Below are 56,313 nucleotides of genomic sequence, written 5' to 3' on the forward strand. Positions count from 1 at the left end.
AGGGACAGCCCCACACGCTCGGCCACCTCGCCGATCTGCATGGTGCGGCCACGCGCCTCACCGGGGCGTCCGCCCATGGTCCTCACCTCTCTCCCAGCCGGGGCCTGACGGTCGGGCGGGCCACGCCGGGGGGCGTTGGACGCCGCCCGCACGGGCTCCGTACCGCCCCCGACACTATCGGGGCACCGCCCCTCCTCCGTGCCTCCACCCAGCCCCGACGACGGCCGCCGCCCCTTCCGCGCCCACCGCACCGGGCACCGGGGGGCGCCCACCCCTTGCGCAGTCGCGGCAAGGGCGGGACCCCCGCGGAGCCCCGCCCTGCTCGCGCCGAGAGCGCTCGAGAACCCGGCGTCCGAACGAGGTCGTCCGGGCGTCGGGGTCAGTAGGCCATGACCCGCTGCTCCACGATCAGGTGGATCAGCGCGAACTGCCCGCCCTTCACCGTCTCGAGGGCGGCGTCCACGGCGGCCGGGACGTCCGCGTCCCTCTCGACGCGGAAGCCCTTGCCGCCGAAGGACTCGGCCATCGCCGCGAAGTCCGGGTTCTTCAGCTGGGTGCCGGAGACGCGCTCCGGGTACTGGCGCTCCTGGTGGGTGCGGATGGTGCCGTACTCCTGGTTGTCCATGACCACCACGAGCGGCGTCGCCCCGTACTGGGCGGCGGTCGCCAGCTCCTGGCCGTTCATGAGGAACTCGCCGTCGCCGGCGATGGTCACCACCATGCGGTCCGGGTAGTTCAGGGAGGCCGCCACGGCCCCGGGCACCGAGTAGCCCATGGAGCCGTTGCGGGCGGAGATCATGGAGCGGTAGCCCTCGGTCGGGAAGTAGCGGTGCGCCCAGTTGGTGTGCTCGCCGGCGCCCAGGGAGATCATCGAGTCCTTGGGCAGCTTCGGCATCAGGTTCGCCATGAGGGTCGCCATCTTCGCCTGGCCGTCGCCCGGCTCGGCGGACGGCAGCGCCGCGAACTCCTCCTGCTCGGCGCGCATGCGCCGGGACCACTCGCGCCACTCGTCCTTCACGGCGAGGTCCATGCGGACCAGGTCTCGGACGAACACGTCCGGCTTCGCCACGATCTGGTGGGACACCGGGCCGGAGCGGCCGCGCAGGGCCGGGTCGATGGTCACCAGGAAGTTCTTCTTGTCCCAGTTCTGGCGGATGGTGAAGCCGTCGGTCACCACGTCGCCGGGCACGGTGCCCACGAACACGATGAGGTCGGTCTCCTCGAGCAGCCCCTCGGTCCAGTCGGGACGGCCGTAGCCGATGGGGCCGATGTAGGACGGGGAGGAGAACGGCACGGTGCCCTCGGTGCGCCATTCGGCGGCGGCGGGGATCTCGTGGGCCTCGAGCCACTCGGTGAAGGTCTCGGCCGCCTCGTCGGTCCAGTCGTTGCCGCCGGTGATGAACAGCGGCTTCTCCGACTCCTTGAGGGCGGCGTGCAGCGCCTTCCAGTCCTCCACGGTCATGCCGCCGTGGGCCACGGGGATCTGCGGGTGCAGCTCGGCGGAGATCTCCTCCTGGATGACGTCCTCCGGCAGGCCGATCACCACGGGGCCGGGGCGGCCGGAGGTGGCGGCGAACATCGCCTCGGCCACGATCTCGGAGGCGCGGTCCGGGTGGTCCAGGACCATCACGCGCTTGGTGCCGGTGTTGAACCAGGCGTGGGGGTCGAACTCCTGGAAGGCCTCGCGGTCGCGGTGCTCGAACGGGATCAGGCCCACGAACAGCACCATGGCGGTGGAGTCCTGCCAGGAGGTGTGCAGGCCGACGTGCGCGTTGGCCGCACCGGGGCCGCGGGTCACCATGGCGACGCCGGGGACCTCGTTCATCTTGCCGTCGGCCTCGGCCATGTAGGTGGCGCCGCCCTCGTGGCGGCACACGACGTTCTCGATCGACGACTCGTGCAGGCCGTCCAGCACGTCCAGGTAGGACTCGCCCGGCACGGTGTACACGCGCTTCACCCCGTGGGCCTCGAGGGTCTTCACGATCACGTGGCCGGCGGACAGGCGGCCGGCGTTCTCGGACTGGGACATGGTCGTCTCCTTGACGTCGTCGGGGCGCCGCACCGTCGCGGGCCCGTGCTGGGTGGGCACCGTCCCCGTCGGCGGTGCTCCTGCTCACGCTAGCCGAGTCTGACCTGTGAGCTCGAGGATTGAGAAGTGGTGATCCGCATGGTGGTCACCCCCGCCTCCTTCCCGACGACGGCGCTCCCCTCCGCCTGTCGGCCCACCCGGCCCTGTGGTCGGGGCCGGAAGGGCCCCGCCCGGACGTGGCCGGCGAAGGCCGGCAACGGCCGAGGGCGGCGGGTGACGGCGGCGGGCGACGTGCCCTGCCGGGGTGCGGGGCCGTCGTCGTACAGTGCTGGCATGCTCACCCCACGCACCCTGGACCGCCTCCACTCCCTCGCCACGTTCCTCAACACGGCGCCCGGACCCCACGGCGGGCAGGTGCTCGAGGAGCGGCTCGTCTACGGCACGCAGATCCCGGACGTGGTGCCGGCGGTGCACGAGGGTAGGAACCGTGTGCGCGTGGCCAACGCCGCCCTGCAGCGGGCCCACGGCCTGCGCGGTCGGGTGGCCGCCGTGTGGGCCGACGCCGACGCCGGGAAGGACGTGACCGAGCAGGTCAACGCGCTGCTGGAGGAGGTCGGCGCCCTGGCGCTGATGGAGACGGAGGACGGCCTGGTCTACGGGCCCGCCTCGCAGACCTCCGACGCCGTCGAGCGCCTCACCGCCCTGGCCGCCCTCGCGCTGGCCGACGTGGTGGCCGAGGGTGAGGCCGCCCGCCTGCGCGTGTGCGCCGGCGAGGACTGCGGCAACGTGCTCGTGGACGCCAGCCGCAACCGCTCCAAGCGCTTCTGCGACGAGGCCAACTGCGGCAACCGCCTGCACGTGCGCAGCTACCGCGCCCGCCAGGCGGAGGGCAGGGCAGAGACCGAGGCCGAGACGGAGGCGAAGGCCGAGCACGCCGGCGAGGACGGGCACAAGGACTCCAAGAAGTCCAAGAAGAAAAAGAAGAAGGACAAGGACAAGAAGAAGCGGAAGAAGAAGGGCAAGAAGAAGTCCAAGGACTGAGTCCTGTCCGCTGGGGCGCCTAGTGTGGCGTGCATGAGCGATCAGCACGACGCCCGGCACCCGTCCCAGTCCTCCGACCCGACCGCTGCCGGCACCGATGCCGGCGCCCCGGCCACCCCGCGCCCGGAGTACCGGAAGGTCGGCGTCATCGGCGCCGGCGCCGTGGGCACCTCCGTCTGCTTCTCGGCCCTGATGAGCGGGGTCGCGGACGAGGTCGCCCTCTACGACGTCGACGAGCCCAAGGTCCGCGCCGAGGTCCTGGACCTGGCCCACGGCACCGCGTTCACCGCCGCCCACACCATGACCGGCGGGGCGGACCCGGCCGTGCTCGCCGACTCCTCGGTGGTGGTCATCACCGCCGGCGCCAAGCAGAAGCCGGGCCAGTCCCGCCTCGAGCTGGCCGAGGCGAACGTGCAGATCCTGCGCTCCCTCATCCCCACCGTCCAGGAGCACGCCCCGGACGCCCTGCTCGTGCTCGTCACCAACCCGGTGGACGTCCTCACCCTCGTGGCGCAGCGGCTCTCCGGGCTGCCGACGGGCCGGGTCATCGGCTCCGGCACCCTCCTGGACACCGCCCGGCTGCGCTGGCTCCTGGCCTCCCGCGTGGGCGTGCACCCGCGGTCCGTGCACGCGGCGGTGCTCGGCGAGCACGGGGACACCGAGTTCCCGGCCTGGTCCACCGCCTCCGTGGGACCGGTGCCGCTGCTGCGGTGGCCCTCGGCCGCCGCCCCGCAGTTCACGCGCCCGGACCTGGATGCCATCGCGGACTCGGTGATGAACGCCGCCTACGAGGTCATCCAGGGCAAGGGCGCCACCAACCACGCGATCGGCGTGGCCACGAACCGCCTGCTGGAGGCCGTGTTCCGGGACGAGCGCACCGTCCTGCCGGTCTCCACCGTCCTGGACGGCGAGCACGGGCTCACCGACGTCGCCCTCTCCCTGCCCTCCGTGGTGGGACGCCAGGGCGTGCTGCAGGTGCTCGAGACGGACCTGGACGCCGGCGAGGTCCGCCGGCTGCAGGCCTCGGCCCGGGCCCTGCGGGAGTCCGCGGCGTCGCTGGGCTTCTGACCCCGGATCGACGCCGGTCCGGGCGGCACTCCCCCGCCGCTTGCGACGCCTCGCTGCGGGGCGGCCCCGGGACAGCACGCGACCCCGGCCTCTGCGGAGGCCGGGGTCGTGGTGCGTGCGGGGCGAGGGCGCCGTGGCCGATCAGGAGGTGCCGTCGCGGCCCTCACGCCGGCCACGGGCGCGGCGCTCGTCCGCGGCCTTCCGGTGCATCTCCTCCGAGGAGCGGTTCACGCCGGAGCCCTGGGACAGGTGCTCCGGGTTCTCGCGCGCGGCGAGCTGCAGCATCGCGACCACCACGAGGGAGACCACGAAGAACACGCCGAAGGCGATCAGCCCGATGTCGACGCGCAGCGGGTTTCCGGTGCCGCCGGAGGCCGTGATGGCGGCGACGAGGCCGCCGACCAGGCCGAGGGCCGCCGAGAAGATCAGGGGCGCCTTCACGGTGTCCTTCAGGCCGCCGCGCCTCTGGCCGCCGCGGGACGGATCCTGGGGGCGCGGGGAACGGGAGGACTGTGCGCTCACGGGTGGACGCTCCTGACTGGTTTCGGGGCCGGCTCACGTCTGCGGTGACATGACAGGCACAGGCGGGTGCCGTCGTCGGGCAGACGAGTCCCAGTCTACGCGGGGTGCGCGGCGAGTGCGGGCTGTTCGCGGTCGGCGGTGAGGGACAACGACGGCCCCTCGCCCGCCGCTGTCAGGCGTCGGTCTTCGCGGCCTTGCGGACGTCGAGGAACATGCCGACGCCCGAGACGGCGAGCATCACGCCCAGGATGAGGGCGCCGCCGCCGACGATGCCGAGCTGGGAGTGCTGGTTCAGGCCGGAGCCGAAGAACAGGCCGATGCCCGAGCCGACGCCCACGGCACCGGTGATCAGCTGGTCGCGGGCGGGGGCGAAGTCGCGGCGGTGCCGGAACCAGGCCACGAGCTCGGCGATGCCGCCCAGCAGCAGGGCCGTGGCGACCGTGAGGCCGACGCCCTGCGGGGAGGAGAAGAAGAACAGCACGATGGTGCCGAGCATCCACGCGGCGGCCGCCATGGACAGCGGGGAGCGCATGGCCTCCGGGACGGGCTCGCGGCGCAGGTACTCCCACATCGCGGAGCCGGAGAAGACGAGGTACAGCGCCAGGGCGATCTTCATCCACATGGTGCCCGGCTGCTGCACGAACACGGTGGTGAGGCCGAAGATCAGCGCCACGCCGGCGCGGATCAGGACAGGCTTGAACATGACGTCGGCGACGTCCACGGGGGTCTTGGTCACGGCAGGCACCCGACAAGTCTAGGACAGTGGCGTGCAGGCGCCCCGACGACGACCCAGCCCCTACCACCACGCTTTGAGGGCGGAAGTCCCCGGAATTCGAGCGGCCGGCTCAGGTGGTCAGTGCAACACCGTCCTGGGCTTGAGCGATGAGCTCGTCTAGCTTCTCAGCCGGTGTCATTCCTGCCAAGATCACTCGCCCACGATGGTTCAACCGGTCCTGTGTGTCCTGGATGTCCTGATCGGTGAGTGTGTTGAAGTTCGTGCCCTTGGGGTACTCGTAGCGCAGCTGACCATTGAGGTTCTCGTTCGTGCCCCGCTGCCAGGGCGAGTGCGGGTCTGCGAAGAACACCGGGCAGCCGGTGGCCACGGTGAAACGAGCATGCTTGGCCATCTCCGAGCCCTGGTCCCAGGTCAACGAGCGCAGCACCGCCTCGGGCAAGGACTCGACCATCTGTGTGAGCTTGTCGATGACCGTCTCGGAGTCCCTGGCCCCGGGCAGTCGCCCCAGCAGCGTGAAGCGTGAGACTCGCTCGACCAGGGTGATCAACGCGGAGTTGCCCGGCCCCACGACCAGATCCCCTTCCCAGTGCCCGGGGATCTTGCGTTCGCAGATCTCGGCGGCGAACATCTGCTCCCGGTCGGCCAACAGACACCCCTGCAGCCAGGTCCGCTTGGAAGCAGGCGGCAGCTTGGAGGCCGGGATACGTCCAGTGCGTCCCGAGCGCAGCGCGACTTCGACCTTCAGCTCCTGCAGCAGCACCGAACGGGCCTGCAGGTACAGCTCTTGGTAGATGCTCTCGTGGCTGATGCGCATGCGCTCATCATCCGGGAACAGATGCCTCAGGCGCACGCTGACCTGTGGCGGTGAGTGCCCGTGCGTCAACAGGCGCAGCACCTGGTGACGTAGCGCCGGGTGAGCGTGCAGCTTCCTGGTCTTCGGCCGTGCCCGCCGGTAATCGGTGTGGTGCTGGGCGGTGGCGGCGTTGTAGGCCGAGTCCGCCGGGCCACCGGTCTTGCAGGAACGACCCCAGCGCAACGTGTTCCTGGCCAGCTCGCGGCTGATCGTGGAGCGGTGCACGCCGAGGTCATCGGCGATACGGGACTGGGACCAGCCATCGTTCAGGCGTAACTCGATCTTCGTGCGTTCTGCCAGGCTCAGACGACGGGCGTGGCCGGTACGGGCCGGCAGGGGTGCAACATTCGCAGGGATCACGGAGACATCCTTGCCTGCCCATCCCTGGGCTCTGTGCAGGCCTGCTTGCTGGCACCAGCGGCGCACGGAAGTACCGGAGACTCCGACCTGCTCGGCTACGGACTTCGAGGTGCCCCCGGCGAGCATCAGATCAAGCACTTGCAGACGCAGCCGCTTCGAAGCAGCACGAGAGATAGCGGCCATGGTGAGTACGACAGACCTTCCTGGTAGGCCCTGGAAGATCTGTTGCACTCACCGATGGAATCCGCCAGCGGAATTGCGGGGAGTTGTGCCCTCAAAAGCTTGAGGGGGGGTGGAGTTCAGGAGCCGGCGCGCATCCAGGCGTCGGAGCGGGCCCGCAGGCCCAGGGTGAGCGCCCGCATGCCCATGTAGACGAAGCCGAAGCCCACCCAGAGCATCGCCAGCTGCTCGGGGGCGGCCGGGACGTTGGCGAGCGGATCGGACCAGTCCACGGTCCAGCCCAGTCCCCCGGCGGCCACCTGCGCGATCACCCACAGCACCGGGGCGTAGACCGCCACGTTCACCACGCCGGCCAGGGCCAGGTACCGCGCATCCCCGGCGCCGATCAGCACGCCGTCCAGCACGAACACGTAGCCGGCCAGCGGCTGGCTCAGCGCCAGCACGAACAGGCCCGCGGTGGCCGCGGCCTGCACACCCGGCTCCGGGGTGAACAGCGGCGGCAGCACCCAGGCCAGCACACCGAGCAGCACGCCGGTGACCACGCCGAACCACAGGGACCACCGGACCATCACCCGCGTCAGCGCGCGGGCGGTGCGCACGTCCCCGCGGCCGAGCTCGTGGCCGATGAGCGCCTGCGCGGCGATCGCCAGCGCGTCCAGCGCGAAGGCGAGGGTGGAGAACAGTGTGAAGACGAGCTGATGGGCGGCGAGCACCTCGTCCCCGGCGCCGGTGGCCACCAGGACGGTGAGCAGGATCGCCAGGCGCAGGCTCGCGGTGCGCAGCAGCAGCCAGGAGCCCACCTGCGCCGTGGCCCGCATGCCGGAGCCCGAGGGCACCCAGCCGGCCTCCGCGGCCCGGAAGCGCGGGGCCAGCACCAGCAGGTAGGTCAGCAGCATGGCCCACTGGACGATCGAGGTGCCGATCGCCGAGCCGGCCACACCCAGGCCCGCTCCGTAGACGAGCACCCAGTTCAGGGCGATGTTCACCCCGAAGCCGGCGGCGGCCACCACGAGCGGGGTCCTGGTGTCCTGGAGTCCGCGCAGCACACCCGTGGCCGCCAATACCGCCAGCAGCGCCGGGATGCCGGGCATGGACCAGCGCAGATAGGCCACGGCATGCTCCTGGACCTCCCCGGTGCCGCCCAGCGCGCCCACCAGGGACGGAGCCGCGAACCACCCCGCCACCGCGAGCACGAGGCCGATCAGGATGCCCAGCCACATGCCGTCCCGGCCGCGCGCCATGGCCTCGCTCCCCCGCCCGGCCCCGGTCAGCCGGGCGACCGCCGGAGTGGTGGCGTAGGCCAGGAAGATCAGCAGGCCGGTGGCCGTGTGCAGGACGGTGGTGCCCAGCCCCACGCCGGCAAGCTGGGCCGTGCCCAGGTGGCCGACGATCGCGGTGTCCGCCAGGAGGAACAGCGGCTCGGCGATCAGCGCGCCGAGGGCCGGCACCGCCAGGGTGAGGATGCGGCGGCCCAGGCCGTCGGTGACCCGGGACTCCGGTGAGGAGGACGGCCGAGGCGGGCGGCCGTCGTCGTGGCCCTGGCCGCTCACAGGCCCAGCAGGGCGAGGTAGGGCACCGCCATGCTGGGCTGCAGCTCCGCCACGTCCGGCATGTGCGGCATCACCAGGTACAGCATGGCCACGGCGATGCCGTTGTTCACCATGTGCAGCAGGACCGCGTACCCGAAGGAGCGGCCCATGAGGATGTAGGAGACCGTGATCGCGACCGCCAGCGTCAGGTACGGGATGATCTCCACGAGGTCGAACCGCCCGCCGGTGCCGGCGAAGTGCAGCAGGACGAAGGCGACGATCGACACCGCGGCGCAGACCCAGACGTTGAGGTGCCGGGAGAGCTTGCCGATCAGCAGGTGCCGGAACAGGTACTCCTCCACCAGGGGCGCCATCACCACGGTCATCAGGATCATCAGCGCCGGCGGGGCCGCGGTGGTCATCTCCTCCAGGGACGCCTGGTTCGCGGACTGCGCGGCGCGGCCGATCAGGCTCAGCAGCACCACGTTCACGATGATGCACGCCAGCCAGGTGGCCGGCAGCAGGGCCAGCTTCCACCAGGTGCCGTGCCGGAAGACGCCGAGGGAGCGGACGAACGGCCGCCAGGCGACCACCGCCACGATGACCGTGATGACCACGTAGCTCACGAGGTTCATGGTGAACATGTCCAGCACCGTGAAGGTGCCGTCCACCGGGTCCACCCAGCCCAGGGCCATCGCGAGCAGGCCTCCGGCGCCGAGCAGCATCAGGGCGACGTAGGCGAGCACCGCCAGGGCGTCGCCCCAGTGGAGCCTTCCGGGCGCCCACGCGGCGGGATCGGTCCGCTGCGACGGCGGGCGCGAGGGCCAGCCGGGCGGGACGTCACCGGGGCCGCCGCCGGGGCCACCCTGGGCACCGGGGCCACCCTGGGCACCGGGGGCGGGTCGGCCGTACTCCGCGCCGGGCTGCTCGGAGTACGAGGGAGCCTGCGCGGCGTTCTTCTGCGGCCACCCCTGCGGAGGCCACCCTGAGGGGGTGTTCGTCATGGTCGCCACGGTATCAATCGGGGCCGACAGCGGACCGGGAGGAGCGGGCGCGCCCAGGCCGGCTGCCCGCAGGACGCGGCACCGGGGTCCGGCCCCCGCCCAGCCGCGGGATGATGCGAGTCACAGAAGGCCGTCATCGTTTGCCGTGGCCGCTCCGACTTGACTAGCTTCTCCCGCATGGCCTTGTTCTCCCAGCCGGTCTTCCTGCACCTCCCGACGACCGACACCGAGCGCATCCGCGAGTTCTGGACCGCCCTCGGCGCGGACATCGCGGAGGACTTCTCGGACGACGACTCGGTGTGCGTCGAGCTCACCGACACCACCTACGCGATGTACATGACGCCGGGGTCCTACACGGACTACATCGGCGAGCGGGAGATCGCGGACTGCATCACCACGAACTCCTCGCTGATGTCCCTGGTCGCCGGGGACCAGGACGCCGTGGACGCCCTCGCCGACCGCGCCCTCGAGCTGGGCGGCACGGAGGTCGCGCTGCCGGAGGACATGGTCGAGGACATGTCCGAGACCGGCCTGCACTCCCGCGAGATCATCGATCCGGACGGCCACCAGTGGGAGTTCGTCACCGCCTGAGCGGTGCTTCCCGACGACGGCCCGTTCAGTCCGCCTGACCGGTCGCCTGTGCGCGGCGCGGCTCCGGTGGAGACGGCTCTGCATCGGCCGGGCGCGCGTCGTCGGCCTCGCCGCGGCGCGGCTTCCCCGGGCGCGACGTCCCGGCCTCCCTGCTGAGCGTGGTGCCGACGCTCGCCGAGATCACCAGCACCATGGCGAGGACCGCCCAGAGGCCGACGGCCTGGCCGAGCACCAGGAACCCGACGGCCGTGGCGATGGCGGGCTCCACCGAGACGAGCACGCCGAACACGGCGCTGCGCAGCCGCTTCAGTGCGTGGAACTCCAGCAGATAGGGCAGCAGCGAGGCGAACAGGCCCGTGCCGATCGCCCCCAGGACATGACCCGGCGTGACGGCGGAGGCGCGGGCGAGCTCCGGCAGGCCCAGGGGCATCACCATGAGCGTGGCCACGCCCATCGCGACCGCCAGTCCGCCGGTGCCGGGCACGAGCCGGCCCACCCGCTGGCCGGCCAGGATGTAGAGGCCCCAGGAGACCGCCGCCACGAGCACCAGCCAGACGCCGGTCATGTCCAGCGGTTCCGCGGCGCCGGCGGGACGGGCCACCAGGTTCTGCACCAGGAACAGCACGATCCCGGCGAACGCCAACACCACCCAGAGCACGTCCCGCAGACGGCGGCTCAGGGCGGCGGCCACGGCGAGCGGCCCGAGGAACTCGATGGTCACGGCCACACCGAGCGGGATGCGGTCGATCGCCGCGTAGAAGAAGCCGTTCATGCCCGCGAAGGCCGCACCGAGCACCAGGACGGCGCCCCACTGGGCCCGGGTCCAGGAGCGCAGCGGCGGCCGGACGAGGGCCAGCAGCACCAGCGCGGCCACGCCCACGCGCAGCACAGTGGTGCCCCACGGGCCGAAGGTCGGGAAGAGGCCGATGGCCAGGGAGGCGCCGAGCTGCAGGGACAGGCAGGCGCCGAGCACCATGAGCACACCCACCGCGGTGCGGCCGGGACGGATCCGGCGGCGCCGGCGCGGGCGCTCGGACACCGGCGGCAGGCCGGGCGCGGCGGCGGGCAGCCCGTCGGCGGTGCCGGGGGCTCCGGGCTCGGGCACGAGCGGGATCGGGGCGGTGTGCGGACTCACCCGACCATTCTGGCCTCTGCCGCCGCGGTGGGCCGTGCGGCTACGGTGGTGTCCGCGCAGCGGGACGGGCCCGCTGCACCCATGACGGGACTGCTCCTCGGAGCGCCCTGGGGCGCGGTGGCGGCGGTGGCCGCCGGCGCGCTCATGCTCGCCGTGATGACGGCGGACGCCCTGCAGACGCGGAGCTGAGGCCCGTCAGAACAGCTCGCCGATGATCTCGGAGTCCCGCTCCCAGACGCGCCGGGCGAACGGCAGCAGCACCATCACCCCGAACAGGGCGGACTCGCGCTCGATGCCGGCACCGTGGTCCACGGTCACCCGGGTGTGGGTCAGCGACCCCTGGTGCAGCCGGCCGACCACCTGCTTGCCGCGGCGTCCCGTGGCCGCGTCCGCAGTGCGGTCCAGGACCTCCACGCTGCCGTCCCAGTCGTCGCGGACGAGCAGCTCGCGACCGTCCACCTCGCCCGCCACGGCGAAGTAGAGGATGTTCTCTCCCCAGCGGTCCTTCAGGGTGGCGTCGAGCGGGTCGGGCAGCGGGGCCTCCGTGTCCTGGACGGTGTCCGGCCAGTGGCGGACGTCGTAGGTCGGCGCGATGAGGCGGCCGAACCCGGTCCTCCAGGTCGCGGCCCGCACGCCGAGCACCGTCGCGGCGCCGCCGACGGACTCCCAGCGGAAGGTCCCGCGCGCCTCGCAGCCGGGCAGCTCGCCGCGGACCACCCGGCCGACGAGCTCGCCGTCCTCCCGCTGCACCGGGATCACCTTCATGTCCCGCCGGACCGTGTCCAGCAGGCCCTCGCGGAACCCGTACACGGTCGGATCCAGCATCCCCTTCGCCATGACCGCCCCCTCGCGTCATCCCTCTCGCCCCGCACGGGGCCCGGCCGATCGGCCGCTCTCAGGATGCCACGGACGCGCTCAGGACTGCGGGCGCACCTGCTCCGGCTCGTCCTCGGCGACCTCGACCGCCGCGCCCTGGAACTGGCTGCGGTACAGGCGGGCGTAGGCGCCGCCGGCGGCCAGCAGCTCGTCATGCGAGCCCTGCTCCACGATGTCCCCGTGCTCCATCACCAGGATCACGTCCGCGTCCCGGATGGTGGAGAGCCGGTGCGCGATCACGAAGCTCGTCCGGTTGGAGCGCAGCGCCGCCATGGCCTCCTGCACGAGCACCTCGGTGCGGGTGTCCACGGAGGAGGTCGCCTCGTCCAGGATCAGCAGGTCCGGCTGCGCGAGGAACGCGCGGGCGATGGTGATCAGCTGCCGTTCGCCGGCGGACACGTTGGCCGCGTCCTGCTCGATCACCGTGTCGTACCCGTCCGGCAGGGTGTGCACGAAGCGGTCCACGTAGGTCGCCTTCGCGGCCTCGAGGACCTCGTCCTCGGTGGCGTCGAGGCGGCCGTAGCGGATGTTGTCCGCGATGGTGCCGCCGAACAGCACCGCGTCCTGGAGCACCATGCCGGTACGGGCGCGCAGCTGCTTCCGCGGCATGGTCGCGATGTCCCGGCCGTCCAGCAGGATGCGGCCGCCGTCCACCTCGTAGAACCGCATCAGCAGGTTCACCAGGGTGGTCTTGCCGGCGCCGGTCGGGCCCACGATCGCCACGGTCTGCCCGGGCTCGGCCACCAGGTTCAGGTCCTGGATCAGCGGCTTCTCCGGCGTGTAGGAGAAGGCCACGTGCTCGAACTCCACGCGCCCCTTCTCCCCCGCCGGCCTCTCCGCCGGCTTCCCGACGACGGCACCGGCCTCCGCCTGCTCCGTCGCCTCCTCGGGACGGTCGGCGTCCGGGGACTCCTCGGGCTCGTCGAGGAGCTCGAAGATGCGCTCGGCGGAGGCGACGCCGGAGATCAGCATGTTGGCCATGCCGGCGACCTGGCCGAGGGGCTGGTTGAACTCGCGGGAGTACTGGATGAACGCGGTGACCGCGCCCAGGGTCATCTGGCCGTTGGCCACGCGCAGGCCGCCGACCACGGCGATGCCCACGTAGCCGAGCCAGTTCACCCACTGCATGATCGGCATGATCATGCCGGAGAAGAACTGGGCCTTGAACGAGGCCTGGTACATGGCCTCGTTGCGCTCGTCGAACCGGGCGGCCATGTCCTCCTGGCGGCCGAACACGGTGACGAGCTCGTGGCCGGTGAAGGACTCCTCGATGTGGCCGTTGAGGCGGCCGGTCTCGCGCCACTGGGCGGCGAACAGCTGCTGGGAGCGCTTGCCGATCACGCCGACCACCACGCCGGCCACCGGCAGGGCGATCAGGGCGATCAGGGCCAGCTGCCAGGACAGCCAGAACATCATGCCGACGATGCCGATGATCGTCAGCACCGAGTGGAACAGGGTGGAGAACGCCTGCTGCATGGCCTGCTGCACGTTGTCCACGTCATTGGTGGTGCGGGAGAGCAGGTCACCGCGCTGGCGGGTGTCGAAGTGGGACAGCGGCAGGCGGTTGAGCTTGGCCTCGATGTCCTGGCGCAGGCGGTAGACGATCCGCATCACCAGGTCGTTGAGGACATAGCCCTGCAGCCACATGAAGGCCTGTGCCACCACGTACATCGCCAGCACGATGAGGATGAGCCGGGCCAGGTGCTCGAAGTCGATGCCCTGGCCGGGCACGAAGTCCATGCCGGAGAGCATCTCCGCGGCCTGGTCCTGGCCCTGGGCGCGCATCCCCTCGATGACCTGCTCGCGGCTGAGCCCGTCCGGCATCTGCCCCGAGATCAGTCCGCCGAAGATCGCGTCCATCGCCCTGCCCAGCACGTGCGGGGCCCAGACGTTGAGCACCACGGACACCAGGACCATGACGAACACCAGCGTCAAGCCGACCCGCTCGGTGCGGAACAGGCCGAGCAGGCGCTTGGCCGAGGGCCAGAACGCCTTCGCCCTGCGGGTCGGGCCCTCGCCGTGGAAGTCGTCGCCGCCGGCGCCGGACTCCTGGAACTGGAGGAACTCCTCGTCGGTCAGCTCGGCGGTCGCCTTCTGCTCGCTCATGCCAGCTCCTCCTCACGGACCTGGGAGTCCACGATCTCGCGGTAGGTCTCGTTGCCGGCCAGCAGCTCGGCGTGGGTGCCGCGGCCGACGATGCGGCCGCCGTCCAGCACGAGGATCTGGTCCGCGCCGGTGATGGTGGCCACGCGCTGGGCCACGACCACCCGGGTGGTGTCCCCGAAGCGCTCGTCCAACGTCGCCCGCAGGTTCGCGTCCGTGGTGACGTCCAGGGCGGAGAACGAGTCGTCGAACAGGTGGATGCGCGGCTCGGCCACGAGCGCGCGGGCGATCGAGAGGCGCTGTCGCTGGCCGCCCGAGACGTCCGTGCCGCCCTGGGAGACGTTCGAGTCCAAGGCGGTGGCCGTCGTCGTGCCGGTGCCGGTGGTGCGGGAGCGGACGAAGTCCGCGGCCTGCGCCGTCTCGAGGGCGGCCCAGATCTGCTCGTCCGTGGCGTCCGGGGCGCCGAAGCGCATGTTCTCGCCGACCGTGCCGGAGAACAGGTAGGGCTTCTGGGGGACGTAGCCGAGCGCGTCCGTGAGCTCGGCGCGGGAGAGGTCCGTGACGGGGACGCCGTCGATGAGCACCTCGCCGGAGGTGACGTCGTAGAGGCGCGGGATCAGGCCCAGCAGGGTGGACTTGCCGGAGCCGGTGGAGCCGACGAGCGCAGTGGTGGTGCCCGGCTCCACCGTGAAGGAGACGCCGTCCAGGACCGGGGCCTCCGCGCCCGGGTAGGCGAAGGTGACGTCCCGGAACTCCAGGCGGCCGCGGCGCTCGGCCGGGGTCACCGGGGCGGTCGACTCGTGGAGGGTGGGCTCGGTGTCCAGGACCTCGCCGATGCGGCGGGCCGAGATCACGGCGCGCGGGAGCATCATCAGCATGAAGGTGCCCATCATGACGGACATCAGGATCTGCAGCAGGTACTGCATGAACGCCGTCAGGGCGCCGACCTCCACCAGGCCGGCGTCCACCCGCTCCGCGCCGAACCACAGCACGGCGGCGGTGGCCAGGTGCAGGACCATGGTGATCACCGGGCCGAGCAGCACGAACAGGCGGCCGATGGCCACGGAGGTGCGGGTGATGTCCGCGTTGGCCGCGGTGAAGCGCTCGGCCTCGTGCTCCTCGCGCACGAACGCGCGGACCACGCGGATGCCCACGATCTGCTCGCGCATCGTGGTGTTGATGGTGTCGATGTTCGTCTGCATCCGCTGGAACAGCGGCATCAGGCGGGAGGCGATCAGGCCCACGATCACGATCAGCACCGGCACGGAGACCCAGACCAGCCAGGACAGCCCCGGATCCTCGCGGACCGCCATGATGATGCCGCCGACGGCCATGATCGGGGCGGTGACCATGAAGTTCAGGGCCATCAGCGTGAGCATCTGGACCTGGTTCACGTCATTGGTGCCGCGCGTGATGAGGGTGCCCGCGCCGAAGCGGCCCATCTCCTCCGCGGAGAAGCGGTCCACGCGGGTGTAGACCGCACGGCGCAGGTCCCGGCCGAAGCCCATGGCGACCTTCGCGCCGAAGTACACCGCCGAGATCGCCGCGGCGACCTGGACCAGCGCGACGCCGAGCATGATGCCGCCGAGCTCCCAGATCCGGGCCGTGTCTCCCCGCGCCACGCCCTCGTCGATGATCCGGGCGTTCAGGCTCGGCAGGAACAGCATGGCCAGCGTGCTGACCAGCTGCAGGACGAGCACCGCCAGCACCATGCCCAGGGCGGGCTTCAGGTGCCGGCGCATCAGGGTCCAGAGCATGGTGCTCCTTCAGGGTGCGGGGCGGGTGGGGAGGGCCGTGCGTCGGCGGCTGTCGGCAGTCCGGACGACGGCGGTCGGCAGGCCCGACGACGGCGGTCGGCAGGCCCGACGACGACGGTCGGCAGGCCCGACGACGACGGTCGGCAGGCCCGACGACGACGGTCGGCAGGCCCGACGACGACGGTCGGCAGGCCCGATGACGGCGGTCGGCAGGCCCGATGACGGCGGTCGGCAGGCCGGCCGGCAGCGGCGATGGCCGACACGGCCGGATGACCGGTCGTGTCGGCGGCCCTTCATTGTGCACCCGCGGACCCGATCCGCGCCGCACTTGGTGACGAAGACCCCAACAGGGTGTCGGGCGGACCGGTCAGGCCTCCAGGCGGTCGGCGTTGGCGTGGATCGCGTCGCGCAGATACGCCGCCAGGCCGGGTGCGAGGTCCTCGTAGTTCTTGGCGAACCGCGGGTCGGCCACGTACATGTCCCCCAGGTTCCGGTGCATGGCCGGGGAGACGTCGAAGTACCAGCGGCTCATGTGGGCGCGGGCGGCCTCGGCGGCATCCATGGCGCGCACCGAGTCCGCGGGCTCGCCGTCCTGCATCGCCCCCAGGATCAGCGCATTGGCGTCGTCCATCTCCGCCTTGATCCGCTCCCAGTCCTGCTTCGAGTACTTCTTCGTGCGCTGCTGGGACTGCGCCCAGGCGTCGGTCTCGCCCCAGCGCTGCTCGGCCTCCTCCTGGTAGTCCTCGAACTCCTCGGCGTACTCGGAGCCGAACAGGTCCCCGTACAGCTCCTTCCTCTCCGCGTCGCCCATCGCGTCTTCCTTCTTCACGTCGTCGCCCATCGCGTCGTCCTTCTTCACGTCGTCGCTCATCGTGTCTTCCTTCCGCTCGGCGCCGCGCATCGCGCCTGCCTTCTCCTCGTCCTCCTCGGCGAGCGCCGTCTCCAGCGCACGCTCGAGCCGACGCAGCTCGTCGATCCGGGCGACCACGTCATCGTGCTGACGTTCCAGCGCGAGGCGACGGTCCGTCGTCGGGCCGGGGATCTCGTCCAGGCCGAAGCCGAGCCGGCGGTACGCGACCACCTCCTGCAGCCGCGCGACGTCCGCGGGCCCGTAGAGGCGGTAGCCGGCCGACGTGCGGGCGGGGCGGACGAGCCCGAGGCGGTCGTAGTGGTGCAGGGTGCGCACCGTGACCCCCGTGAGCTCGGCGACCTCGCCGACCGTGAGCTGCTTCTCTGTCATGGGAACGAGTGAACACCCTGACGCCACGTGAGGGTCAAGCCGGGGCGTGTGGCGTGCGTGTGGGCCCGGGCGGGGCGTGCCCGGCCTCCCACATCGTCAGGATCGACGTTTTTTCGCCGGATCGAACCAGACTGGTGCGATCCACCGAATTTTCGTCGATCTGGCGAGGGGTCGAGGTGTCACGGAAGCACCGCCATCGCCCGCCGCGTCGTTTCGGGGGCAGACTTCCCCATGGACACCGCCGCGTAGAACTCCCCCGCCACCCCGGCCGCCTCGGCGCCGATCCCCCACGGCGCCCACCGCCGCCACGAGGTCACCCTCCGCTTCCTCGCCGCGCCGACGGACCACGGACACGGCGGCACCGTGGACGCCGGCCGCGTGCTGGAGTGGGTGGACAAGGCGGCCTTCGCTGCGGCCACCGCCTGGGCCGGCACCTACTGCGTCACCGCGTACGTGGGCAACATCCACTTCCGGAACCCGGTGGAGGTGGGCCAGATGGTGGAGGTCACCGGCACCGTGCTCCACACGGGCTCGTCCTCCATGCACATCAACACCGTGGTCCGCGCCGGCGACCCCAAGACCGGCGAGCTCACCGAGGCGGCCCGCTGCCTGGTCGTCTTCGTGGCGGTGCAGGACGGCAGGCCGTCCCGCGTCCCGGAGTTCGTCCCGCAGACCCTGGAGCAGGAGCTCGCCCGGGACTGGGCGGTGTCCCGCATCCAGGTCCGCGACGCCGTCACCGAGGCCATGAAGGCCAGACCTACACGGACGCCGGCACCGCCGAGCGCGTGACCCTGCGCTTCCTCGCCGCGCCCACGGACGTGAACTGGGGCGGCAAGGTGCACGGCGGGATCGTCATGGAATGGATCGACACCGCCGCCTACCTGTGCGCCTCCCGCTACTGCGGCAAGGACACCGTGGCCGTGTTCTCCGGCGGCATCCGCTTCTACCGGCCGCTGCACATCGGGGACCTGGTGGAGGTGGAGGCACGCCTGATCTACACCGGCACGAAGAGCATGCACGTGGCCGTCCACGTCCGCTCCGGAGACCCCAAGGGCGACGAGCTGGCCCTGACCACCTACTGCCTGACGGTGATGGTCACCCGCAACGAGGCCGGCGACGCCGTGCCCGTCCCCGCCTGGGAGCCCGTCACGGACGAGGACAGGGCCCTCTGGCAGCACGCGCGCGACCTGCTCGAGATCCGCGCGAAGGCCCAGGGCAACCGCCTGCCGAACCACATGCTCGCCCAGGAGGGCTGAGGCCGGGGAGGGGCTTCCCGACGACGGCCGCCCCGGTCCGTCCGCGACCTCGCCTCCGCGGGTCGGCCGGCTCCGCGGCTCAGCGCGTCGGCGCCGTCACACGGGTGGCTCCGCGGCTCAGCCGACCCGGCAGGACCGACGATTCTGCTCCGGGTCGCCCCCATCGGGCACGGTGTGCAGCATTGTCGTCGGTCTGAGCGACGAGCGGCGCCAGCCCTGCCACCTCAGCCGAGCAGGGCCAGGCCCTCCTGGACCAGGACGAGCACACCCATCGCCAGGACGAACCAGCCGAAGCCCGTCTTCAGTGCCCCCTGGGGGACCCGGTGGGTCAGCGGCGCCCCGGCCAGCGCCCCGACGGCGGCCGCGGCGGTGACGGGCAGGACCCACGCCCAGTCCAGGGAGGTGCCGGTCAGGTGTCCGGCCAGTCCGGCCGTCGAATTCATGGCGATCACCATCAGGGAGGTCGCCACGGCCTGCCCCATCGGCAGCTTGGCCAGCAGCACGAGGGCCGGCACCACCATGAAGCCGCCGCCGGCGCCCACCGTGCCCACGGCGGCGCCGATCGCCGCGCCCTGCAGCAGGGACAGCCACAGCGGGGTGGGCGGGGCCGCCGGATCCGCCGGCTTCCGGCCGCGGATCATCCCGACGGCGGAGGCGAGCATCATCACCGCGAAGAGGACCATCAGGAGTGCACCGGGCAGCTGCGAGCCCATCAGCCCGCCGAGGAACGCGCCCGCCATGGACGCCGCCCCGAAGACCGCGCCGACCCGCCACTGCACGGCACGGCGCAGCGCATGGGGCACCAGCGCCACCGCCGAGGTCACGGCCACCACGAACAGGGACCCGGCGATCGCCTCCTCCGGGGGCAGCCCGGCCACATAGGCCAGCAGCGGCACCGTGAGGATCGACCCGCCGCCGCCGAGCAGGCCCACCAGGAGCCCGACCACCACGGCGAGGGCCAGCACGAGCCAGAGCATGGGGTCCTTCCGAGTGCGATGCAGACGCCGGCGACCAGCCGACGCGGCGGCGGTGAGCGGTCACCGCCCGCCACCCCATTGTGCCCGCAGCGCCCCCGCTCGCGGCCAGGCGGGAGGGGCGTTCAGTCGGAGTGCGCGCGACGGGGCGCGGGAACCTCAGCGGCCGAAGAGCCGGGCGAAGAAGCCCTTCATGCCACCACTGCCGGCACGGGCCGCCTCGATCTCGGCGGCCGAGTGCTTGCCGTCGCACCACTGTCCGGCGGGGACGGTGCGCTTGACGGAGTCGACGTGCTGGCCGCAGCCGGCCCAGGTGGTCTTGCCGCAGACCTTGCAGTTCACAGGACGGCACATGGTGGGGGTTCCTTCCGATCAGGTGTCGCAGCGGCCGGGCGGCCGTCGCGTGGGGATGCGGCGACGTCGTGGGGACGCCGCCGGAGTTTGTCAGGACAGGGTGAGGAAGAGCTTCTCCAGCTCCTCGACGGTGAGCTTCTCCTCCTTCTCGGCCCTCTCCGGATCGGCGATGCAGTGCTGCATGGCCGAGGAGACGATCGTGAAGCCGGCCCGGTCCAGCGCGGTGGAGACGGCGGCGAGCTGGGTGACCACGTCACGGCAGCTGCCCTCGCCCTCGACCTCGCGGATGACGGCGTCGAGCTGCCCGCGGGCGCGCTTGAGACGGTTGAGGATCTTGCGCTGGGTGGCGTCGTCGGCGGCGCGCATGGCGGCTCCTTGGGTTTGTGCGAGATGCGTGCGGGGTCGGAGGAGACTGATCGGATACCCGGCAGGGTATAACGACGACGGCCGGGCGGTCAGCCGAGAAGGGTCAGGCCCTCCTGGACCAGGACGAAGGCGCCCATGGCCAGGACGAACCAGCCGAAGCCCTTCTTCAGGGCGGCCTGCGGGACGCGGTGGGTCAGCGGGGCGCCGACCAGCGCACCGACCACGGCGGCTCCGGTGACGGGCAGCACCCATCCCCAGTCCAGGGACGTCCCGGTGAGGTGGCCGGCGAGCCCGGCCACGGAGTTCATGGCGATCACCATGACGGACGTCGCCACGGCCTGCCCCATGGGCAGCTTGGCCAGCAGCACGAGCGCCGGGACCACCATGAAGCCGCCGCCGGCACCCACGGTGCCCACGGCCACACCGATGGCCAGCCCCTGCAGCAGGGACGTCCACAGCGGCGTCGGCGGCGCGGCCGGGTCCACCGGCTTCCGCCCGCGGATCATGCCGATCGCAGAGGCCAGCATCATCACGGCGAACAGGACCATCAGCAGTGCCCCGGGCAGCCGTGCCCCCAGCAGCCCCCCGAGGAGGGCGCCGGCCATGGAGGCCACGCCGAAGACCGCGCCGACCCGCCACTGCACCGCCCCGCGCCGGGCGTGCGGCACCAGGGCCACCGCCGACGTCACGGCCACCACGAACAGGGAGCCGGCGATCGCCTGCTCCGGAGGCTGCCCGGCCACATAGGCCAGCAGCGGCACCGTGAGGATGGAGCCTCCGCCGCCGAGCAGCCCCACGAAGAGGCCGACGGCCACGGCGAGGATCAGCACGATCCAGAGCATCAGCGCGCCGGCTCCTCACGGTCTGCCGCGGCATCGGCGACCGCACCCGTCTGCGTGGGTGCGGCGCAGTCCTGGCAGGCCTGGGCGACATCGCCGATCACGGCCTCGGCCGGGCGCTGCTCGACCGCCCGGTTCCACGGCATCTTCGCGAGCACGGCGGCCATGGCGCAGGTGTTGGACACGGCGGACCAGCTCAGCCCGGCGCCGATGGCCGCGGGGATCAGCCCGAGCCGCCTGGGGCCCAGCTGCGAGGCCACGGCCCCGGCCAGCGCGATCGATCCGGCGGTGAGCCGGACCTGACGGTCCATGGACCAGCGGGAGCCGCGGCGCACCACGGCCCCGCCGGCGGCGGCGTAGGCGGACAGGCCGCCCTCCAAGACCTGGGCGGAGGTGAAGCCGGCCTCGGCGAGGCGGTCCTGGGCGGTGCAGGCCCGGCTGCCGGAGTGGCAGACGAGCACCACGTGCCCGCCGAGGCGCTCGACGAGGTCCTGCGTGTGCTCCTGGAGCAGGTCCAGCGGGACGTTGTAGGAGCCGGCGATGTGCTCGGCCTCGAACTCGGCGGGGGTGCGGACATCCACCACCACGTCCCGCCCGGAGTCCAGGCGGCGGCGCAGCTCGGCGGGGCTGACGGGGGTCACGGTCACGGGGGTCATTCTTCCTCCGGTGGGAGAGTCGTGGAAATCAGGGGGAGGCGGGACGGGCGTCGCGGGCGAGGACGACGCCCGTCCCGGGCGGGGAGGCACGGACGCCGGACGGAGGGGGATGTGCCCGGCGTCCGCACCGGTCCAGGGGCGGCCTGGTCAGGGCTGCCGGACTCAGCCCTGGGCGGCCCAGGCGGCGTAGCTTCCCTCGAGCTGGAGCACGTCGAACCCGGCGCGGCGCAGGGCCTGTGCGGCCACCACGTTGCGGAGGCCGGACTGGCAGAAGGTCACCAGTCGTCGGCCCTTCGGCAGCTCATCCTGATGGAAGAGCACCTTGCCGGCGCTCAGCTGCATGGCGTCCGCCACGGTGCCCGCGGAGAACTCGGTCTTGTTGCGCACGTCCACGAGCACGGCGTCCGCCCCCGACTCCGGCCCGCCGACCTGTCCTGCCGCGACCTGCGTCTTCAGCTCGGCGGCGGTCACGGTCGGCACCGGCTCCAGGGCGAGCCCGTCCAGCGACGTCACGAACGCCGTCGCGGCGTCCACGCCCACGCGGATCATGTGGTCGCGCAGGTCCTCGGCGTCCTCGCGGTCCGCGGCGAGCAGCACGATGTCCGCGTCGTCGTCCTCCGGGTCGTAGGCCCAGCCGGCGTGGGTGGCGACCTTGCCGCGGGACGGGAAGGCCAGCGCGCCCGGCACGGTGCCGGCGAGGATCTCGTCCACACCGCGGGTGTCCGCGAACACGGCGCCGGCGGCGAGCGCCTTCTCCACACCCTCGGCGTCGAGCTCCTCGAGCTCCTTCAGCTCGCCCAGGATGGCGGGACCGAGCTTGTTCTGGCGCTTCATCCGGGCGAAGTAGGTGTGGGCGTCCGGCTGGCCGTCGAGCAGCTCGTCGATGAATCCCTGCTCGTCGCCCTCGGCCAGGTGGCCGGCCCACCAGGCGTTCCTGCGCTCGTAGCCGACCGTGGAGGAGGGCAGCGCGCCGAGCGCCTTGCCGCAGGCGGAGCCGGCGCCGTGGGCCGGGAACACCTGGACGTGGTCCGGGAGGGTCAGGAACTTCTCCTGCAGGGAGCGGAACAGCTGCCTGGCGCCCTCGAAGCGGGTGTCCACGCCGCCGGCAGCCTCGTCCAGCAGGTCCGGGCGGCCGAGGTCGCCAGAGAACACGAAGTCACCGGTGAGCATGTAGCCCGGCTCGTCGGCGAAGGCGCCGTCGGTGACCAGGAAGGACAGGTGCTCCGGGGTGTGGCCCGGGGTGTGCACGGCCTGGACGGTGATGTTGCCGAGATTCACCTGGTCCCCGTCGTGCAGCAGGTTCCCCTCGAAGCCGTAGGCCCAGTCCTCGCCGCCCTCGCCGGAGAGGTGGATCTGCGCGCCGGTGGCGTGGGCCAGCTCGCGGGTGCCGGAGAGGTAGTCGGCGTGGATGTGGGTCTCGGTGACGTGGGTGATCCGCATGCCGTGTCGGGCGGCGAGGTCCAGGTACACCTGGATGTCCCGGCGGGGGTCGACGACGATCGCCTCCCCCTTGGCCTGGCAGCCGATCACGTAGCTCGCCTGGGCGAGGTCCTCGTCGTAGATGCGCTCGAGCAGCATGGCTGCCCCCTTTCCGTGGGGTGGTCTCCGGCCGCCCTCTGCGGCCTGGACTGTTCCCAGAGGCTTTCCGACGACGGCGCCTCGCCTCCGCGTCGATACCCCCGGGGGTATGTGGTCGCCACACTACACCCATACCCCCAGGGGTATACAAGGGGCGGTGTCGGAGTTCACACCGAAGGCGACGAGGAGCCCCGAGGGCCAGCCCCGGACGCGACGACGGCCGCCCACCGGAAGGTGAGCGGCCGTCGTCGGGAAACGGTGCGGGCGGGGTCAGCCGCCGGAGCCGAGCGAGATCTCGCGGCCCACGGTCATGGACGCGCCGGTGTTGAGGTTCTGGCAGGTCACGCCGGTGGAGCCGGCGGTGCAGAGGAACTCGTTCAGGCGGGCGGACTGACCGGGCACCAGGGTGTGGCTGACCAGACCCTCGGCGCCCCCCATGTAGCCGGACGGGGTGAAGAGGGTGGCCGGGCCGGTGTTCAGCACGCGGGCGCGCATGAACTCGCCCTCCGGGGTGGTCTCGCACTCGACGTAGAACTTGTACATGTCGCACATGACGCCGTCCTGCGTCTCGAAGTACAGGTAGTCGTTGCCGTCGGCGCGAGAGGCCTGGATGGTCGGCGCGGAGGACGTCGGCGGCTTCGGGGCGGCGGCCGGGGCCGAGGTGGGCGCCGGGGCCTGGATGGTCGGCGCGGAGGACGTCGGCGGCTTCGGGGCGGCGGCCGGGGCCGAGGTGGGCGCCGGGGCCTGGGTGGTCGGCGCGGAGGACGTCGGCGGCTTCGGGGCGGCGGCCGGGGCCGAGGTGGGCGCCGGGGCCTGGGTGGTCGGGGCGGGCTTCGGTGCGGCCGTCGTGGACGGTGCCGGCGCCGGGGCCTTCGTGGTGGGCGCGGGAGCCTGGGTGGTGGGAGCAGGGGCCTGGGTCGTCGGGGCCGGGGCCGGCGCCTGCGTCGTCGGGGCGGCGGAGCTCGAGGAGGCCGGGGCGGACGGGGCCGGGGTCCAGGCGGAGCTCGAGGGGGCCGGGGCCGAGGTCGTGGGCGCCGCCGAGCTGGACGGGGCGGCGGAGCTCGAGGGGGCCGCCGTGGCGGTGGACTCCTCCTCGGACGGGGTGGCGGACCCGGAGGCGGAGGACCGCGCGGACTCGGACGGGCTCGGCGACGACTCCTCGGTCTCGCTCGGCGAGGCGGAGGAGTCCGAGGCGGACGGGCTCGGAGCCTGGGCCTCGGACGCGGTGTCCTCGGCCGCACTGCAGCCGGCGAGCAGCAGCACGGCGGCGAGGGCGGTGCCGGTGAGCACGGAGCCGGTGGTCGCAGAGCGCAGGGTCATGGAGTCCTCACGAGGGGGTCGGGGGGAAGACGGGAGCGCCGGACCGGCAGCGACGGAAGTCACATCCGTCCAGGTCACGGTGTGGTCCTGACTGTACGCCGTCTCTGCGGCGAGCGCCGCAGTTCTGCGCCAGATGGAAGGAAGGCCACAGCCGCCGGTCAGACCGGCGGCTGGCCCCTCCCCAGGCCTGCGGCTGGCCCCTCCCCGAACCGGCGGCGCGGTGCGGCCACGACCGGCGGCCGGGCCCCGTCAGAGCAGCGGACGCAGCGGGGCGATGAGGGCCTCGATGACCTGGGAGCCCTTGTGCCGCTCACGCCAGCGGTGGGGGTCCACGGCCTCGCAGTGCGCGCGGTCGGAGGCGAAGATCTCCTCCATGCGGGCCGCGAAGTCCGGATCCACCACCTCGAGGTTGGTCTCGTAGTTGTAGCCCAGGGACAGGCGGTCGATGTTGGCGGTGCCCACGGTGGACCACTCGCCGTCGATCGTCGCGGTCTTCGCGTGGATCATGCCGGCCCGGTAGAGCAGGACGGTGATGCCGGCCTCGAGCATCTCGGCGGTGAATCCGCGCGAGGCCCAGTCCGCCACGATGTGGTTCGAGTCCTTCGGCACCATGACCTGCACGTCCACCCCGCGGCGGGACGCGGCCTTCAGCGCCGCCAGCACCTGCTGGTCCGGGATGAAGTACGGCGTGGAGATGCGGATGTGGCTGCGGGCGCGCTCGATCGCGTTCAGGTAAGTGCCGCGGATCGGGTAGACCAGCTGGACGGGCAGGTTCGAGGACACGGTGACCCGCTGGTCCCAGGAGCCGGGCGGGAACCACTCCATCTGCTCGTCCGGGCCGTGGGCGGAGTTCCACACGGTGGAGATCGAGTGCTCGAGCCCCCAGACGGCGGGGCCGACCTCCTTCACGTGGGTGTCCCGCCAGCGGTGCGCGCAGTAGTCGCCGATGTTGAAGCCGCCGATGTAGCCCACGCGCTCGTCCACCACCAGGATCTTGGAGTGGTTGAAGCCGGTGTGCCGGACGATGCCGCGCCAGTAGGGGCGGGCGAACGCCGGGAGGCGGTACACCTTCACCTTGTCCGAGAACTGCGCGTAGAAGGACTTCGGCACCACCATGTTCGCGAAGCCGTCGTAGGAGATCCACACGTCCACCCCGCGCTCGGCGGCGCGGTTGCAGGCCTCGAGGAACCGCTGGCCGGTCCTGTCGCCCTTCCAGATGAAGGTCTCGAGCTTGATCGAGCGCTCGGCGGCGTCGATCTCCCGGATCATGTCGTCGTAGAGGTCCTCGCCGCAGGTGAAGATCGTCAGCTTCGAGTCGCCCACGGTGGCGGTGAAGAGGCCCGGGCGTTCGGCGGGCCGGGCCTTCCTGCCCTTGCGCTTGACCATGTCCACGGCCGTCAGGCCCGCGGCCACGGAGGTGGGCACCACCACGGTGGTGGCCACCGCCCCGAGCACGGCCTTGCGCAGGAGGGGGCGCACTGCGGACACCGCGTCGAGGACACGGAGGGGAGAGAGACCAGCCATGGTCAGAGTCTAGTGATCCGCATCCGTCCGACCTCAGTCGTTTCGCTGCTGGCCGGACGTCCATGTGGTGCCGGCGGCGGAGCGGAGTAGCACGAGCTCCACGGCGGCGGACTCGAGGGAGGCGGACCACTCGGACTCGGGCTCCCACTGGGGGACGGGCTGGGCACGGCCGTCGTCCGGGACCACCATGACGGCCAGCGAGTGCGCCACGATCTTCGACTCGCGCTGATGCCGCTTGGCCGCGTACACGCGCAGCGCCACGTGCATCGCGCGCGGGGAGGTGTGCACGAGCAGCGCGACCACGGTGACCACGTCTCCGGCCTCGATGTTCTCCAGGAAGCGGACCCCGCCGGCGAAGGCGGCCACCACGTGCTCGGATCCGGACCAGCGGGCGGCGCAGACGGCGGCGGCCTCGTCGATCCAGCGCATGATCGCGGAGGCCTGGACGGTGGAGCCGATCGTGGTCTCCCCGTGCCCGGCGATGAAGCAGAGCTTCACGAGCTCGTCGTTCGGCCCGACCTCCTCGGGGAACGGGAGCGCGACCATGCCCTGCTCGATGGTGGTGCGGAGGACCTTCGCGTTGTTCGCCTGTTCGTCCCGCAGGCGCTGGCCCTCGGTCTCCGGGATCCAGGCGGGGGCGTCCACGAAGCGCCCGTCCTCCTCGGCCGCGTAGACCATGAGGCACTCGGTGCAGACCAGGGGGCCGCCGTCCTCGCCGGGCAGGCTGGGCATGATGAGGCGGGCCTGCACGTGGATGTACGGGCCGTCCGTGTGGACCACGCGGGCCTGGACCACGGCGCGGGTGTCCACGGGCACGGGGTTCTCGAACTGCATGTTGCCCACGTAGGAGGCGCGGACGTAGGTGCCGGCCCAGCTGGCGGCCACGGCGTAGCCCGCCTTGTCGATCCACGTGATGACGGTTCCGGCGTCCACCGTGCCCGACGGGAGGCCGTAGCCCTCCGCCGTGAACTCGAGGGAGAGGGCACCGCGCACATGCATGTCTGCGAACCTATCACCCGATCGCCTGGAGATGTGCTGCACGTCACGCCCGCCGACGGCCACCGGCCGAACGACGACGGCCGCTCGCCTCCGCCGCCCGGCGCGCCGCCGGACCGGGGTCGGGTTCGCGGCGCATCCGCGCCACAATGGTGGTCATGACCACCCCCGGAGAGCACCCGAAGTCCCCGATGGAGCCGGTGGACCTGCCGCCCGTCAAGGACACCCCGCTGCGGCGGCTGCAGGCCCGCGTGGACGAGGCCGTCCAGGCCCACGGCCCCGGCCCGGTGTCCGCCGCGGCCGTCCGCATGCTCACCGGCCGCACCACCGTGGAGGACGTGACCTCGGGCCTGGTGGGGACCCTCAGCGGGGACGGTGAGCACTTCAGCACCGCGGCCACCGGCGCGCTCGTGCTGACCGGCGTGTGGCACCGCACCGCCCTGGCCGCCGTCCGCGAGGCGACGGGCCACGAGGATGCGGAGGTCCGGGCCGCGGCCCTGACCGTGCTGTCCGTCCGGGCCGACGAGCTGCGCGCGGACCGTGCCGTGGACCGGGCCCTGGTGGCCGCCGTCCACGACGGCTGCGGGGACGCCTCGCCCGAGGTCCGTGCCGCCGCCGCGACCGCCCTGGGCGAGCTGGCCGAGGGCGGTGACCTGGCACTCGTGGCGCCGACCCTGAACGTGCTGGTCATGGATGTGGACCCGGAGCTGGCGAACGCCGCCGAGCTCGCGCTGACCCGGCTGGCCGACCGGCTCGACCACCCGGACCTGCGCGCCTCCACCGACTTCTGAGGTCCGCCGCCGACATGCAGTGCCCCCACTTCGACGCCGGCCGCTGCCGCTCGTGCGCCCTGATGGGCGTGCCCTACGCGGACCAGCTGACCCGCGCGGACGGCGAGGTCCGCGCCCTGCTGGCCGAGCACGTGCGTCCGGCGGAGACCGCCGGCGGGGCCACGCTGCCGGCGCCCCGCTGGGAGCCCCCGTCCGCCTCGGTCGAGTCGGGCTTCCGCAACAAGGCGAAGCTCGTGGTGACCGGGACCGCCGCCGAGCCGAGGCTCGGCATCCTGGACCCGGACCAGCACCCGAGGCACCACGACGGCACCGGCCACGACCTGCGCGACTGCGGCCTCTACGAGCCGGGCATGCAGACCGTGTTCGACGCCGTGGCGCGGAGCATCGCCCGTGCCGGGCTGACGCCCTATGACGTCGCCTCCCGCACGGGCGAGCTCAAGAACGTCATCGTAACCCTGTCCCCGGACGCCGAGTGCATGGTCCGCTTCGTCCTGCGCTCCACCGCGCAGCTGGAGGCCCTCCGGGCGGAGGTGCCCGCGCTGCGGGGCGAGCTGGACGCGGCAGGCGTCCCGGCCGTCGTCGTGACGGCGAACCTGCTCCCGCGGCATGTGGCGCTGCCCGAGGGCGAGGAGGAGGTCCACCTCGCCGGGGACCGGACGCTCACGATGCGCATCAACGGGATCGGCCTGCGCCTGCGCCCGCAGGGGTTCTTCCAGACCAACACGCAGGTGACCTCGGCGCTCTACGCGGCCGCGGCGGACTGGGTGGAGGAGGCGTCCGCCGGTCACGAGGCGCACAAGGACCCGGCCGGGGCGGTGCCGGTGCACCGCGTGTGGGACCTGTACTGCGGCGTCGGCGGCTTCGCGTTCCACCTGGCCGGGGAGGACCGTCAGGTGTGGGGCCAGGAGGCCTCCGCCGAGGCGATCGCTGCGGCGCGGACGACCGCCGCGGAGCTCGGCCTCGCCGACCGGGTCCGTTTCGACGCCGGCGACGCCACCCGGGCGCTCTCGTCCGCGACGCCCTCGGGGTCGGACGATCCGCCGGTGCCGTCGCCGGACGTCGTGGTGGTGAACCCGCCGCGGCGCGGCATCGGCGCAGAGCTGTCCGAGGCCCTCGAGGCCTCCGCCGTCCCGCTGGTGGTCTACTCCAGCTGCAATGCGAAGACCCTCGCCCAGGACCTCGCCCGGATGCCGTCCTATCGGCTCGAGCGGGTGCGGGTGTTCGACATGTTCCCGCAGACCGCGCACGCCGAGACGCTGGTGCTGCTGCGCCGCCGCTGACGGCGGGCCGGCACCGTCCGCCGCGGCGTCAGCGCCCGCCGTGCGCCGCGGGAGACGACTCCCCGGACACGGGGGGCCGCGGCGGGCTCCCGGCCATGTCGTCCAGCTGGAGCTGCACCGCGGGGGCGACCGGCTGGACGAGCTCGTCCACGTCCAGGGACGAGAGCACGGGCGTCTGCACCAGATAGCGGGCGACGGCCACGCCCAGCAGGAAGCTCATCGCCGAGGCGAGCCCCGTGACCTGCTCTTGGGTGAGGGAGCGGAACTCGGCCGAGTGGAGGTCTCCGGCCATCACACCGTGCACGGCGGTGCGGGCGTCGGGCTCGGTGAGCGCGGCCTGCCCCACCACACGCATGGCGCCCCCGGTCTCGGGGTCCTCCCAGAGCTGGAGGAAGTCACGGGTGAGCGTCTCGCCGCGCGCCTCCGGCGCCATCGTCAGCGCATCCGTGACCACGGAGGTCGCCAGCTCGGGAAGCTCCATGGTGGCGGAGAACAGCCCGGACTTGCTGCCGAAGTAGTGGGAGATCAGCGCGACGTCCACCCGGGCGTCCCCGGCGACGGCCCGCAGGCTCGTGGCGTGGACGCCCTGCTCGGCGAAGCGCCGCCACGCTGCGGCGAGGATGCGGGCTCGGGCGTCCACGAGGCGGTCCGGGTCCTGGCGCCTCTCCGGCTGGGGTGCGGTCATGATGGGACCACTTTGGAGGAACCGGGAGGGGGCCCGTCAAGGCGCTGACGCCCGCATGAGTCCGCCGATTCTCCCACCGTGGGGCGGAGGTGCCGGTTGACGTGGGCGGATGTGCGGCCGGGCCGGCGGACGCCGTTCAGCCGTCCTGGTCCGGGATGTCCAGGGGGGCCTGCGCCGCCACGGCGGAGCGGCGGACGAAGTCCTCGAAGTCCAGGCAGGTCAGGGAGGGCGCCTTGACGATGTGCCGGGCGATCGCCGCCCCCAGCAGCCCCGTCATCGCGAGGGCGAGGCCCCGCTGCCGCCCCTCGGCGAGGGCCAGGAACTCCCCCTCGCGCATCCGCCCGACCATGACCTCGTTCATGTTCTCGAGGGCGGCGGGGTCCGTGAGCGAGGAGTGGGTGATGGCACACATCGCCTCCCCGGTCTCGGGGTCCTCCCATAGGCTGAGGTAGCCGCGGGCGAGCACCTCGCCGGTCTGTTCGGCCGGGGCGGTGAGAGCCGCCGCGACCACCCGGTGCGCGCGGTCCGGCATCGTCATCGCCTCGGTGTACAGGCCCAGCTTGTTGCCGAAGTAGTGGGCGATCAGCGCGACGTCCACGCCCACCTCTCCGGCGATCGCCCGCAGCGTGGCCCCGCGGAACCCCTGCTGGGCGAACTCGCTGCGCGCGGCGGCGAGGATCCGCTCACGGTTGTCCTCCGAGCGCACGGCAGCACGCATCGTCGCCACTTCCACGCCCTGTGCATCGAGCATCTCCACCATGGTTTCGACCCTAGAGGGCGCCGCCCGGTCCGGCTCATCACCCGTTGAACGTGCCGGCACCGGCGGGCCAGGGGACCTGGCCGCCCCGCGGCCCCGTGGGTCTTCTGCCCTCGTGTGGTCCGGCGTCCCACGGCTCGGCATCCCGCGGTTCGGCACCCCGCGGTTCGGCATCCCGGCGGTTCGGCATCCCGCCGCTCAGCCCAGCAGCCTCCCGATCGCCTGCACCGCCTCGGCCCCGGTCGGCTCGCCGTCCACCCAGGGCACCTGCACCAGGGGCACGTGGGGCACCTGCCGCACGAGGTCCGCCACATGCCCGGCCTCCGCCCGCGCCCGGGCCGCCAACACCTTTCCGACATCCTCCGGCGAGCGCCGGTTGACCACCAGCGCGGCCACGGCGATCCGGTCCTCGGCGAGCCGACGGCACAGCTGCACGGTCTCCAGAACGGGCATCCGCTCGGCGGTCAGCACCGGCACGAACGCGCACCGCCGCCCGTCGGTCAGCAGCGCCTCCATGTCCGCGAAGATCCGGCGCCGCTCGGTGAGGACCTCGCGGATCCGCAGGTCGCGGCGCTCCTGCGCGGTCCGGGGCCCCTCGAGGCCGCGTCGACCGTCCAGGCCGCGCATCGCGTCCGCGAACCGCTCGGTCCTGTCCCGCCGCGCGAGCAGTCCCTCCGCCCAGGCGCCCATGAGCGTGGGCAGCTCGAGCAGGCGCGCGGTGTGCCCGGTGGGCGCCGTGTCGAACACGACCATGTCGAACCGCTCCCACGCCTCCAGGGCGATCCGGGAGATCCGCTCCAGCAGGGCCGCCTCGTGCGTGCCCGGAGAGGCGGCGGCGAGCCGGAAGTAGCGGTCGACCTCCTGGTGCAGGTGCTCGGGCATCAGGCCGCGCACCGTGTCCTTCACGGCGTCCAGGTGGCGCGCCGCCACGGCGTCCGGGTCCACCTCCAGCCCGACGACGGCTCCCCCGCCTTCCGTGGTCAGCAGTTCCGTCTCACTGTCCCCCACCTGGGTGTCCCACAGGTGGCCGAGGTTGTGCGCGGGGTCCGTGGAGACCACGAGGACCCGCCGCCCGGCGGCGGCGAGCGCCGTGGCAGTCGCGGAGGCGACCGTCGTCTTGCCGACGCCTCCCTTGCCGCCGAAGAAGACGACCTCGCGGGAGGCGAGGTGCGCGGTCAGGCGCGGGTCCGTCGTCGTGGAGTCCATCCGATGCCCCTCTCAGCAGCAGCTCATGTGGTCCAGCGGGGAGCGCTCCATGCCCATCCGCCGGTGCCACTCGTGGAAGCGCTCGTAGACCACGGGCAGCAGCTCGACCGTGTAGTAGGCGGCGGGGTTGGGCACGCCGAGGGCGTCGGAGAAGACCATCATCATGAACAGGTCCTCCTCGTCCCGCCTCGCGCGGGCGAAGGTCTGCCGGTACGGACCGGCGTAGAACTCGTCCAGCCCGGCCGCGAGGGCCCTCAGGCGTGCCCTGAACCCCATGCCCGTGCTCCGCCTACCGGGTCAGTCCCGGCGGGCGCCGGCGGGTTCGAAGGCGTCCTCGGCGTCCACGGCCTCGTCCTCCTCCGGGGTGACCGCCGGGCCCTTGCGGGCGGCGTTCATGGCGCCGAACGCGGTCACCAGCACCCAGAGGGCGCTGACGAGGATGACCACGTCCAGGACCAGCAGCAGCCAGTTCTGCTCGTTCCAGAACTGCACCATCTGCACGAAGAGCGCGTATACGGACACGAACGCCACGAACACCAGCGGGATCAGCACCGGCCACACGGGGCGGCGCAGCCGCAGCAGGATCACGGACACGATGGACAGGGTCAGCGCCGCCATCAGCTGGTTGGTGGTGCCGAACAGGGGCCAGATCACCATGCCGCCGGAGCCGTCCGCACCGGCGCCGAAGGCCAGGCCCATGGTCACGGCCATGACGATCAGGGTGGAGGCCAGCGTGCCCAGCTTCACGCCGACGATCTGGCCGATCTCCGCCACCACGAAGCGCTGCAGGCGGACACCGGTGTCCATGGTGGTCGCGGCGAAGAGGACGGCCATGGTGGCGAGGATCGTGGAGGACAGGCCGGTGGGGATGCCCAGGCCCGTGTTGATGATCTGGCCGCCGGCGGTCACGAACGCCCCGACGCCGCCCTCGCCGAAGGCCGAGTAGACCTCCTCCCAGTCGGCGAGGGTGCGGAAGCCGGCGGTGACGGCGATGATCGTGCCCAGCGAGAGGAGTCCTTCGCCCACGGCGCCGAAGTAGCCGACGAACCGGGCGTCGGTCTCCTTGTCGATCTGCTTCGAGGAGGTGCCGGAGGAGACGATGCCGTGGAAGCCGGAGATCGCGCCGCACGCGATGGTGACGAACAGCAGCGGCAGGATACCGGGGGTGCCCTCCGGGACGTTCTCGTTGTAGAACGGGGCGACCACGGTGGGCGAGGAGACGATGATCGCCGCATAGAGGATGCCCAGGCCGATGAACAGCTGCAGGCCGTTGATGTAGTCACGCGGCTGCAGGAGCATCCACACCGGCAGCAGCGAGGCGATGCCGGCGTAGATGAAGAGGACGACGATCCAGAACGCACCCGCGGACAGGCCGAGGATGGTCTCGGGCAGCACGATCGGGAATCGGTCGCCAAGCAGCATGAGGCCGTAAAGCGCCACCACGCCCACCACAGAGACCAGCGGCAGGTTCCACTTGAACCGGTAGATGGCCTGGCCGATCAGCAGCGCCACCACGATCGCACCCCAGGTGGGGATGACGGCGGTGGGGGTGGAGACGAGCAGTCCGGAGATCACCACGGCGAACGCGGCGTTCACCATGAGCAGCAGCAGGAAGATCACGACCAGGAACAGGTTGCGGCCGTGCTTGCCGATGTACTTGCCGGAGAGCGTGCCGATCGACTGCGCCTTGTTGCGGCCGGAGGCCCAGAGCGCGCCGAGGTCGTGCATGCCGGCGAAGAAGACCGTGCCGAGGGTGACCCAGAGGAAGGCCGGGCCCCATCCCCAGATCACCGCCACCGCCGGTCCGACGATGGGCGCCGCGCCGGCCACGGAGGTGAAGTGGTGCCCCCAGAGGACCAGCTTGTTGGTGGGGACGAAGTCCACGCCGTCCTCATAGCGGTGAGACGGCATGGTGTAGTCCGGGTCGAGCCGGTAGACCTTCTTGGCCAGGAAGCGTGAGTAGAACAGGTAGCCGGCGACGATCATCGCGATGCCGACCAGGGCCAGGACGAGGGAGTTCATGGCGGGGACTCCTCTTGGTGAGGGGAATGCGGGGACAACGGTGATCGCCACCACAGTACGGGACGACCACCCCCTTCGGGTGACACGTTTCACCGCCCGGGCGTGCGGAAGGGGTGACATCCGCGGGTGTGCCCGTTCTAGGCTGGTGCGGATCCACACCTCAGGGCCCGACGACGGCCCCCGCCCCCGACGCGAAGGCACGCCTCCCGCCTATGCAGACCCAGCACCTCACCCCTGCCCCGGTCCAGGACCGCAACGCCCGGCGCCACCGCCTGCGCCGCTACCGCGCCGTCATCTTCGACATGGACGGCGTCATCACGGACACCGCCTCCGTCCACGCCAAGGCGTGGAAGGAGCTGTTCGACCAGGCCCTGCCGTCCGTGGGCACGCTGCCGCAGAACGCGGACGCCGTGGCCGCGGACCCGACCGTGCTGCGCGAGTTCGACCTCAACGGCGACTACCTGCACCACGTGGACGGCCGCCCGCGCGAGGACGGCGTGCGCTCCTTCTTCGCCTCCCGCGGCCTGACCGTGCCGGAGGCCGGCACCCCGGCCGCCGGCACGAACGACCACCCGGACCTCACCGTGCAGGCGCTGGCCGAGCGCAAGCAGGGCTTCTTCGAGGCCGTGCTGGCCCGCGACGGCGCCCGCGTGTTCCCGGAGGCCGTCGAGCTGCTGGAGAACCTGCACCGCAAGGGCGTGCCGGTCGCCCTGGTGACCTCCTCGAAGAACTCCCGCGCCGTGCTCACCGCCGGCGCCGTGCTGGACCACTTCCCCGTGATCGTGGACGGCCACACGGCCGTGGAGCGCGGCCTGCCCGGCAAGCCGCACCCGGCGATGTTCTGGGAGGCCGCCCGCATCCTCGGCGTGGACCCGGCGGACGCCATGGTGCTCGAGGACGCCGTGTCCGGCGTCAAGGCCGCAGCGGACGGCCGCTTCGGCCTGGTGGTCGGCGTGGACCGCGAGCCGGAGCTCGGCAAGGCCCGCCTCAAGGACGCCGGCGCCCACCTTGTGGTGGAGGACTTCGGCGCCCTGCAGCTGGAGAAGCGCACCGCCGCCCCGTTCGACGCGGCCTGGGTGCTGCGCTGGGACCACTTCGACCCGGCCTCCGAGGGCACCCGTGAGGTCCTGTGCACCCTGGCGAACGGCTACTGGGGCACCCGTGGCTCCATCCCGGGCACCCGCACCTCCTCCGTGCACTACCCCGGCTCCTACATGGCCGGCGTGTTCAACCGCCTGACCTCCCAGGTGCAGGGCAAGTCCGTGGACACCGAGCACATGGTGAACATCCAGGACTGGACCCCGCTGGTGGTCACCCCGGAGGGCGGGAGGCCGCTCCTGCCCGGCGAAGAGCACATGGTGGACTTCTCGCAGGAGATGGACCTGCGCCGCGGCGTCCTGTCCCGCACCATGGTGTTCGAGGACGAGTCCGGCCGCCGCACCACGGTGCACACCCGCCAGTTCCAGTCCCTGGCCAACCGCCACCTCGCCGCGCTCGAGCTGACCGTGACCGCGGAGAACTGGTCCGGCGAGGTCTGCGTCCGCTCGATGATCGACGGCCGCGTGGCCAACCTCAACGTCTCGGACGACCGCACCCTGGCCAACCGCCACCTGCGCCCGGTCGAGGCCCGCGAGGTGGACGGCGAGACCGTGCTGCTGGAGACCCGCACCAGCCAGTCGGACATCCGCATCGCGATGGCCGCCCGCACCCGGCAGGTCGCCCCGGTGGGCCACACCCAGCCGATCCGCCGCGCCCTGGACGACTGCTCGGACATGGTGGCCGGCCAGGACATCGAGCTGCACCTGGACCAGGGCGTCCCGCTCGTGCTGGAGAAGACCGCGTCCGTGGCCAACACCCACGACCACGCCCAGTCCTCCGCCGCGGAGTCCGCGATCAAGACCCTGCAGCGCTCCCCCGGCTTCCGGAACCTGCTCACCGTGCACGAGCAGCGCTGGGGCCTGAACTGGGACCGCTTCGCCGTCCGGATCGACCTGGCGGAGCAGTACTCCCACCAGCGCCGCTCGACCGCGCAGCTGGCCCCGGGCCAGGAGTTCGAGAACCCGGAGTTCTCCGCCGGCGTCTCCCGCTCGGTGGGCTCGGCCGCGGAGATGGGCAAGGACGGCGCCTCGCTGCGCCAGCAGCTGGCCCTGAACCTGCACACCTTCCACGTGCTGCAGACCGCGTACGGCAAGCGCCGGGACCTGGACGCCACCGTGGGCGCGCGCGGCCTGCACGGCGAGGGCTACCGCGGCCACATCTTCTGGGACGAGATCTACATCTTCCCCATGCTGACGCTGCGCCGCCCGGAGATCACCCGCGGCCTGCTGATGTACCGCTACCGCCGCCTGAACGAGGCCCGGGCCAACGCCCGCGGCGAGGGCTGGGCCGGCGCCATGTACCCGTGGCAGGGCGGCTCCGACGGCCGTGAGGAGACCCCGACCGAGCTGTGGAACCCGCGCTCCCAGATGTGGATGCCGGACAACTCCCACAACCAGCGGCACGTGTCCCTGGACGTGGCCTACTCCGTGCTGCGCTACATCGAGATCACCGAGGACCAGTCCTTCATCCAGGACTACGCCGCGGAGATGCTGGTGGAGATCTCCCGCTTCTTCACGTCCATGACGCTGAAGAACGAGGACACCGGCCGCTACGAGATCCACGGCGTCATGGGACCGGACGAGTTCCACGACGGCTACCCGGACTCCCCGGGCTCGGGCCTGCGCAACAACGCGTACACCAACGTGCTGACCTCCTGGCTGCTGACCCGCACCGCGGAGCTGGTGCGCTGGCTGGACACCCTGGACGAGCCGCTCACGGAGATCATGGAGATCTCCGAGGAGGAGATCGAGCGCTGGGAGGACATCGCCTCCCAGCTCACCGTCCCGTTCTTCACCGAGGGCGAGGAGACCGGCATCCTGGCCCAGTTCGAGGGCTACCAGGACCTGCTCGAGTTCGACTGGGAGGGCTACCGGGAGAAGTACGGCAACATCGGCCGCATGGACCTGATCCTGCAGGCCGAGGGCGACGCCACCAACCGCTACAAGCTCTCCAAGCAGGCCGACGCCCTGATGCTGACGTACCTGTTCAGCGCCGAGGAGCTCGACGACATCCTGCAGACCATGGGCTACGAGCTGCCGCGCGAGAACTTCGAGCGCACGGTGGAGTACTACGCCGCCCGGTCCACCCACGGGTCCACGCTGTCCCGCCTGGTGCACGCCTGGGTCACGGCCCGCACGGACCCGGACACCTCCTGGGACCTGTTCACCGAGGCACTGGAGTCCGACCTCTCGGACACCCAGGGCGGCACCACCCGCGAAGGCATCCACCTGGGGCTGATGGCCGGCACGGTGGACACGGTGATCCGCTGCTACGCGGGCCTGGAGACGCGCGACGAGGTGGTCAAGGTCAACCCGGTGCTTCCGCGTCAGCTGCCGGGCGCCACGTTCACCATCCGCTACCGCGAGCAGCCGATCAGGATCCACATGACACAGCAGCAGGTCACGGTCACCGCGCAGCAGGGCATGATCCGCCCGGTGGACATGCTCGTGGCCGGTCAGGAGCTGACCCTCGAGCCCGGCGGCGAGGTGACCGTCCCGCTCGCCGGCTGATCCGCTCGCTCAGCGGGTCGGCAGCTCCGCGCTGACCACCCAGCGGAGGCCGCGCTCGGCGTCCAGGTCCGGGCCGACGGAGAGGCGGCCGCCGAACACGGCCACACGCTCGTGCATGCCCGGCAGGCCGAAGCCGGAGGGCACGGAGCGCCGGCTGCGGCGGGCCTGCTCGCCGCCGGCCTCTGCCCTGCGGTCCCCCGCGTCGGAGAGCGGGCTGGAGACCTCGAGGTCCAGGTGGTCCTCGTGCAGGGCCGAGTGCAGCACCACCTCGCCGCCGGGCACCGCGTGCTTGAGGATGTTCGTGGTGGCCTCCTGGATCAGGCGCAGCACCGTGAACTCCATGGACGGCGGCAGGTCCTCCAGGTCCTTCAGGTCCCGCTCCACGGTGAAGCCGGCGTCCTCGAGCCGGTCGGCGAACCCCTCGATGCGTGCGCACAGGTCCTGGACCCCGTCCGCGCCCACGTTGTCCGCGTTGCGGTCCGTGCCCCGCAACGCGGTGAGCATGCGGCGCAGGTCCACGAGCGACTGGCGTGCGGCCTGCTCGATCGCCTGCTCGGAGTCCCGGCGGCGGTCCGCGTCCTCGGTGGTCTGCAGCATGGCGGCCTGCATGGAGATGATGGTCAGGCCGTGGGCCACCACGTCGTGCAGCTCGGCGGCGATGCGCTGCCGCTCCTCCTCCGCGGCCTGCCGTTCACGGCGGGCGGCCTCCTCCAGCTCGGCCTGCTGGGCGCGGGCCCGGAGGCGGGCACGGCGGATGACGAGGGCCGGGACGGTGGTGGCCGCGGCGAAGCCGGTCAGGATCACCATGTCCAGGCCGCCCGGGTCCCAGGGCGAGACCGCGATCCCGGCGGCCAGCAGCACGAGGTAGGCGACGCCGATGCCCACGGCGAAGCCGCGCCGCGAGTAGCGAGCCACCACCGGGGCCACGAAGACGCCGCCGGCGAACGGGCCGAACACGTCCACGAGGCTGTTGTCCACCTGCGTGGACAGCGCCAGGAACAGCGCCATGTAGAGCAGGGTCACCAGGGCGCCGACGCTGGGCTGCAGGACCACGAGGATGGTCAGCAGGGGCGGCGTCCAGTTGATGATCATGTCCGCGTAGGGGCCGATCACCGGCTCCAGCTCGGCGGGTTCGAGCTCCAGGTCCTCGGCCAGCTGCGCACTGTCCGGACTGATCCCCCAGACCTCGGCCAGGACCGTGCTGACCAGGTCCACGCCCATCACCAGCAGACAGACGGTGATGACGGTGACGCGGATCCAGCGGCGGACCGGCTCGGCCCGCAGCCACCGCGGCAGCTTCGAGGCCGGGGCCGGCGCCGAGCTCGTGCGCAGGACCCGGTGTGAGCCCTGGGCCGTCATCCGATCTCGACCAGCCCCGCGCGGGCGGCGCGGATGAGGACCTGCACGCGGTCCCGGACCCCCCACTTCTCCATGACGTGGCCGAGGTGGGACTTCACGGTGGCCTCCGCCAGGAACAGGGCGGCGGCGATCTCCGCATTGGAGGAGCCGTGGGCGAGCTCGCGGACCACGTCCAGCTCGCGGGCGGTGAGCCGTTCGAAGTCCTGCAGCGGCTCGGCCGGCTCCGCGGCGGCGGGGGTGCCCGGGCCGGCGGCGGTGACGGCGTCGATGAGGTCCCGGGCCACGCCCGCGGAGAACACGGCGTCCCCGGCGTGGACCTTGCGGATCGCCTCCACGACCTCGGTGGGCGGGGCGTCCTTCACCAGGTACCCGGCGGCGCCGGCGCGCAGGGCGGGGACGAGGTACTGCTCGGAGGAGAAGGTGGTGATGGCCAGGACCTTCGTGTCCGGCAGCTCGGCGGTGACGGCCTCGGTGGCGGCGACGCCGTCCATGACGGGCATCTGCATGTCCATGAGGATCACGTCCGGGCGGTGCTCGCGGGCCGCCGCGAGCCCGGCCCTGCCGTCGGCCGCCCCGGGCACCGCCTGCATGTCCTCCGCGAGCGAGACGAAGTGCTCGAGGGCCGTGCGCATGAGCTCCTGGTCGTCCACCACCATCACCGTGATCATGGGCTCCAGCCTAGGCCGGGGAGACACGGCCGCAGCACCGACGAAAGTGGGGAGTCGGTGCAGGTCAGGTCCGCTCAGCACTCGTCGTCGTCTCCGTGGTGTCCGTGGGGTTCGCCCTCGCCCCTGCAGAAGGGACCGATGCTGCACTGTCGGCAGACCGCTTGAGAATTCCCCTCGATTCGGGCTACACAGTGGCCATGGCCACCTACCCGCAGAGCCACGAGCTCGGTCGCATCGACATCGTCACCCTGGAAGACCTCCCGGCGTTGAGTCGGGACGTCCCCCTCGACGTGGCCAGCATCCACGCCGGGTGGCCGGCCTTCGAGGAGGGCTTCGACTCCTTGAGGGGGCGAAGGATGATGGGCCTGGTCTATGAAGACTCCCACGTCTACCGGATGTGCTCGGTCCGTCTGGAGCGGGACACGGAGAACCCGCTCGGCCTCGATGAGACCACTATTCCGGGGGGCGACTACCTCCGTCTGCGTCTGCGTGGAGAGCCTGCGGCTGTCTACGGCCAGATCGGTGCGGCGTTCGACGCGCTCTTCGCCTGCGCCGACCATGACTCCACCCGACCGCAGATCGAGAGCTACCGGCGCGAGGGAGAAGTCGACTGCCTGGTGCCCATCCGCGCCTGACTCACACGGCCGCCGGCGCCTCACCCCGCCCCGAGCGGCAGCAGCAGCGCCGAGACCGCGGCCATGGCCACGAGCACCACCAGGACAGTCGGGGCCATGACGGCCAGCAGGTTCCGCCGGGTCGGCAGCAGGCCCGGGGTGTCCTCGCGGTGCTCGGCGCCGGCCAGGCGGGAGGCCAGTTCGATGCGCGCGGGGCACGCCACCACCGCCCAGCTCGCGGCCGAGGAGTGCATGCCCGTCAGCCACAGCGGCGAGACCCCGAGGGCCTGGGCGGTGCTGGCCTGCAGCGGAGCGAACATCGCGTTCGCGCCGGTGGTAGAGGCGGTGACGTAGCCGCTCAGGCCGGCCACGAACGGGGACAGCCACAGGAAGACCCCGCCCAGCCCGCCGAGGGCGCGGGCCATCTCGTCCGCCAGCCCGCCGCCGGTGAGCGCGTAGCCGAAGGCGATGTAGAGCGCGGTCGGGATCGCGGTGGCCACCCACAGCCGCACGACCTCCTGCCCCACGAGCCGGCGCCGGTCCGCGTCCAGGTGCAGGACCACCAGCCCGATCGCCGCGCCGAGCAGCGCCCACGTGGCCGGCGAGCGCACGAACGGCCCCAGCGCCCCGAGCGGGAGGGCGGCGTGGGCCGCGGTGCCGGCGATCGTGCCGGCCATGAGGACCAGGTACGGGGCCAGTTCGCGGACCGGCAGTCCTTGCTTCCCGACGACGGCCCCCTCCCGGGCAGCGTCCTCCTCGCCTCGGTGCCCCGCAGCCCGGACGGCTCCGTCCGCCCCGGCCGCGCCAGGTCCGCCGTCACGCGCGCCGCGGGCGGCCCGCCGCCCGATCAGCGCCCGCCAGGCCAGGGCCATGAGCAGGCCGGCCGTGGCGCCGGCCGGCGGGGTGCCGAGCAGGATGTTCGCTCCGAGGACCAGGCCCGCGTAGACCACGGCGGAGGCCACGGCAACGGGGAGCCACCGGCCGAGGAGCCTCGCCCGGGGCAGGAGGGGGACGCCGCGGTGGCGGTCGGCGCGGGAGCCGCGGACGATCAGCGCCGCGGCCACGCCGGCGGTCACCGCGGGGATCACGTTGAACACCGCCGTGGCGATGCCGAGCTCGCGGAAGTCCAGACCCGTGAGCTGCGCGCCGAGCAGGGCGCCGGGGGCCATGGAGCCCCAGGGGTTCACGGAGAGGCCGAGCAGGGCCAGGCAGGCGGCCCGGAACGGGGTGAAGCCCAGGGTGGTCAGCAGCGGCAGGCAGACGATCACGGCCACGCCGAAGCCCGTGACGGACTCCAGGAACGGGACCACTCCGTGGACCATCATCAGTGCACTGGCCAGTCCCGGCCCGGTGCCGCCGGAGAGCCACCGGCCCAGGGCCGCGTGCCCGCCGCCGCGCTCCATCACGCGGGCCAGGGTGATGCCGCCGGCCATGATCGCCAGGACCTCGAGGAGGATCGGCCAGCCCTTCGCGAACGGCGCCGTGAGCTCCGCGGCGTCGGTGCCCAGGACGGTGGCGCCGAGCAGCAGCGCCGAGGCCGCTCCGGCGGCCGGCGCCACCCATCCCGGCAGCGGGCGCGTGAGCAGGATCAGCGTGAGCAGGACCGGCACGCAGGCCAGCAGGGCGAGCACGGGCGGTCCTCCTCACGGGTGCGGTCGGGCAGGGGTGGGGTCGCGCCATGCTACGCCGGGCCGCGCCTCCGTTGCCTCCCGAGTCCACGGCGTCCTACCGTGGGCCCATGAGCGCGCACCCCGCATCCTCCGCCCGCGTCGCCGGCCTCCCCGCCCTCGCCGCGCTGGCGGCGGCCCCGGTCCCCGTGGTCGTCGCGCCGATGGCCGGCGGTCCCTCCACCCCGGAGCTGGTCGCGGCGGTGATCGGCGCCGGCGGCGCCGGCATGCTCGCCGGCGGCATGAAGACCCCGGATGCGGTCCGCGGTGAGGTGGCGGCCGCCCGTGCCCTGCTCGCCCCCGGTGCCGCCGAGGGCTCCTCGGGCGTCCCCTCCCCCGCCGGGCGTCCCGACGACGGCCCCCTCCTCCGCCTCGGCGTGAACCTCTTCGTCCCGGACGCGGTGAACACGCAGATCCCCGCCCGGGACGCCCGGACCGCCGCCGCGCGCCGGCACGAGGTGGCCGCCTTCGCCGAGCGGCTGCGCCCCGTGGCCGCCCGCCTCGGCGCGGACGTCCCCTCCGCGGAGGACGCGACCCCGGACCCCGCCGAGGAGCGTGCCCAGTTCGAGCAGTTCCTCGCCGCGGCGGAGGAGCAGGCCTGGCCGTGGGTGACCTTCACCTTCGGCCTGCCCGCCCCCGAGGTCTTCGCCCGGCTCATCGATGCCGGAGTCGCGCCCGGGGCCACGGTGACGGACGTGGCGGAGGCGCGTGCCGCCGTCGGGAACGGGGCGCGGCTGCTGGTGGTGCAGGGCCCGGACGCCGGCGGCCACCGGGGCACCCTGGACCCGGCCGCCGCCCCGGGGACAGCACCCCTGGACGAGCTCATCCGTGCGATCCATGCGGCGTTCCCGGAGGTGCCGGTCGTCGCGGCCGGAGGGATCGGCTCCGCCGCACAGGCACGCGCGGCCCTGGACGCCGGGGCCGCCGCCGTCCAGGCGGGCACGGCGTTCCTGCGCTCCCCGGAGGCCGGGACCTCGGCGGCGCACCGGGCAGGACTGGCCCGGGCCGCCGAGCCCGGCAGCCGCCTGCGGGACACCGCCGTGACCCGGGCCTTCACCGGCCGGTGGGCCCGAGGGCTGACGGTGCCGTTCATGGCCGAGTTCGCGGACGCTCCCGCGGCTTACCCGGAGGTCAACGTCCTCACCGGGGCGCTGCGCAAGGCCGCCGCGGCCGCGATGGACCTGGACGCCGTGCACCTGTGGGCCGGCACCGGCGCGCACCTGGCCCGCGAGGTCCCGGCAGCCGAGGTGCTCCGCGCGCTGACACCGTGACCTCGAGGCCGACCGGCCGGCGGACCGACCCGACAGTTTCCCGAACGAAAGCGTCCCGGGACGCGAAGGGTTCCCGAACGAAAGCGGTGTGACGGCGGACATCAGCCCCTGGTCTGACGCGGCGGGCCGGCGAGCGCTCCTACCCTGGTGAGCATGAACCCGCTGCGCCGCCTCGACGCGTTCCACCGCGAGCGCCCGTTCGCCTCGGACGCGATCGTGGCGGGGCTGCTGCTGCTCTTCCTGGTGGCGCTGCCCTACCTGCTGCTCGCGCCCACCGGCGGCATGTTCGGCTTCCCGGACTCCCCCGCCTGGCTCGTGACGATCGACGCCCTCGTGGACGCCGCGCTGGTGAGCACCTGGGCGTTCCGCCGCCGCAGCCCGCTGCCGGCGATCCGCACCGCGATCGCCCTGTGCCTGGTGATCCTGCTGATCGGCCCGGACTTCACGCTGGCCCTGTTCGTGGTGCCGATGTTCGTGCACCACGCCGCCGCCTCCTTCACCCGGCGCGGCTCCTTCACGGTCCTGGGCATCGCCCTGGCCGGCTCGGTCGCCTGCGGCGTCAAGAACGGCTGGTTCTCCCGCAACGCCCACTACACCGGCTTCGACCCCGGCGCCGAGGCCCTGGTGGTCGCCCTCGGCATGGCCATCCCGTGCGCCGCCGTCACGCTCGCGGCCTGGGCCTTCGGAGACGTCGCCCGCACCCGGGTCATCGCGCTGCGCGCCGTGCAGGACCGGGCCCGCCGGCTCGAGGTGCAGGCCGCCCAGGAGCGCGAGCTGGCCGCCGCGGACGAGCGCAACCGCATCGCCCGCGAGATGCATGACATCGTGTCCCACTCGCTGCAGGTGATGATCTCCCAGGCGGACGGCGCCCGGTACGCCGCCGCGGCCAGGCCCGAGGTCGCCGTGGAGACCCTGGAGACCATCGGCAGCACCGGCCGGTCGGCCCTGGCGGAGATGCGTGCCCTGCTCGGGGTGCTCCGCCCCAGCTCCGGGGCCGACTCCCCCGTCTCCGGGGCCGACCCCGGCGGGGTCCCGGACCCGACCGGGCGGGGCGAGGGGCCGTCGTCGGGACACCGGCGGACGGGGATGCTGCTGCGGCCCCAGCCGACCCTGGCGGACCTGGAGGAGCTGGCCGCGACCATGCGCCTGTCCGGGCTCGAGGTGGCGGTGCGGACCGTCGGCCAGCGCCGGCGGGAGCTGCCGACCGGCGGCGAGCTGGCCGCCTACCGCATCGTGCAGGAGGCCCTCACGAACACCCTGCGCCACGGCGGGGCGGGGGCCAGTGCCTCCGTCACGCTGGCCTGGACCGCGGACGGGCTGGAGCTGACCGTGGACGACGACGGCCACGGTGCCGCCGCCTCCCCGTCCTCCGCCGGCACCGGCAACGGGCTGCGCGGCATGGCCGAGCGGGCCCGCCTGTTCGGCGGCACCCTGACGGCCGGCCCGCCGGCCACCGGCCGGGGCTGGCGCGTCACCGCGCACCTGGCCTACGAGGCGCGATGACGCCCGCGACGCGCGGCCGCCGACCCGGCGCAGTGCACCCGGCGAGCGCACCCACCGAAGAATCGACCAGAACGAACCGAACGGGACACCACCGATGACCGACCCCCAGACCACCGCCTCCGACGCCGCCGCACCGGTCCGCGTCGCCCTCGTGGACGACCAGCAGCTGATCCGCTCCGGGCTGGCCATGCTCATCGGCTCGCAGCCCGACCTCGAGATCGTGGCCGAGGCGTCCACCGGCCGGGAGGCCGTGGGCTCACCCGCGGTGGCCCGGGCGGACGTGGTGCTCATGGACGTACGCATGCCGCAGATGGACGGCATCGCCGCCACGGAGGCGCTGCTGGCGAAGCCGGACGCCCCGCGCGTGGTGGTGCTGACGACCTTCGACCTGGACGAGTACGCCCTGGACGCGATCCAGGCCGGAGCCTCCGGGTTCCTGCTCAAGGACGCCCCGCCGGAGGAGCTGCTCGCCGCGATCCGCACGGTCCACCGGGGCGACGCGGTGATCGCCCCGTCCACCACCCGCCGGCTGCTCGAGCACATGGCACCGCGGCTGCAGGCCGAGCATGCCGCGGACGAGCACGGGGCCGTGGAGCGCCAGGCGATCGAGACCCTCACCCCGCGCGAGCGCGAGGTCCTCGTGCTCATGGCGCAGGGGGCGTCCAACATGGAGATCGCCGCGGAGCTGGTGCTCTCCGAGGCCACGGTGAAGACCCACGTGGGCCGCGTGCTCGCGAAGCTGCGGGCGCGGGACCGCGTGCAGGCGGTGGTCAGCGCCTACCGCGCCGGCCTCGTCCAGCCCTGAGCCGGGCCGGTCAGCGCAGCTGCCCGGTGATCCGGTAGCGCCAGCCGTCCTGGACGTGGCTGCGCAGCACCCGCCGCCTCTCCGGCGCCCAGCCGACGGCCGGGAACTCGGCGGCCACCCGGTCGTGCTGGACGTTGATGATGCGGGCGTCCGTGCCGTTCGTCAGCAGCAGCCACTGGCGCTTCTTCGCCACGTCCCGTGCGGCGCCGCCGACGCTGAAGCCGCCGGTGAGCAGGTCCACGCCGAACTCCGCCACGAGGTTCCTGCCCGCCTCGGTGCGGTGCAGCAGGAACACGGACTCGTCCGGGCGGCGGACCCCGTCGAGGGCTCGGTGCAGGCGTGCGGACATCGGTCTCTCCTGTTCTCTGCAGGCCCTGCGGTGGGCCGTCGAGCCCAGCGTAGAGGGCGCCCGGCAGGCGCCGGCAGGGACTTTCGGCGCGCACTCCGCCCCCGCGCCTCCGACTTCAGGCGGAGGCGGCCCCCGGGGAGTTCATCCCGCCGGTGGTGCCGCCCGGCGCGGCCGCGGAGAAGACTCTCCAGCCGAGTCGAACACCTCACCCAGCAGCCAGGGAGCACAGGATGGACACCGCAGAGCACACCACGACGACGGCGCGCACCTCCGCCGCGTCCGGCACCGGGGCGTCCGGTCACCGGGAGGCGTCCGTGCCGGCGGACGCGGCCGACCACGGCACCATCGCCTGCTTCACCGGCCTGGTGGCCGCGGCCGTCGCGCTCATGGTGCTGACCTTCGTGGCCCCCACCCCGCCGACCGTCCGCATGGTGGTGGCGATCGGGCTGGCCGTGGGCGTCGGGGCGGTCACCGCCCGGATCTCCCAGCGCCTCGAGGGGCGCGCCTGCCGGCGCTGACCCGCCGAGCACCGAGCGCGACCGGCACCGGCAGGACGTGACGGCGCAGGAAGGGGCGGGGCAGGACGTGACGGAACAGACGCAGGCCCGCGTCAGCCCTGCGGCCGCAGCCCGCGCAGGTAGGTCCGCAGCATCCAGTCCTCCTGGCCGGGCAGCTGCCACCCCTCCTGGGACACCAGCGGGCGGGACACCGTCAGCAGGCCGGTGAAGAACCGCTCCCCCGTGAGGTCCTCGGACACCTGGCCCTCCGCGCGGGCGCGCACCAGGGCGTCCTCCATGCGCTGCATCAGCGACCGCTCGGCGGCCTCGATCATCTCCTCGCTCGGCAGGTCCTTGCGGTCCAGCGAGTCGAGGGAGGCGGCCGCCACCGTCAGGTTCACGCCCACCAGCTGCGTGGCGAAGCGGTGCCACCGTGCCTGGGCGAGGTCGCCGTCCGAGGCGATCGGGCCGTCGTCGGGGATCTGCCGGTCCGCCAGGTAGCCGTCCACGATGGCGTCGACCCTCTCCAGGATCTGCCCCAGCAGCGCCGTCAGCAGGTGCCGGCGGGTGGGGAAGTGCCGGTAGAGGGTGCCCACGCCGACGCAGGCCTCCTGGGCCACCGCGCGCAGGGACACCGTGGGGCCGTGCACGTTCAGCAGCGCCTCGGCCGCCTCCAGCAGGTCCTTGCGGTTCGCGCGGGCATCGGATCTCATGCCCATGATTCTCCCAGACTCCCCCGGTGGCGGATGCCCGGACGCGGGGTCATCCCGTGGGATGACCCCGGCCCGCCGGAATGCCTCCCCCCGGGGGATCCGCGCAGGGGCGTGGACGGAGGAGAGTGGACACCATGAGCCACACGAGTGCCCTTCCCCGCCCTGCCGAGGCGCCCGCCGGCACCGCCGTCGCCGCCTACGGCCTCACCAAGACCTACGGCCGCGGAGACACGGAGGTCCATGCCCTGCGCGGCGTGGACGTGGAGTTCGCCGCCGGGCAGTTCACCGCCATCATGGGACCCTCCGGCTCCGGCAAGTCCACCCTCATGCACTGCCTCGCCGGCCTGGACGTCCCCACCTCCGGCACCATCACCGTCGGGGACACCGAGATCACCGGCCTCGACGACGGCCAGCTCACCCGCCTGCGCCGCGACCGCATCGGCTTCGTCTTCCAGGCCTTCAACCTCGTGCCGACGCTCACCGCCGAGCAGAACATCTTGCTCCCGCTCGAGCTGGCCGGGGCCGCCCCGGACCGGGCCTGGATGGCGGAGATCGTGGACACCCTCGGCCTCACCGAACGCCTCAAGCACCGCCCCTCCGAGCTCTCCGGCGGCCAGCAGCAGCGCGTGGCCGTGGCCCGTGCCCTGCTCACCCGCCCGGACGTGGTGTTCGGCGACGAGCCGACCGGCAACCTGGACACCGCCACCGGCACCGAGGTCCTCGCCCTGCTCCGGCGTTCCGTGAGGCAGATGGGGCAGACCGTCATCATGGTCACCCACGACCCCGTGGCCGCCTCCTCCGCGGACCGCGTGGTCCTGCTGGCCGACGGCCGCCTCGCCGGCGAGCTGCTCGAGCCGACCCCGGATGCCGTGGCCGCCGCCCTGGCCCAGCTGCAGTGACGAGGTGCCCCCGATGCTGAAGATCGCACTCTCCCAGCTGCGGACCCACCCGCGGCGCTACGTGTCCGTGGTGCTGGCCATCCTGATCGGCACCCTGTTCCTGGCCGCGTCCTTCGTGGTCTCCTCCTCCGCGCAGGCCACCTTGCGCGCCAGCCTCGGCGCCACCTACGCCAACGCGGACCTGGTGGCCGTCCCCGGCGGCACCGCCGACTCCCAGCAGGACTCTCCGGACGTGGCGCTCTCCCGCCTCACCGGCACCGCCGCGAAGCCCGGCGAGCTCGCGAAGGTCGACGGCGTGGCCGAGGCCTACGCCGCCGAGACCGACTACGTGCAGGTCTCCGACACCCCGAAGACCGACGACTCCGGCTCCGCCGCGCTGGACGGCGGGGAGTTCTCCGCCCTGTCCCCGCTTCCCGAGCAGGCCGACCTGGCCGGCATGACTCTGGCCGAGGGCCGCACCCCGGAGGCCGGCACGCGCCAGGTGGTGGTGGACACCACCACGGCGGACCGCCTCGGTCTGACGCTCGGCTCCGAGTTCTCCCTGGAGTCCGGCGGGCCGGAGTCGCAGTCCGTGCAGGTCACCGTGGTGGGCCTGGCCGAGCCCTCGGCCGACCCGCGCCTGTCCGCCCTGCCGCAGACCTGGGGCCCGCAGTCCCTGGTGGAGGAGGTGCGCCAGACGGACGCCGAGGGGACCTCCCCTGATCCGTCCGCCTCCGCCGTACTGTTCCGCCTCGACGACGGCGCGGACGCCGGCGCCGTCCAGCAGCGCCTGCAGTCCCTGCTGGACGGGCAGAAGGTCGACGCCACCGTCTCCACCCCGGACGAGGCCGTACGCGCCCAGCTGGCGGACAGCTCCGGCGGCACGGACGTGTTCGCCTGGGTGCTCGGCGGCTTCGCGGCCCTGGCCCTGCTGGTGACGGCCCTGGTCATCGCCAACACGTTCCAGGTGCTGGTGGCCCAGCGCACCCGTGAGCTGGCCCTGCTGCGCACCCTCGGCGCCTCCACGCGCCAGGTCCGCCTCTCCGTGCTGCTCGAAGGCCTGCTGGTCGGCCTGATCGGCTCCGTGCTGGGCACGCTGCTGGCCGTGGGCCTGGCCGCCGTGGCGATCCCCCTGCTGCGCGGCCCGCTGAACCTTTCGACCCTGACCTTCGGCGCGGACCCCGTCCGTCTGCTGATCGCGGCGGGCGTGGGCGTGCTGGTGGCCGTGCTGGCCTCTCTGACCCCGGCCTTCGCGGCCACCCGGGTCTCCCCGCTGCAGGCGCTGCAGCCGGTCCCGGAGGTCACCGTCCGCTCCCGCGGCGGTGCGGTGCGCACGGTCCTCGGCGCGGTCCTGTTCTTCGGCGGCACGGCCCTGATGCTCTGGGGCGCCTTCGGCCAGTCGCCCGTCCCTGCGATCGGCGGCGGCATGCTCTCCTTCATCGGCATGCTGATGCTCGCCACGGTGTTCGTGCCGCCGGCGGTCTCCGCCGCAGGCCTGCTGGCCCGCCCGGCCGGCGTGCCCGGCCGTCTGGCCGCCGTCAACGCGGTCCGCCACCGCAGCCGGACGGCCTCCACGGCTGCGGCCCTGCTGATCGGCACCACCCTGGTGACGCTGTTCCTGGTGGGCGGTCGCACCGCCCAGGTGTCCACGGACGCCGCCCTGGACACCGAGTACCCCGTGGACCTCTCCGTCACCCTCGCCGCGGACGCGGACGCCGAGGCCGTGGCGAAGCGGGTCGGGGACCTCACCGACGTCCAGGCCGTCGCCGTGGCCACCCCGGTGGGCACCACCGAGAACGGCTCCCCCGCCTACGCCGTGGACGCCGACGGCCTGCGCCAGGTGATCTCCGGCCTGCCCGGGGACGGCATGTCCCGCCTCGGAGACGAGGGCACCGTGCTCGCCCCCAGCTGGGTCGAGGACGACGTCACCGTGACGGTCGCCGGCAAGGAGGCCACCCTCCACCCGGTCGGCGCCAACAGCCTGGAGTCCGAGGTCTACATGACCGACACCGAGGCGACGTCCCTGGGCTGGGACGGCAAGGCCGTCACCGGCGAGGCATCGGACGGCGCCGAGGCCACGATGGCCCCACGCCTGCTGGTCGCCACCGCGGACGACGTCCCGGTCACCGGCCTGCAGGACCTCACCCAGGAGGTCGCCCGCGCCGCGGACGTGGACCCGGGCTCGGTGACCGGCGGCGCCCCCATGCGCGCGCTGTACGCCCAGATCATCGACACCATGCTGTGGATCGTGGTGGCCCTGCTGGCCGTCTCCGTGGCGATCGCGCTGATCGGCGTGGCCAACACGCTGAGCCTCTCGGCGATCGAGCGGACCCGCGAGAACGCCCTGCTGCGCGCCCTCGGCCTGACCAAGGGCGGGCTGCGCACCATGATCGCCCTGGAGGCCGTGCTGATCGCGGCCGTGGCCGCGGCGCTGGGCTGCGCGCTTGGCGTGCTCTACGGCTGGGCCGGCTCGCAGCTGCTGCTCGGGGAGCTGATGGACAGCCTCGGCCGCGGCTCCGTGGTGGCGCCGGCCGTGCCGTGGCTCGAGCTGCTGCTGATCGTCGGCGTCGCCGCGCTGGCCGGCCTGCTGGCCTCGGTCATGCCGTCCCGCCGGGCCACGCGGAAGACCCCGGTGGAGGGACTGGCCTCCGTCTGAGGCGAGCGCCTCCACGCGCTGTGGGCTGAGTTGGGGCCGTTCCTCCGCAAGACATCCCATGGCCGAGACGAACAAGACCAAGACCGCCGCGGAGAAGATGCAGACCATGACCCTGATCGGGGCCGCCTCGGGCGTCACCCTGGCCCTGTTCTTCACCTTCGGCGAGAACAGCCTCCTCGATGTCCAGCCGTGGATCGCCCTCGCCGTCGGCGCGCTCGGGACGCCCTGCTCGGCTGGGTCTACGGCAGGGTCGTGGTCCGCGGGGACGCCGCCCGCTGAACCACCCCGCCGACGCGGTCGGCGGACGGCGAGGGGCCGTCGTCGGGAAGCGGAATTCCCGACGACGGCCCCTCGCCCGTGTCTGCCCGGGTCAGCCGGCACTGCCGCGGGTGAAGATGGCCTCGCGGATGTCGTCGTCGTCCTCGAGGCCGGCGCCGAGGGCCGAGCCGATCGTGGCCAGGCCGCCGATGAACCAGGCGAGCTTGCAGTACTGCCAGAACGTGGCCGGGTCCCCGGTGACCTCCTCGAAGACCGTGTCGTCCACGAACATCAGCGCACCCACCAAGGACAGCAGCGTCAGGGCGGCATGCAGGACGAGGACGCCGATCAGCACCGTGATGACCGTGGCGATGTTGAAGACCATCACCTGCTCGCGCTCGCCCTTGCGGCGCGGCTTCTCCCACAGCTTCGCGCCCACGATCATCGAGATCGTCACGGACAGGATTGCGAGGCTGCCGACCAGCGCCATCTGGATGCCGCTGTACTCCGCGGACAGCATCCACAGGTCCGTGGTCATCAGGGTCAGCAAGCCCGCGGCGAGCGCTGCGGACAGGGACTTCGAGAGCGTCGCCGCCAGCATCCAGGGGCGGTTCGCGCGGATCGTCTGCCAGAGCAGGCTCAGGTTCGCCGCGCCCACGCGCCAGGCGTAGACCAGCGGGAACTCGCGGCCGCGGTCCTCCACGTCCGTGGCCAGCTGACGGGCCGCCTTCGACGCCGCGCGCCGCTCGGACTCGGTGGGGGCGTCGTCGTCCTCGTCGGTGTCCAGGCCGAGGATCTTGCCCACCACCCGGGCCACCGCCGCCTCGACCGGCTCCTCCACGAGCTCCAGCGCCAGCACGCCCACCGCGTGCGCCGGGGACACCTGGATGCGCAGCGTGTGCTTGCCCTGCTCCAGTGGCTCGTTGCGGACCGCCACCGCCAGGTCCCAGCCCTCGTCCAGCATCCGGTCGCGGACGATCTCCAGCAGGTCGAGGGAGTCGCCTTCCTCGTCATCCAGGTGGTGCGGGAGTGCCGAGACCTGCCACTCCAGGTCCGGGTAGGTGGCGTGCAGGTCGGCCTTCAGGACCTCCAGGCCCAGGTCCGGGATCGCCGGGTCCACGAGCACGCCCAGGCTGACCAGGGTGGCCGTCGCCGTGCCGGCGGCCGGCCCATCCCCGCCGGTCGGCCGCTCCCCGGGCAACGCCGATCCGCCCGCCGCCGCGGAGCCGCCGGAGGCGGCGTGACGGGGCGAGGACGGGGCGGGCCGGGAGCCGGAGGGGCGGGGGCCGTCGTCGGGAAGGGGGTGCTGAGGATGCTCGGTCACGGCGACCATCCTCCCAGGTCCGCAGGTCCACGCACTGACGGCGGACTCCCGAGCAGACGTACTGTGGGCTCCTTCTGGCTGGGCGTTGTCCTTCCAGGCGACGTCTCCCCCTGCAGGCGGAGGTGCCCGGCCCGGCTCCTGCCTAGGGTGGAGGTCATGTCCGTCCCCACCGCAGCCTCCCCGCGACCGGACGACGCCTCCGCCGCGGACAGCACGTCCCCGGCGGCCGCGCCGGCACCCGACCGCCCGACCCGCACCCTGCCGGAGCGCTGGCTGCGCAAGGACATGATCATCGCGGCGGTCCTGGCGATCGCCTCGGTGGAGATGGCCTACCTGGGCCAGTGGGCCGGCATGGACGCCGTGTACCGGTCCTCCGTCCATGTGGTGGCTGCCACCGGCGCCGCCGCCGCGCTGCTGCTGGGGTTCCGCCGCCGCGCCCCCCATGACGGTGGCCGTGCTCTACGCGGCCGCCTACATCGCCCTGGCCTCGTCGGTGGGCGTGGAGATGTACGCCTCCCAGGTGCTGCTGTTCATGAGCTTCTACACGGTGGGCGCCTGGTGCCCGGACCGGCGCCGCGCCTTCTGGGTCCGCCTGGCGATCGTGGCGGCGATGGCGTCCTGGCTGCTGATCGCCTCCGTGCTCGGCTTCTCCTCGGGCACGGCCGGCGAGCGCGGCGTCAACGCGTACTTCGCATTCCTGCTGATCCAGTGGACGATCAATGCCGCGTACTTCTCCGGTGCGTGGATGTTCGGCGACCGCGCCTGGCAGCAGGCGATGGAACGGCAGGAGCTGGAGCGGGCCCACGCGGAGATCCGCGCCCAGCAGGAGCAGCTGGCCGAGCAGGCGGTGTCCCTGGAGCGGGTGCGCATCGCCCGCGAGCTGCACGACGTGGTGGCCCACCACGTCACCGCCATGGGCGTGCAGGCCGGCGCCGCCCGCATGCTCCAGGCGAAGGACCCGGAGGCCGCCGCCGGCCACCTGAAGGGCGTGGAGGACTCCTCCCGCCAGGCGGTGCGGGAGCTCCAGTCCCTCGTCCACACCCTCAGGGACGACGACGGCGCCGTCGCCTCGGTGCCCCGTCTGTCCGACCTCGACACGCTCGCTGAGAAGGCCCGCTCCACGGGCACGCAGCAGGTGGTCCTCGAACGGATCGGGCCGGCCCCGGCGCTGCCGCCGGCAGCCGAGCTGGCCCTCTACCGTGTGGCCCAGGAGGGCCTGACCAACGCCCGCAAGCACGCCGGCCCCCGGGCGGCCGTGACGCTCCGCCTGCGCACCGAGGAAGACCGCGTGGAGCTGGAGGTGTCCGACGACGGCCGCGGCACCCGGGGCCGGCCCCTGGTCCCCGGCACCCACCTGGGTCTGCGCGGCATGCGCGAACGCATGGACTCCGTGGGCGGCACGGTGGACGCCGGCCCCAAGCCCACCGGAGGATGGCTGGTGCGCGCCACCGTGCCGACCGTCGGGGCCGTCACCCCTGCACCCGCCGCACCCGCCGCATCCGCCGCACCCGCTGCATCCGCCGCATCCGCCGAGGAGACCCGATGAGCATCCGCGTCCTGCTGGTGGACGACCAGCCCCTGATCCGCCTCGGCTTCGCGGCGATCCTCGGCTCGGAGGACGGCCTCGAGGTGGTCGGCGAGGCCGGCGACGGCCGCGAGGCCCTCGAGAAGGTCGCAGAGCTGGACCCGGACGTGGTCTGCATGGACGTGCAGATGCCGGTGATGGACGGCATCGAGGCCACCCGGGCCCTTGCGGAGTCCGACGCCCGCGCCGCGATCCTCATCCTCACGACCTTCGACCGGGACGACTTCCTCTTCGACACCCTCACCGCCGGTGCCTCCGGCTTCCTGCTGAAGTCCGCCGGACCGGAGGAGCTGATCGAGGCCGTCCGCGTGCTCGGCCGCGGCGACGCCCTGCTGGACCCCCAGGTCACCCGCCGCGTGCTCGCCCGCCTCGCCACCGGCGCCCAGGGCGCGGGGACAGCGGACACCCCCGCCGTCGTCCCTGCCGAGGACGGGGCGGCCGCCCCCTCCGCGCCGGCCTCCATGCCCAAGCAGGCCGAGGAGCCGGGTGCGGAGCAGGCGGAGGCGAGTGCCGCCGTCGGGACGGCGGGGCTGACCGCCCGGGAGACGGAGATCCTGCGGCTGATGGCGCGCGGGCTGTCCAACGGGGAGATCGCGCAGGAGCTGGTCGTGGGCGAGTCCACCGTGAAGACCCACGTGTCCAACGTGCTGATGAAGCTGCAGGCCCGGGACCGCGTGCATGCGGTGATCTGGGCCTTCGAGCACGGCCTCGCCGACTGACCCGGGGCCGTTCCCGCCGCCGGGGCGACGCCCGGCCCCGACCCGCCTCCTCCCCCAGCAGGAGGAGGCCGCCCCTGCAGGCCGACGTCGCAGATCTCCCCCGCCGGGCGGATCCGCCGGGTGGTCCGCGGCACATAACGTGGCGGACATGATCAGCGTCAGAGACCTCAACAAGTCCTACGGCGGCACCCACGTCCTCCACGACCTGTCCTTCGACATCAAACCAGGCCTGATGACAGGCTTCGTGGGCGGCAACGGTGCCGGCAAGAGCACCACCATGCGCATCCTGCTGGGCGTGCTCTCCCACGACTCCGGCGAGATCCTCGTGGACGGCTCCCCCATCACGGCGGCCTACCGCGCCGGCATCGGCTACATGCCGGAGGAGCGCGGCCTCTACCCGAAGATGCCGGTGATCGACCAGCTCGTCTACCTGGCCCGCCTGCACGGCTCCTCCGCGAAGGCCGCCAAGGCCCGCGCCACAGACCTGCTCGAGCGCCTGGACCTGAACCACCGCGCCAAGGACAAGCTCGAGGAGCTCTCCCTCGGCAACCAGCAGCGCGCCCAGGTGGCCGCCGCCCTGGTGCACGAACCGAACGCCCTGGTGCTGGACGAGCCGTTCTCCGGCCTGGACCCGCACGCGGTGGACACCACCCTGCAGGTGCTGCGCGAGACCGCGGACACCGGCGTCCCGGTGCTGTTCTCCTCCCACCAGCTGGACGTGGTGGAGCGGCTCTGCGACGAGCTCGTCATCCTCGCCGACGGCCGCGTGGTGGCCAACGGCACCCGCCAGGAGCTCATCGAGCAGCACGCCGAGACCGAATGGGAGCTGATCGCCGGCACGGACACCGGCTGGGTCCGTTCCCAGTCCGGCGTGGAGGTCACCAGCTTCGACGGCGGCCACGTCCGCTTCCGGGCCGACGACGCGGAGGCCGCCAACGCGGTGCTGCGCGAGGCGAGCGCCCGCGGCACCGTCACCCGCTTCGGCACCGTCCGCCACTCCCTGCACGAGATCTTCACGGAGGTCACCCGATGAACGCCTCGACCCAGAACCCGATCCTCACCCACGACGACCGACCCGCGGAAGACGGAGCCGGCACCTCGGGCGCCGGCACGCAGGCCGGCCGCACCCCCTTCTGGACCGCCGTCGGCCTGGTGGCCGGCCGCGAGATGAAGGTCAAGATGATGTCCAAGGCGTTCGTGGTGACCACCGCGATCATGCTCGGCCTGCTCCTGCTGGCCGTGCTGCTGGCCCCGCGCCTGGGCGACCTCTTCGGCGGCGACGGCGACGGCGACAAGGTGGCCGTGACCGCGGAGACCTCCCAGGCGGTGGGTGCGCTCGGAGACGCCTATGACCCGCAGACGGTGGACTCTCCGGACGCCGCGAAGGAGGCCGTGCGCGCCGGCGACGTCGAGGCCGCTGTCATCCCGGACGAGGCCGGCCCGGCGGGCATCGCCGTGGTCGGCCTGGACTCCGCGCCGACCGGCCTGGTGGAGGCGCTCTCCGTCTCCCCGTCCGTGGAGCTGCTGGACCCGAACGCCCCGAATCCGGCCCTGCAGTATCTGATCGCCTTCGGCTTCGGCATCGTGTTCTTCATGATCGCCATCACCTACGGCCAGCAGATCGCGGTCTCGGTGATCGAGGAGAAGCAGTCCCGCGTGGTGGAGATCCTGCTCGCCGCCATCCCGGCGAAGGCCATGATGGCCGGCAAGGTGATCGGCAACTCCGCGATGGCCCTGTTCCAGGTGGCGCTGATCGCCGGCGTGCTCCTGCTGGGCATGCAGGTCAACGAGGCGGTCCTGCCGCTGGACGGCCTGGGTGCACCGATCCTGTGGTTCGTGCTGCTGTTCGCGATCGGGTTCGTGATGATCGCCTCGCTGTACGCGGCGGCCGCCTCCCTGGTCTCCCGCCAGGAGGACATCGGCTCCACCTCGATGCCGGTGATGATGCTGATCATGCTCCCGTACTTCGCGGTGATCTTCTTCAACGACAACCCGGATGCCCTGCGGATCATGGCCCTGGTGCCGTTCTCCGCCCCGGTGGCCACGCCGCTGCGGGTGTTCCTGGACCAGGGGGCGATGTGGGAGCACCTGCTCTCCCTCGGCATCCTGATCGCGTCCACCGCCCTGGCGATCTTGTTCGCGGCGAAGATCTACGAGCGCTCCATCCTGCGCACCGGCAAGGCCCTGAAGTGGTCCGAGGCGCTGCGCGCG

At 72.8% G+C, this 56,313-nt stretch carries 49 protein-coding genes and 1 pseudogene (2 of these 50 running past the window's edge); 18 read left to right on the forward strand and 32 right to left on the reverse strand.

The window, feature by feature from the left end; all coding sequences use genetic code 11:
• Together CEQ11_RS00555 and CEQ11_RS00560 are read right to left on the reverse strand one after the other, a co-directional pair.
• Positions 1-77, reverse strand: the 5' end (the start) of a protein-coding gene (locus tag CEQ11_RS00555; RefSeq protein ID WP_088477387.1) for a MerR family transcriptional regulator. The gene continues 307 nt to the left of window position 1, outside the view; the window shows 77 of its 384 coding nt (coding positions 1-77); the start codon lies at positions 75-77; the stop codon falls past the left edge of the window.
• A 302-nt stretch (positions 78-379) separates the two neighbouring features.
• Complete coding sequence (locus tag CEQ11_RS00560; RefSeq protein ID WP_088478814.1) at positions 380-2,029, reverse strand: thiamine pyrophosphate-dependent enzyme; 1,650 nt, start codon at positions 2,027-2,029, stop codon at positions 380-382.
• 333 nt (positions 2,030-2,362) lie between these two features.
• On the opposite strand from CEQ11_RS00560, the gene CEQ11_RS00565 reads away from it, so the two are divergent.
• Entirely contained in the window at positions 2,363-3,070 is a 708-nt protein-coding gene (locus tag CEQ11_RS00565) for a CGNR zinc finger domain-containing protein (RefSeq protein WP_088477388.1), read from the forward strand.
• A 33-nt stretch (positions 3,071-3,103) separates the two neighbouring features.
• Positions 3,104-4,138 carry an L-lactate dehydrogenase gene (locus CEQ11_RS00570; protein WP_088478815.1) on the forward strand — a complete coding sequence of 345 codons (1,035 nt, stop codon included), beginning with the start codon at positions 3,104-3,106 and terminating at the stop codon, positions 4,136-4,138.
• Positions 4,139-4,279: 141 nt separating this feature from the next.
• On the opposite strand, the gene CEQ11_RS00575 is transcribed toward CEQ11_RS00570, so the two are convergent.
• From CEQ11_RS00575 to CEQ11_RS00595, 5 genes are all read right to left on the reverse strand, one after another.
• Positions 4,280-4,660, reverse strand: a complete 381-nt coding sequence (locus tag CEQ11_RS00575; protein WP_088477389.1) for a hypothetical protein — start codon at positions 4,658-4,660, stop codon at positions 4,280-4,282.
• Between the two features lie 172 nt (positions 4,661-4,832).
• Positions 4,833-5,405 (reverse strand): hypothetical protein, encoded by a 573-nt coding sequence (locus tag CEQ11_RS00580; protein WP_227718651.1) that lies wholly within the window; start codon positions 5,403-5,405, stop codon positions 4,833-4,835.
• Between the two features lie 100 nt (positions 5,406-5,505).
• The gene (locus tag CEQ11_RS00585) at positions 5,506-6,792 is read right to left on the reverse strand and encodes an IS30 family transposase (protein ID WP_227718652.1); all 1,287 of its coding nucleotides are present in this window, start codon (positions 6,790-6,792) and stop codon (positions 5,506-5,508) included.
• Positions 6,793-6,908: 116 nt separating this feature from the next.
• The gene (locus CEQ11_RS00590) at positions 6,909-8,264 is read right to left on the reverse strand and encodes an MATE family efflux transporter (protein ID WP_088478817.1); all 1,356 of its coding nucleotides are present in this window, start codon (positions 8,262-8,264) and stop codon (positions 6,909-6,911) included.
• Positions 8,265-8,335: 71 nt separating this feature from the next.
• Positions 8,336-9,322 (reverse strand): CPBP family intramembrane glutamic endopeptidase, encoded by a 987-nt coding sequence (locus CEQ11_RS00595; protein ID WP_088477391.1) that lies wholly within the window; start codon positions 9,320-9,322, stop codon positions 8,336-8,338.
• A 177-nt stretch (positions 9,323-9,499) separates the two neighbouring features.
• Here CEQ11_RS00595 and CEQ11_RS00600 point away from each other — a divergent pair, with 177 nt between their 5' ends.
• Positions 9,500-9,913, forward strand: a complete 414-nt coding sequence (locus tag CEQ11_RS00600; RefSeq protein WP_088477392.1) for a VOC family protein — start codon at positions 9,500-9,502, stop codon at positions 9,911-9,913.
• A gap of 25 nt (positions 9,914-9,938) precedes the next feature.
• Here the strand turns inward: CEQ11_RS00600 and CEQ11_RS00605 are convergent, their stop codons facing one another.
• From CEQ11_RS00605 to CEQ11_RS00625, 5 genes are all read right to left on the reverse strand, one after another.
• Positions 9,939-11,048: a DMT family transporter gene (locus CEQ11_RS00605; protein WP_193762953.1), complete on the reverse strand. Its 1,110-nt coding sequence runs from the start codon at positions 11,046-11,048 to the stop codon at positions 9,939-9,941.
• A 195-nt stretch (positions 11,049-11,243) separates the two neighbouring features.
• On the reverse strand, positions 11,244-11,885 hold the full coding sequence (locus CEQ11_RS00610; RefSeq protein WP_227718653.1) for a hypothetical protein: 642 nt from the start codon (positions 11,883-11,885) through the stop codon (positions 11,244-11,246).
• A 78-nt stretch (positions 11,886-11,963) separates the two neighbouring features.
• Complete coding sequence (locus CEQ11_RS00615) at positions 11,964-14,030, reverse strand: ABC transporter ATP-binding protein (RefSeq protein WP_088477393.1); 2,067 nt, start codon at positions 14,028-14,030, stop codon at positions 11,964-11,966.
• A complete protein-coding gene (locus tag CEQ11_RS00620) occupies positions 14,027-15,784 on the reverse strand; it encodes an ABC transporter ATP-binding protein (protein ID WP_088477394.1) in 1,758 nt (585 codons plus the stop codon). Before CEQ11_RS00620 ends, CEQ11_RS00615 begins: the two co-directional genes overlap by 4 nt.
• Positions 15,785-16,151: 367 nt before the next feature.
• Entirely contained in the window at positions 16,152-17,024 is an 873-nt protein-coding gene (locus CEQ11_RS00625; protein WP_088477395.1) for a MerR family transcriptional regulator, read from the reverse strand.
• Positions 17,025-17,306: 282 nt separating this feature from the next.
• Here CEQ11_RS00625 and CEQ11_RS00630 point away from each other — a divergent pair.
• Positions 17,307-18,280: pseudogene (locus tag CEQ11_RS00630) on the forward strand (acyl-CoA thioesterase).
• Between the two features lie 224 nt (positions 18,281-18,504).
• Here the strand turns inward: CEQ11_RS00630 and CEQ11_RS00635 are convergent.
• From CEQ11_RS00635 to CEQ11_RS00680, 9 genes are all read right to left on the reverse strand, one after another.
• Positions 18,505-19,257 carry a sulfite exporter TauE/SafE family protein gene (locus CEQ11_RS00635; protein WP_088477396.1) on the reverse strand — a complete coding sequence of 251 codons (753 nt, stop codon included), beginning with the start codon at positions 19,255-19,257 and terminating at the stop codon, positions 18,505-18,507.
• A gap of 156 nt (positions 19,258-19,413) precedes the next feature.
• Positions 19,414-19,608: a hypothetical protein gene (locus tag CEQ11_RS00640; RefSeq protein ID WP_088477397.1), complete on the reverse strand. Its 195-nt coding sequence runs from the start codon at positions 19,606-19,608 to the stop codon at positions 19,414-19,416.
• Positions 19,609-19,698: 90 nt separating this feature from the next.
• Positions 19,699-19,974, reverse strand: coding sequence for a metal-sensitive transcriptional regulator (locus tag CEQ11_RS00645; protein WP_088477398.1), 276 nt, complete (start codon positions 19,972-19,974; stop codon positions 19,699-19,701).
• 89 nt (positions 19,975-20,063) lie between these two features.
• Positions 20,064-20,816 (reverse strand): sulfite exporter TauE/SafE family protein, encoded by a 753-nt coding sequence (locus CEQ11_RS00650; RefSeq protein WP_088477399.1) that lies wholly within the window; start codon positions 20,814-20,816, stop codon positions 20,064-20,066.
• Positions 20,816-21,469 carry a rhodanese-like domain-containing protein gene (locus tag CEQ11_RS00655; protein ID WP_088477400.1) on the reverse strand — a complete coding sequence of 218 codons (654 nt, stop codon included), beginning with the start codon at positions 21,467-21,469 and terminating at the stop codon, positions 20,816-20,818. The genes CEQ11_RS00650 and CEQ11_RS00655 overlap by 1 nt, the downstream gene beginning before the upstream one ends.
• Before the next feature lie 162 nt (positions 21,470-21,631).
• The gene (locus CEQ11_RS00660; protein ID WP_088477401.1) at positions 21,632-23,047 is read right to left on the reverse strand and encodes a rhodanese-like domain-containing protein; all 1,416 of its coding nucleotides are present in this window, start codon (positions 23,045-23,047) and stop codon (positions 21,632-21,634) included.
• A gap of 270 nt (positions 23,048-23,317) precedes the next feature.
• Positions 23,318-24,367 (reverse strand): hypothetical protein, encoded by a 1,050-nt coding sequence (locus CEQ11_RS12650; RefSeq protein ID WP_127913427.1) that lies wholly within the window; start codon positions 24,365-24,367, stop codon positions 23,318-23,320.
• Between the two features lie 249 nt (positions 24,368-24,616).
• The gene (locus CEQ11_RS00675; RefSeq protein ID WP_088477404.1) at positions 24,617-25,891 is read right to left on the reverse strand and encodes a phosphatidylserine/phosphatidylglycerophosphate/cardiolipin synthase family protein; all 1,275 of its coding nucleotides are present in this window, start codon (positions 25,889-25,891) and stop codon (positions 24,617-24,619) included.
• 33 nt (positions 25,892-25,924) lie between these two features.
• A complete protein-coding gene (locus tag CEQ11_RS00680) occupies positions 25,925-26,890 on the reverse strand; it encodes an acyl-CoA thioesterase (RefSeq protein ID WP_088477405.1) in 966 nt (321 codons plus the stop codon).
• 155 nt (positions 26,891-27,045) lie between these two features.
• On the opposite strand from CEQ11_RS00680, the gene CEQ11_RS00685 reads away from it, so the two are divergent.
• Entirely contained in the window at positions 27,046-27,678 is a 633-nt protein-coding gene (locus CEQ11_RS00685) for a HEAT repeat domain-containing protein (protein ID WP_227718654.1), read from the forward strand.
• Positions 27,679-27,692: 14 nt separating this feature from the next.
• On the forward strand, positions 27,693-28,958 hold the full coding sequence (locus CEQ11_RS00690; RefSeq protein ID WP_088477406.1) for a methyltransferase domain-containing protein: 1,266 nt from the start codon (positions 27,693-27,695) through the stop codon (positions 28,956-28,958).
• Between the two features lie 28 nt (positions 28,959-28,986).
• Here CEQ11_RS00690 and CEQ11_RS00695 read toward each other — a convergent pair whose 3' ends face one another.
• The 5 genes from CEQ11_RS00695 to CEQ11_RS00715 all read right to left on the reverse strand — a co-directional run bounded on the left by CEQ11_RS00695 (position 28,987) and on the right by CEQ11_RS00715 (position 33,628).
• Positions 28,987-29,643 carry a TetR/AcrR family transcriptional regulator gene (locus CEQ11_RS00695; RefSeq protein ID WP_088477407.1) on the reverse strand — a complete coding sequence of 219 codons (657 nt, stop codon included), beginning with the start codon at positions 29,641-29,643 and terminating at the stop codon, positions 28,987-28,989.
• A 136-nt stretch (positions 29,644-29,779) separates the two neighbouring features.
• Positions 29,780-30,403, reverse strand: a complete 624-nt coding sequence (locus tag CEQ11_RS00700; protein WP_193762954.1) for a TetR/AcrR family transcriptional regulator — start codon at positions 30,401-30,403, stop codon at positions 29,780-29,782.
• A gap of 195 nt (positions 30,404-30,598) precedes the next feature.
• Positions 30,599-31,606 carry an ArsA family ATPase gene (locus CEQ11_RS00705; RefSeq protein ID WP_088477409.1) on the reverse strand — a complete coding sequence of 336 codons (1,008 nt, stop codon included), beginning with the start codon at positions 31,604-31,606 and terminating at the stop codon, positions 30,599-30,601.
• A gap of 12 nt (positions 31,607-31,618) precedes the next feature.
• A complete protein-coding gene (locus CEQ11_RS00710) occupies positions 31,619-31,882 on the reverse strand; it encodes a cory-CC-star protein (protein WP_088477410.1) in 264 nt (87 codons plus the stop codon).
• Between the two features lie 21 nt (positions 31,883-31,903).
• On the reverse strand, positions 31,904-33,628 hold the full coding sequence (locus CEQ11_RS00715; RefSeq protein ID WP_088477411.1) for a carbon starvation protein A: 1,725 nt from the start codon (positions 33,626-33,628) through the stop codon (positions 31,904-31,906).
• 212 nt (positions 33,629-33,840) lie between these two features.
• Here CEQ11_RS00715 and CEQ11_RS00720 point away from each other — a divergent pair, with 212 nt between their 5' ends.
• Complete coding sequence (locus CEQ11_RS00720) at positions 33,841-37,236, forward strand: beta-phosphoglucomutase family hydrolase (RefSeq protein WP_088477412.1); 3,396 nt, start codon at positions 33,841-33,843, stop codon at positions 37,234-37,236.
• Positions 37,237-37,245: 9 nt separating this feature from the next.
• Here CEQ11_RS00720 and CEQ11_RS00725 read toward each other — a convergent pair whose 3' ends face one another.
• Both CEQ11_RS00725 and CEQ11_RS00730 read right to left on the reverse strand, forming a co-directional pair.
• Positions 37,246-38,595, reverse strand: coding sequence for a sensor histidine kinase (locus CEQ11_RS00725; protein WP_088477413.1), 1,350 nt, complete (start codon positions 38,593-38,595; stop codon positions 37,246-37,248).
• Positions 38,592-39,263, reverse strand: coding sequence for a response regulator transcription factor (locus CEQ11_RS00730; RefSeq protein WP_088477414.1), 672 nt, complete (start codon positions 39,261-39,263; stop codon positions 38,592-38,594). The genes CEQ11_RS00725 and CEQ11_RS00730 overlap by 4 nt, the downstream gene beginning before the upstream one ends.
• Before the next feature lie 197 nt (positions 39,264-39,460).
• On the opposite strand from CEQ11_RS00730, the gene CEQ11_RS00735 reads away from it, so the two are divergent.
• Positions 39,461-39,898 (forward strand): GyrI-like domain-containing protein, encoded by a 438-nt coding sequence (locus CEQ11_RS00735; RefSeq protein WP_088477415.1) that lies wholly within the window; start codon positions 39,461-39,463, stop codon positions 39,896-39,898.
• A 20-nt stretch (positions 39,899-39,918) separates the two neighbouring features.
• Here CEQ11_RS00735 and CEQ11_RS00740 read toward each other — a convergent pair whose 3' ends face one another.
• Positions 39,919-41,508 carry an L-lactate permease gene (locus CEQ11_RS00740; RefSeq protein WP_088477416.1) on the reverse strand — a complete coding sequence of 530 codons (1,590 nt, stop codon included), beginning with the start codon at positions 41,506-41,508 and terminating at the stop codon, positions 39,919-39,921.
• 107 nt (positions 41,509-41,615) lie between these two features.
• On the opposite strand from CEQ11_RS00740, the gene CEQ11_RS00745 reads away from it, so the two are divergent.
• The 3 genes from CEQ11_RS00745 to CEQ11_RS00755 all read left to right on the forward strand — a co-directional run bounded on the left by CEQ11_RS00745 (position 41,616) and on the right by CEQ11_RS00755 (position 45,123).
• The gene (locus tag CEQ11_RS00745; RefSeq protein ID WP_088477417.1) at positions 41,616-42,815 is read left to right on the forward strand and encodes a nitronate monooxygenase family protein; all 1,200 of its coding nucleotides are present in this window, start codon (positions 41,616-41,618) and stop codon (positions 42,813-42,815) included.
• 153 nt (positions 42,816-42,968) lie between these two features.
• Positions 42,969-44,318: a sensor histidine kinase gene (locus CEQ11_RS00750; RefSeq protein WP_088477418.1), complete on the forward strand. Its 1,350-nt coding sequence runs from the start codon at positions 42,969-42,971 to the stop codon at positions 44,316-44,318.
• Positions 44,319-44,412: 94 nt separating this feature from the next.
• A complete protein-coding gene (locus CEQ11_RS00755) occupies positions 44,413-45,123 on the forward strand; it encodes a response regulator transcription factor (RefSeq protein ID WP_088477419.1) in 711 nt (236 codons plus the stop codon).
• A 10-nt stretch (positions 45,124-45,133) separates the two neighbouring features.
• Here the strand turns inward: CEQ11_RS00755 and CEQ11_RS00760 are convergent, their stop codons facing one another.
• The gene (locus tag CEQ11_RS00760) at positions 45,134-45,472 is read right to left on the reverse strand and encodes a hypothetical protein (protein WP_088477420.1); all 339 of its coding nucleotides are present in this window, start codon (positions 45,470-45,472) and stop codon (positions 45,134-45,136) included.
• A 230-nt stretch (positions 45,473-45,702) separates the two neighbouring features.
• On the opposite strand from CEQ11_RS00760, the gene CEQ11_RS00765 reads away from it, so the two are divergent.
• On the forward strand, positions 45,703-45,990 hold the full coding sequence (locus CEQ11_RS00765; protein ID WP_088477421.1) for a hypothetical protein: 288 nt from the start codon (positions 45,703-45,705) through the stop codon (positions 45,988-45,990).
• Between the two features lie 92 nt (positions 45,991-46,082).
• On the opposite strand, the gene CEQ11_RS00770 is transcribed toward CEQ11_RS00765, so the two are convergent.
• A complete protein-coding gene (locus tag CEQ11_RS00770; protein ID WP_193762955.1) occupies positions 46,083-46,682 on the reverse strand; it encodes a TetR/AcrR family transcriptional regulator in 600 nt (199 codons plus the stop codon).
• Positions 46,683-46,816: 134 nt separating this feature from the next.
• On the opposite strand from CEQ11_RS00770, the gene CEQ11_RS00775 reads away from it, so the two are divergent.
• Positions 46,817-47,581, forward strand: coding sequence for an ABC transporter ATP-binding protein (locus tag CEQ11_RS00775; RefSeq protein WP_088478821.1), 765 nt, complete (start codon positions 46,817-46,819; stop codon positions 47,579-47,581).
• Between the two features lie 13 nt (positions 47,582-47,594).
• A complete protein-coding gene (locus CEQ11_RS00780; RefSeq protein ID WP_088477423.1) occupies positions 47,595-50,216 on the forward strand; it encodes an ABC transporter permease in 2,622 nt (873 codons plus the stop codon).
• A gap of 370 nt (positions 50,217-50,586) precedes the next feature.
• Here the strand turns inward: CEQ11_RS00780 and CEQ11_RS00785 are convergent, their stop codons facing one another.
• A complete protein-coding gene (locus CEQ11_RS00785; protein WP_227718655.1) occupies positions 50,587-51,798 on the reverse strand; it encodes a hypothetical protein in 1,212 nt (403 codons plus the stop codon).
• 442 nt (positions 51,799-52,240) lie between these two features.
• On the opposite strand from CEQ11_RS00785, the gene CEQ11_RS00795 reads away from it, so the two are divergent.
• The 4 genes from CEQ11_RS00795 to CEQ11_RS00810 form a co-directional block, all read left to right on the forward strand.
• Entirely contained in the window at positions 52,241-53,344 is a 1,104-nt protein-coding gene (locus CEQ11_RS00795; RefSeq protein WP_193762956.1) for a sensor histidine kinase, read from the forward strand.
• Entirely contained in the window at positions 53,341-54,102 is a 762-nt protein-coding gene (locus tag CEQ11_RS00800) for a response regulator transcription factor (RefSeq protein WP_088477427.1), read from the forward strand. The genes CEQ11_RS00795 and CEQ11_RS00800 overlap by 4 nt, the downstream gene beginning before the upstream one ends.
• Before the next feature lie 148 nt (positions 54,103-54,250).
• Entirely contained in the window at positions 54,251-55,135 is an 885-nt protein-coding gene (locus CEQ11_RS00805; RefSeq protein ID WP_088477428.1) for an ABC transporter ATP-binding protein, read from the forward strand.
• Positions 55,132-56,313: the 5' portion of an ABC transporter permease gene (locus CEQ11_RS00810; protein ID WP_088477429.1), read on the forward strand. The gene runs 12 nt beyond the window's last position; only the first 1,182 of its 1,194 coding nucleotides appear in the window; it begins with the start codon at positions 55,132-55,134; its stop codon lies off the right edge, out of view. The genes CEQ11_RS00805 and CEQ11_RS00810 overlap by 4 nt, the downstream gene beginning before the upstream one ends.

It is taken from the genome of Micrococcus sp. FDAARGOS_333 (assembly GCF_002206575.2).
Taxonomy (GTDB): domain Bacteria; phylum Actinomycetota; class Actinomycetes; order Actinomycetales; family Micrococcaceae; genus Micrococcus; species Micrococcus lylae.

Bases quoted from the DNA above. Each gene is read 5' to 3' on its own strand.
- CEQ11_RS00655 (WP_088477400.1), bottom strand. From the start codon at position 21,469: ATGACCCCCGTGACCGTGACCCCCGTCAGCCCCGCCGAGCTGCGCCGC.
- CEQ11_RS00775 (WP_088478821.1), top strand. From the start codon at position 46,817: ATGAGCCACACGAGTGCCCTTCCCCGCCCTGCCGAGGCGCCCGCCGGC.
- CEQ11_RS00615 (WP_088477393.1), bottom strand. From the start codon at position 14,030: ATGAGCGAGCAGAAGGCGACCGCCGAGCTGACCGACGAGGAGTTCCTC.
- CEQ11_RS00755 (WP_088477419.1), top strand. From the start codon at position 44,413: ATGACCGACCCCCAGACCACCGCCTCCGACGCCGCCGCACCGGTCCGC.
- CEQ11_RS00570 (WP_088478815.1), top strand. From the start codon at position 3,104: ATGAGCGATCAGCACGACGCCCGGCACCCGTCCCAGTCCTCCGACCCG.
- CEQ11_RS00565 (WP_088477388.1), top strand. From the start codon at position 2,363: ATGCTCACCCCACGCACCCTGGACCGCCTCCACTCCCTCGCCACGTTC.
- CEQ11_RS00610 (WP_227718653.1), bottom strand. From the start codon at position 11,885: ATGGCGAAGGGGATGCTGGATCCGACCGTGTACGGGTTCCGCGAGGGC.
- CEQ11_RS00710 (WP_088477410.1), bottom strand. From the start codon at position 31,882: ATGGGGTTCAGGGCACGCCTGAGGGCCCTCGCGGCCGGGCTGGACGAG.
- CEQ11_RS00720 (WP_088477412.1), top strand. From the start codon at position 33,841: ATGCAGACCCAGCACCTCACCCCTGCCCCGGTCCAGGACCGCAACGCC.
- CEQ11_RS00690 (WP_088477406.1), top strand. From the start codon at position 27,693: ATGCAGTGCCCCCACTTCGACGCCGGCCGCTGCCGCTCGTGCGCCCTG.
- CEQ11_RS00625 (WP_088477395.1), bottom strand. From the start codon at position 17,024: ATGACAGAGAAGCAGCTCACGGTCGGCGAGGTCGCCGAGCTCACGGGG.
- CEQ11_RS12650 (WP_127913427.1), bottom strand. From the start codon at position 24,367: ATGACCCTGCGCTCTGCGACCACCGGCTCCGTGCTCACCGGCACCGCC.
- CEQ11_RS00645 (WP_088477398.1), bottom strand. From the start codon at position 19,974: ATGCGCGCCGCCGACGACGCCACCCAGCGCAAGATCCTCAACCGTCTC.
- CEQ11_RS00730 (WP_088477414.1), bottom strand. From the start codon at position 39,263: ATGATCACGGTGATGGTGGTGGACGACCAGGAGCTCATGCGCACGGCC.
- CEQ11_RS00650 (WP_088477399.1), bottom strand. From the start codon at position 20,816: ATGCTCTGGATCGTGCTGATCCTCGCCGTGGCCGTCGGCCTCTTCGTG.
- CEQ11_RS00695 (WP_088477407.1), bottom strand. From the start codon at position 29,643: ATGACCGCACCCCAGCCGGAGAGGCGCCAGGACCCGGACCGCCTCGTG.
- CEQ11_RS00760 (WP_088477420.1), bottom strand. From the start codon at position 45,472: ATGTCCGCACGCCTGCACCGAGCCCTCGACGGGGTCCGCCGCCCGGAC.
- CEQ11_RS00705 (WP_088477409.1), bottom strand. From the start codon at position 31,606: ATGGACTCCACGACGACGGACCCGCGCCTGACCGCGCACCTCGCCTCC.
- CEQ11_RS00680 (WP_088477405.1), bottom strand. From the start codon at position 26,890: ATGCATGTGCGCGGTGCCCTCTCCCTCGAGTTCACGGCGGAGGGCTAC.
- CEQ11_RS00685 (WP_227718654.1), top strand. From the start codon at position 27,046: ATGACCACCCCCGGAGAGCACCCGAAGTCCCCGATGGAGCCGGTGGAC.
- CEQ11_RS00745 (WP_088477417.1), top strand. From the start codon at position 41,616: ATGAGCGCGCACCCCGCATCCTCCGCCCGCGTCGCCGGCCTCCCCGCC.
- CEQ11_RS00585 (WP_227718652.1), bottom strand. From the start codon at position 6,792: ATGGCCGCTATCTCTCGTGCTGCTTCGAAGCGGCTGCGTCTGCAAGTG.
- CEQ11_RS00765 (WP_088477421.1), top strand. From the start codon at position 45,703: ATGGACACCGCAGAGCACACCACGACGACGGCGCGCACCTCCGCCGCG.
- CEQ11_RS00780 (WP_088477423.1), top strand. From the start codon at position 47,595: ATGCTGAAGATCGCACTCTCCCAGCTGCGGACCCACCCGCGGCGCTAC.
- CEQ11_RS00795 (WP_193762956.1), top strand. From the start codon at position 52,241: ATGACGGTGGCCGTGCTCTACGCGGCCGCCTACATCGCCCTGGCCTCG.
- CEQ11_RS00770 (WP_193762955.1), bottom strand. From the start codon at position 46,682: ATGAGATCCGATGCCCGCGCGAACCGCAAGGACCTGCTGGAGGCGGCC.
- CEQ11_RS00735 (WP_088477415.1), top strand. From the start codon at position 39,461: ATGGCCACCTACCCGCAGAGCCACGAGCTCGGTCGCATCGACATCGTC.
- CEQ11_RS00620 (WP_088477394.1), bottom strand. From the start codon at position 15,784: ATGCTCTGGACCCTGATGCGCCGGCACCTGAAGCCCGCCCTGGGCATG.
- CEQ11_RS00600 (WP_088477392.1), top strand. From the start codon at position 9,500: ATGGCCTTGTTCTCCCAGCCGGTCTTCCTGCACCTCCCGACGACCGAC.
- CEQ11_RS00635 (WP_088477396.1), bottom strand. From the start codon at position 19,257: ATGCTCTGGCTCGTGCTGGCCCTCGCCGTGGTGGTCGGGCTCCTGGTG.
- CEQ11_RS00640 (WP_088477397.1), bottom strand. From the start codon at position 19,608: ATGTGCCGTCCTGTGAACTGCAAGGTCTGCGGCAAGACCACCTGGGCC.
- CEQ11_RS00700 (WP_193762954.1), bottom strand. From the start codon at position 30,403: ATGGTGGAGATGCTCGATGCACAGGGCGTGGAAGTGGCGACGATGCGT.
- CEQ11_RS00750 (WP_088477418.1), top strand. From the start codon at position 42,969: ATGAACCCGCTGCGCCGCCTCGACGCGTTCCACCGCGAGCGCCCGTTC.
- CEQ11_RS00800 (WP_088477427.1), top strand. From the start codon at position 53,341: ATGAGCATCCGCGTCCTGCTGGTGGACGACCAGCCCCTGATCCGCCTC.
- CEQ11_RS00715 (WP_088477411.1), bottom strand. From the start codon at position 33,628: ATGAACTCCCTCGTCCTGGCCCTGGTCGGCATCGCGATGATCGTCGCC.
- CEQ11_RS00675 (WP_088477404.1), bottom strand. From the start codon at position 25,891: ATGGCTGGTCTCTCTCCCCTCCGTGTCCTCGACGCGGTGTCCGCAGTG.
- CEQ11_RS00805 (WP_088477428.1), top strand. From the start codon at position 54,251: ATGATCAGCGTCAGAGACCTCAACAAGTCCTACGGCGGCACCCACGTC.
- CEQ11_RS00660 (WP_088477401.1), bottom strand. From the start codon at position 23,047: ATGCTGCTCGAGCGCATCTACGACGAGGACCTCGCCCAGGCGAGCTAC.
- CEQ11_RS00595 (WP_088477391.1), bottom strand. From the start codon at position 9,322: ATGACGAACACCCCCTCAGGGTGGCCTCCGCAGGGGTGGCCGCAGAAG.
- CEQ11_RS00725 (WP_088477413.1), bottom strand. From the start codon at position 38,595: ATGACGGCCCAGGGCTCACACCGGGTCCTGCGCACGAGCTCGGCGCCG.
- CEQ11_RS00560 (WP_088478814.1), bottom strand. From the start codon at position 2,029: ATGTCCCAGTCCGAGAACGCCGGCCGCCTGTCCGCCGGCCACGTGATC.